This is a genomic window from Halorussus halobius (genome assembly GCF_004765805.1).
Lineage (GTDB): Archaea > Halobacteriota > Halobacteria > Halobacteriales > Haladaptataceae > Halorussus > Halorussus halobius.
Window position 1 is genome coordinate 1 of sequence record NZ_SBIU01000006.1, and the last position, 54,622, is coordinate 54,622.

The 54,622-nt window shown below is 69.6% G+C and carries 60 protein-coding genes and 1 tRNA gene (1 of these 61 cut by a window edge); 39 read left to right on the plus strand and 22 right to left on the minus strand.

The features are described 5' to 3' along the window. Positions 1–202: hypothetical protein (locus tag EPL03_RS20360; protein ID WP_210425023.1), on the plus strand; the 202-nt coding region annotated here is incomplete at its 5' end. Between the two features lie 102 nt (positions 203–304). Here EPL03_RS20360 and EPL03_RS16035 read toward each other — a convergent pair. Continuing rightward, on the minus strand, positions 305–1,078 hold the full coding sequence (locus tag EPL03_RS16035) for a metal-dependent hydrolase (RefSeq protein WP_135830358.1): 774 nt from the start codon (positions 1,076–1,078) through the stop codon (positions 305–307). 105 nt (positions 1,079–1,183) lie between these two features. Between EPL03_RS16035 and EPL03_RS16040 the strand changes: the two genes are divergently transcribed. From EPL03_RS16040 to EPL03_RS16060, 5 genes are all read left to right on the plus strand, one after another. Beyond that, positions 1,184–1,897, plus strand: a complete 714-nt coding sequence (locus EPL03_RS16040; RefSeq protein ID WP_135830359.1) for a helix-turn-helix domain-containing protein — start codon at positions 1,184–1,186, stop codon at positions 1,895–1,897. A 70-nt stretch (positions 1,898–1,967) separates the two neighbouring features. Next, a complete protein-coding gene (locus EPL03_RS16045) occupies positions 1,968–2,210 on the plus strand; it encodes a BolA/IbaG family iron-sulfur metabolism protein (RefSeq protein WP_135830360.1) in 243 nt (80 codons plus the stop codon). 266 nt (positions 2,211–2,476) lie between these two features. Further along, positions 2,477–3,853 (plus strand): sulfatase family protein, encoded by a 1,377-nt coding sequence (locus EPL03_RS16050; protein ID WP_135830361.1) that lies wholly within the window; start codon positions 2,477–2,479, stop codon positions 3,851–3,853. Between the two features lie 84 nt (positions 3,854–3,937). Beyond that, positions 3,938–5,353, plus strand: a complete 1,416-nt coding sequence (locus EPL03_RS16055) for a class II fumarate hydratase (RefSeq protein ID WP_135830362.1) — start codon at positions 3,938–3,940, stop codon at positions 5,351–5,353. A 544-nt stretch (positions 5,354–5,897) separates the two neighbouring features. Then, a complete protein-coding gene (locus tag EPL03_RS16060; protein WP_135830363.1) occupies positions 5,898–6,308 on the plus strand; it encodes a hypothetical protein in 411 nt (136 codons plus the stop codon). Positions 6,309–6,351: 43 nt separating this feature from the next. On the opposite strand, the gene EPL03_RS16065 is transcribed toward EPL03_RS16060, so the two are convergent. Beyond that, on the minus strand, positions 6,352–7,161 hold the full coding sequence (locus EPL03_RS16065) for a hypothetical protein (protein ID WP_135830364.1): 810 nt from the start codon (positions 7,159–7,161) through the stop codon (positions 6,352–6,354). A 121-nt stretch (positions 7,162–7,282) separates the two neighbouring features. Between EPL03_RS16065 and EPL03_RS16070 the strand changes: the two genes are divergently transcribed. The 6 genes from EPL03_RS16070 to EPL03_RS16090 all read left to right on the plus strand — a co-directional run bounded on the left by EPL03_RS16070 (position 7,283) and on the right by EPL03_RS16090 (position 13,679). After that, positions 7,283–7,747 carry a PH domain-containing protein gene (locus EPL03_RS16070; protein ID WP_135830365.1) on the plus strand — a complete coding sequence of 155 codons (465 nt, stop codon included), beginning with the start codon at positions 7,283–7,285 and terminating at the stop codon, positions 7,745–7,747. Continuing rightward, the gene (locus tag EPL03_RS16075) at positions 7,744–9,318 is read left to right on the plus strand and encodes a PH domain-containing protein (protein WP_135830366.1); all 1,575 of its coding nucleotides are present in this window, start codon (positions 7,744–7,746) and stop codon (positions 9,316–9,318) included. Before EPL03_RS16070 ends, EPL03_RS16075 begins: the two co-directional genes overlap by 4 nt. 36 nt (positions 9,319–9,354) lie before the next feature. Next, positions 9,355–11,232, plus strand: a complete 1,878-nt coding sequence (gatE, locus tag EPL03_RS16080; RefSeq protein WP_135830367.1) for a Glu-tRNA(Gln) amidotransferase subunit GatE — start codon at positions 9,355–9,357, stop codon at positions 11,230–11,232. An 84-nt stretch (positions 11,233–11,316) separates the two neighbouring features. Further along, on the plus strand, positions 11,317–11,487 hold the full coding sequence (locus EPL03_RS20165; protein WP_168216289.1) for a hypothetical protein: 171 nt from the start codon (positions 11,317–11,319) through the stop codon (positions 11,485–11,487). Position 11,488: 1 nt separating this feature from the next. Then, positions 11,489–12,394, plus strand: a complete 906-nt coding sequence (locus EPL03_RS16085; RefSeq protein WP_135830368.1) for an ABC transporter ATP-binding protein — start codon at positions 11,489–11,491, stop codon at positions 12,392–12,394. 61 nt (positions 12,395–12,455) lie between these two features. Beyond that, positions 12,456–13,679, plus strand: a complete 1,224-nt coding sequence (locus EPL03_RS16090) for an ABC transporter substrate-binding protein (protein WP_135830369.1) — start codon at positions 12,456–12,458, stop codon at positions 13,677–13,679. 9 nt (positions 13,680–13,688) lie between these two features. Here EPL03_RS16090 and EPL03_RS16095 read toward each other — a convergent pair whose 3' ends face one another. Together EPL03_RS16095 and EPL03_RS16100 are read right to left on the minus strand one after the other, a co-directional pair. Beyond that, the gene (locus EPL03_RS16095; protein WP_135830370.1) at positions 13,689–15,179 is read right to left on the minus strand and encodes a globin-coupled sensor protein; all 1,491 of its coding nucleotides are present in this window, start codon (positions 15,177–15,179) and stop codon (positions 13,689–13,691) included. 83 nt (positions 15,180–15,262) lie between these two features. Further along, positions 15,263–16,186, minus strand: coding sequence for a phosphatase PAP2 family protein (locus EPL03_RS16100; RefSeq protein ID WP_135830371.1), 924 nt, complete (start codon positions 16,184–16,186; stop codon positions 15,263–15,265). Between the two features lie 311 nt (positions 16,187–16,497). Here EPL03_RS16100 and EPL03_RS16105 point away from each other — a divergent pair, with 311 nt between their 5' ends. Then, positions 16,498–17,823, plus strand: a complete 1,326-nt coding sequence (locus EPL03_RS16105) for a hypothetical protein (RefSeq protein ID WP_135830372.1) — start codon at positions 16,498–16,500, stop codon at positions 17,821–17,823. Positions 17,824–17,848: 25 nt separating this feature from the next. Here the strand turns inward: EPL03_RS16105 and paaK are convergent, their stop codons facing one another. Then, positions 17,849–19,135: a phenylacetate--CoA ligase PaaK gene (gene paaK, locus EPL03_RS16110; protein WP_135830373.1), complete on the minus strand. Its 1,287-nt coding sequence runs from the start codon at positions 19,133–19,135 to the stop codon at positions 17,849–17,851. Positions 19,136–19,330: 195 nt separating this feature from the next. Then, positions 19,331–19,942: a hypothetical protein gene (locus tag EPL03_RS16115; RefSeq protein ID WP_135830374.1), complete on the minus strand. Its 612-nt coding sequence runs from the start codon at positions 19,940–19,942 to the stop codon at positions 19,331–19,333. A 102-nt stretch (positions 19,943–20,044) separates the two neighbouring features. Between EPL03_RS16115 and EPL03_RS16120 the strand changes: the two genes are divergently transcribed. From EPL03_RS16120 to EPL03_RS16135, 4 genes are all read left to right on the plus strand, one after another. Then, positions 20,045–21,223, plus strand: a complete 1,179-nt coding sequence (locus tag EPL03_RS16120; protein ID WP_135830375.1) for a thiolase domain-containing protein — start codon at positions 20,045–20,047, stop codon at positions 21,221–21,223. After that, positions 21,220–22,782 (plus strand): OB-fold domain-containing protein, encoded by a 1,563-nt coding sequence (locus tag EPL03_RS16125; RefSeq protein ID WP_135830376.1) that lies wholly within the window; start codon positions 21,220–21,222, stop codon positions 22,780–22,782. The genes EPL03_RS16120 and EPL03_RS16125 overlap by 4 nt, the downstream gene beginning before the upstream one ends. 366 nt (positions 22,783–23,148) lie before the next feature. After that, positions 23,149–24,036 carry a 3-hydroxyacyl-CoA dehydrogenase family protein gene (locus tag EPL03_RS16130; protein ID WP_210425031.1) on the plus strand — a complete coding sequence of 296 codons (888 nt, stop codon included), beginning with the start codon at positions 23,149–23,151 and terminating at the stop codon, positions 24,034–24,036. After that, positions 24,033–24,896: an enoyl-CoA hydratase/isomerase family protein gene (locus tag EPL03_RS16135; protein ID WP_135830378.1), complete on the plus strand. Its 864-nt coding sequence runs from the start codon at positions 24,033–24,035 to the stop codon at positions 24,894–24,896. The genes EPL03_RS16130 and EPL03_RS16135 overlap by 4 nt, the downstream gene beginning before the upstream one ends. 95 nt (positions 24,897–24,991) lie before the next feature. On the opposite strand, the gene EPL03_RS16140 is transcribed toward EPL03_RS16135, so the two are convergent. Continuing rightward, the gene (locus EPL03_RS16140; RefSeq protein WP_135830379.1) at positions 24,992–25,747 is read right to left on the minus strand and encodes a 3-oxoacyl-ACP reductase family protein; all 756 of its coding nucleotides are present in this window, start codon (positions 25,745–25,747) and stop codon (positions 24,992–24,994) included. Positions 25,748–25,808: 61 nt separating this feature from the next. Between EPL03_RS16140 and EPL03_RS16145 the strand changes: the two genes are divergently transcribed. Further along, on the plus strand, positions 25,809–26,405 hold the full coding sequence (locus EPL03_RS16145) for a DUF2391 domain-containing protein (RefSeq protein WP_135830380.1): 597 nt from the start codon (positions 25,809–25,811) through the stop codon (positions 26,403–26,405). Between the two features lie 111 nt (positions 26,406–26,516). Beyond that, positions 26,517–26,672, plus strand: a complete 156-nt coding sequence (locus EPL03_RS20170; protein WP_168216290.1) for a hypothetical protein — start codon at positions 26,517–26,519, stop codon at positions 26,670–26,672. A gap of 60 nt (positions 26,673–26,732) precedes the next feature. Here EPL03_RS20170 and EPL03_RS16150 read toward each other — a convergent pair whose 3' ends face one another. Further along, a complete protein-coding gene (locus EPL03_RS16150) occupies positions 26,733–27,158 on the minus strand; it encodes an RNA-binding protein (RefSeq protein ID WP_135830381.1) in 426 nt (141 codons plus the stop codon). Between the two features lie 333 nt (positions 27,159–27,491). Then, positions 27,492–27,704 carry a DUF1918 domain-containing protein gene (locus EPL03_RS16155; RefSeq protein ID WP_135830382.1) on the minus strand — a complete coding sequence of 71 codons (213 nt, stop codon included), beginning with the start codon at positions 27,702–27,704 and terminating at the stop codon, positions 27,492–27,494. 236 nt (positions 27,705–27,940) lie between these two features. On the opposite strand from EPL03_RS16155, the gene EPL03_RS16160 reads away from it, so the two are divergent. Beyond that, positions 27,941–28,939, plus strand: coding sequence for a deoxyhypusine synthase (locus EPL03_RS16160; protein ID WP_135830383.1), 999 nt, complete (start codon positions 27,941–27,943; stop codon positions 28,937–28,939). 18 nt (positions 28,940–28,957) lie between these two features. Here the strand turns inward: EPL03_RS16160 and EPL03_RS16165 are convergent, their stop codons facing one another. Further along, positions 28,958–29,188 carry a dodecin family protein gene (locus tag EPL03_RS16165; RefSeq protein WP_210425024.1) on the minus strand — a complete coding sequence of 77 codons (231 nt, stop codon included), beginning with the start codon at positions 29,186–29,188 and terminating at the stop codon, positions 28,958–28,960. Positions 29,189–29,326: 138 nt separating this feature from the next. Here EPL03_RS16165 and EPL03_RS16170 point away from each other — a divergent pair, with 138 nt between their 5' ends. The 3 genes from EPL03_RS16170 (at position 29,327) to EPL03_RS16180 (ending at position 32,992) form a co-directional block, all read left to right on the plus strand. Beyond that, a complete protein-coding gene (locus EPL03_RS16170) occupies positions 29,327–30,685 on the plus strand; it encodes an isochorismate synthase (protein ID WP_135830384.1) in 1,359 nt (452 codons plus the stop codon). 13 nt (positions 30,686–30,698) lie between these two features. Then, positions 30,699–32,516, plus strand: a complete 1,818-nt coding sequence (gene menD, locus EPL03_RS16175; RefSeq protein WP_135830385.1) for a 2-succinyl-5-enolpyruvyl-6-hydroxy-3-cyclohexene-1-carboxylic-acid synthase — start codon at positions 30,699–30,701, stop codon at positions 32,514–32,516. A gap of 101 nt (positions 32,517–32,617) precedes the next feature. Next, on the plus strand, positions 32,618–32,992 hold the full coding sequence (locus EPL03_RS16180; RefSeq protein ID WP_135830386.1) for a DUF7522 family protein: 375 nt from the start codon (positions 32,618–32,620) through the stop codon (positions 32,990–32,992). 22 nt (positions 32,993–33,014) lie between these two features. Here the strand turns inward: EPL03_RS16180 and EPL03_RS16185 are convergent, their stop codons facing one another. Beyond that, positions 33,015–34,205, minus strand: coding sequence for a pyridoxal phosphate-dependent aminotransferase (locus EPL03_RS16185; RefSeq protein ID WP_135830387.1), 1,191 nt, complete (start codon positions 34,203–34,205; stop codon positions 33,015–33,017). A gap of 145 nt (positions 34,206–34,350) precedes the next feature. On the opposite strand from EPL03_RS16185, the gene EPL03_RS16190 reads away from it, so the two are divergent. The 3 genes from EPL03_RS16190 to EPL03_RS16200 are packed head-to-tail and all read left to right on the plus strand — an operon-like array spanning position 34,351 to position 35,957. Next, entirely contained in the window at positions 34,351–34,794 is a 444-nt protein-coding gene (locus tag EPL03_RS16190; protein WP_135830388.1) for a DUF7344 domain-containing protein, read from the plus strand. After that, positions 34,791–35,498, plus strand: coding sequence for a DICT sensory domain-containing protein (locus EPL03_RS16195; RefSeq protein WP_135830389.1), 708 nt, complete (start codon positions 34,791–34,793; stop codon positions 35,496–35,498). The genes EPL03_RS16190 and EPL03_RS16195 overlap by 4 nt, the downstream gene beginning before the upstream one ends. A 57-nt stretch (positions 35,499–35,555) precedes the next feature. After that, positions 35,556–35,957 (plus strand): acyl-CoA thioesterase, encoded by a 402-nt coding sequence (locus tag EPL03_RS16200; RefSeq protein ID WP_135830390.1) that lies wholly within the window; start codon positions 35,556–35,558, stop codon positions 35,955–35,957. 141 nt (positions 35,958–36,098) lie between these two features. On the opposite strand, the gene EPL03_RS16205 is transcribed toward EPL03_RS16200, so the two are convergent. Further along, positions 36,099–36,183: transfer RNA gene (locus EPL03_RS16205), tRNA-Leu, on the minus strand. Between the two features lie 180 nt (positions 36,184–36,363). Between EPL03_RS16205 and EPL03_RS16210 the strand changes: the two genes are divergently transcribed. Further along, the gene (locus EPL03_RS16210; protein WP_135830391.1) at positions 36,364–36,921 is read left to right on the plus strand and encodes a DUF420 domain-containing protein; all 558 of its coding nucleotides are present in this window, start codon (positions 36,364–36,366) and stop codon (positions 36,919–36,921) included. A gap of 258 nt (positions 36,922–37,179) precedes the next feature. On the opposite strand, the gene EPL03_RS16215 is transcribed toward EPL03_RS16210, so the two are convergent. The 6 genes from EPL03_RS16215 to EPL03_RS20815 form a co-directional block, all read right to left on the minus strand. Further along, positions 37,180–37,566: a hypothetical protein gene (locus EPL03_RS16215; protein ID WP_135830392.1), complete on the minus strand. Its 387-nt coding sequence runs from the start codon at positions 37,564–37,566 to the stop codon at positions 37,180–37,182. 496 nt (positions 37,567–38,062) lie between these two features. After that, complete coding sequence (gene purF / locus EPL03_RS16220) at positions 38,063–39,616, minus strand: amidophosphoribosyltransferase (protein WP_135830393.1); 1,554 nt, start codon at positions 39,614–39,616, stop codon at positions 38,063–38,065. A 208-nt stretch (positions 39,617–39,824) separates the two neighbouring features. After that, positions 39,825–39,998, minus strand: coding sequence for a 50S ribosomal protein L37e (locus EPL03_RS16225; protein ID WP_135830394.1), 174 nt, complete (start codon positions 39,996–39,998; stop codon positions 39,825–39,827). Next, positions 39,995–40,186 carry an LSM domain-containing protein gene (locus EPL03_RS16230; RefSeq protein WP_135830395.1) on the minus strand — a complete coding sequence of 64 codons (192 nt, stop codon included), beginning with the start codon at positions 40,184–40,186 and terminating at the stop codon, positions 39,995–39,997. The genes EPL03_RS16225 and EPL03_RS16230 overlap by 4 nt, the downstream gene beginning before the upstream one ends. A gap of 115 nt (positions 40,187–40,301) precedes the next feature. Next, positions 40,302–41,249: a DUF1028 domain-containing protein gene (locus EPL03_RS16235; protein WP_135830396.1), complete on the minus strand. Its 948-nt coding sequence runs from the start codon at positions 41,247–41,249 to the stop codon at positions 40,302–40,304. A 46-nt stretch (positions 41,250–41,295) separates the two neighbouring features. Further along, positions 41,296–41,919 carry a DUF7528 family protein gene (locus tag EPL03_RS20815; protein WP_244605293.1) on the minus strand — a complete coding sequence of 208 codons (624 nt, stop codon included), beginning with the start codon at positions 41,917–41,919 and terminating at the stop codon, positions 41,296–41,298. 65 nt (positions 41,920–41,984) lie between these two features. Here EPL03_RS20815 and EPL03_RS16245 point away from each other — a divergent pair, with 65 nt between their 5' ends. Then, positions 41,985–42,254 (plus strand): DUF7111 family protein, encoded by a 270-nt coding sequence (locus EPL03_RS16245; RefSeq protein ID WP_135830397.1) that lies wholly within the window; start codon positions 41,985–41,987, stop codon positions 42,252–42,254. Positions 42,255–42,484: 230 nt separating this feature from the next. Then, positions 42,485–42,694, plus strand: a complete 210-nt coding sequence (locus tag EPL03_RS16250) for a ribbon-helix-helix domain-containing protein (protein ID WP_135830398.1) — start codon at positions 42,485–42,487, stop codon at positions 42,692–42,694. A 3-nt stretch (positions 42,695–42,697) separates the two neighbouring features. Here the strand turns inward: EPL03_RS16250 and EPL03_RS16255 are convergent, their stop codons facing one another. Next, on the minus strand, positions 42,698–43,111 hold the full coding sequence (locus EPL03_RS16255; RefSeq protein ID WP_135830399.1) for a hypothetical protein: 414 nt from the start codon (positions 43,109–43,111) through the stop codon (positions 42,698–42,700). A gap of 180 nt (positions 43,112–43,291) precedes the next feature. Between EPL03_RS16255 and EPL03_RS20665 the strand changes: the two genes are divergently transcribed. Then, positions 43,292–43,426, plus strand: coding sequence for a DUF7503 family protein (locus tag EPL03_RS20665; RefSeq protein WP_280178872.1), 135 nt, complete (start codon positions 43,292–43,294; stop codon positions 43,424–43,426). A 5-nt stretch (positions 43,427–43,431) separates the two neighbouring features. On the opposite strand, the gene EPL03_RS16260 is transcribed toward EPL03_RS20665, so the two are convergent. After that, the gene (locus EPL03_RS16260) at positions 43,432–45,501 is read right to left on the minus strand and encodes a hypothetical protein (protein WP_135830400.1); all 2,070 of its coding nucleotides are present in this window, start codon (positions 45,499–45,501) and stop codon (positions 43,432–43,434) included. 125 nt (positions 45,502–45,626) lie between these two features. Further along, a complete protein-coding gene (locus EPL03_RS16265; RefSeq protein WP_135830401.1) occupies positions 45,627–46,298 on the minus strand; it encodes a hypothetical protein in 672 nt (223 codons plus the stop codon). Between the two features lie 144 nt (positions 46,299–46,442). Here EPL03_RS16265 and EPL03_RS16270 point away from each other — a divergent pair, with 144 nt between their 5' ends. The 3 genes from EPL03_RS16270 (at position 46,443) to EPL03_RS16280 (ending at position 47,868) form a co-directional block, all read left to right on the plus strand. Then, complete coding sequence (locus tag EPL03_RS16270; RefSeq protein WP_135830402.1) at positions 46,443–47,126, plus strand: VOC family protein; 684 nt, start codon at positions 46,443–46,445, stop codon at positions 47,124–47,126. 80 nt (positions 47,127–47,206) lie between these two features. Continuing rightward, positions 47,207–47,407 (plus strand): dodecin, encoded by a 201-nt coding sequence (locus tag EPL03_RS16275; protein WP_135830403.1) that lies wholly within the window; start codon positions 47,207–47,209, stop codon positions 47,405–47,407. A 92-nt stretch (positions 47,408–47,499) separates the two neighbouring features. Next, entirely contained in the window at positions 47,500–47,868 is a 369-nt protein-coding gene (locus EPL03_RS16280; protein ID WP_135830404.1) for a HesB/IscA family protein, read from the plus strand. Positions 47,869–48,343: 475 nt separating this feature from the next. On the opposite strand, the gene hisD is transcribed toward EPL03_RS16280, so the two are convergent. Continuing rightward, a complete protein-coding gene (gene hisD / locus EPL03_RS16285; protein ID WP_135830405.1) occupies positions 48,344–49,627 on the minus strand; it encodes a histidinol dehydrogenase in 1,284 nt (427 codons plus the stop codon). Positions 49,628–49,886: 259 nt separating this feature from the next. Between hisD and EPL03_RS16290 the strand changes: the two genes are divergently transcribed. From EPL03_RS16290 to cyaB, 6 genes are all read left to right on the plus strand, one after another. Further along, entirely contained in the window at positions 49,887–50,888 is a 1,002-nt protein-coding gene (locus EPL03_RS16290; RefSeq protein ID WP_135830406.1) for a carbohydrate ABC transporter permease, read from the plus strand. Beyond that, entirely contained in the window at positions 50,885–51,808 is a 924-nt protein-coding gene (locus EPL03_RS16295) for a carbohydrate ABC transporter permease (protein WP_394346955.1), read from the plus strand. Before EPL03_RS16290 ends, EPL03_RS16295 begins: the two co-directional genes overlap by 4 nt. A gap of 5 nt (positions 51,809–51,813) precedes the next feature. Continuing rightward, positions 51,814–53,004: an ABC transporter ATP-binding protein gene (locus tag EPL03_RS16300; protein WP_135830407.1), complete on the plus strand. Its 1,191-nt coding sequence runs from the start codon at positions 51,814–51,816 to the stop codon at positions 53,002–53,004. Continuing rightward, a complete protein-coding gene (locus tag EPL03_RS16305; protein ID WP_135830408.1) occupies positions 53,004–53,198 on the plus strand; it encodes a hypothetical protein in 195 nt (64 codons plus the stop codon). Before EPL03_RS16300 ends, EPL03_RS16305 begins: the two co-directional genes overlap by 1 nt. A gap of 131 nt (positions 53,199–53,329) precedes the next feature. Continuing rightward, positions 53,330–54,400 (plus strand): Gfo/Idh/MocA family protein, encoded by a 1,071-nt coding sequence (locus EPL03_RS16310; RefSeq protein ID WP_135830409.1) that lies wholly within the window; start codon positions 53,330–53,332, stop codon positions 54,398–54,400. 56 nt (positions 54,401–54,456) lie between these two features. Continuing rightward, positions 54,457–54,622, plus strand: the start of a protein-coding gene (cyaB, locus tag EPL03_RS16315; protein ID WP_135830410.1) for a class IV adenylate cyclase. It continues 422 nt past the right edge of the window; 166 of the gene's 588 nt are visible here — the first part of the coding sequence; the start codon lies at positions 54,457–54,459; the stop codon falls past the right edge of the window.

The window sequence follows — 54,622 nt, forward strand, 5'->3', positions numbered from 1 at the left end:
GAAAGAAGCCAACCAAGACGATACGGAAAGAAGCCAACCAAGACGATACGGAAAGAAGCCAACCAAGACGATACGGAAAGAAGCCAACCAAGACGATACGGAAAGAAGCCAACCAAGACGATACGGAAAGAAGCCAACCAAGACGATACGGAAAGAAGCCAACCAAGACGATACGGAGAAGCTAGCTACTGCCGAGGCCTAGGAGAACCCGCACAGCACTCCGCACCCGCAACAACATCTGAACGCACCCGCAACAACATCCCAAAATCGAAACAATACCACACGAAATCACGGTCCAGTACGCTCACTCGCTCCGGCGTTCCTCCCAGACCCGATAGCCGACCACGGCGTAGCCAGTCAGCGCCAGCAGCGCGCGCTCGCCCGTCATCGCGATGGGGAACACGCGCTCGACGTTCTCGGGTTCGTCGCCGCGCGCCGGGTCGACGCCCGTGCGGTAGTGGGTGTTCTCGGTCGTGGACGCGGGCTCGCCCGACTGGCCGCCGCCGGCTCCCGCGCCGGTTCCGCCCCCACCGCCAGCGCCGCCGTCGGGCACCACCGCGTCGACCAGCGCCTCGAAGTTCACGTTCACGATGGTCTGGACGAAGCCGTCGTGGGTCGAGTACAGCACTTCGCCCGAGAGGGTGTAAAAGCGGTCGTGGAGCGGGTAGAACAGGTTCGCGCCGTTGAAGAACGCGTCCGGGCCGATGCCCGCGAGGGTCACCGCGACGACGCTCACCCACGCGGTCCGAACGCCGCGAGCGCCCCACCGCGAGCGAATCCGGGAGCGCTCCCCGACGAGTGGGCCGAATCTCGACGCGCCACCGACCAGCGACTGCACCCGTGGGTGCGCGCGACCCCGGAGGTCCCACCACAGCATCGCGCCGACCAGCGCGGGCAGGACGAGCGTGTGGAACGCCGCCCGGTGCGCGCCGGGAATCCAGAAGCCGACGAGCACGTCGAGGTCCACGAACGCCGTGGCGGCCATCACCGCCAGCACCGCCTTCGCGTCGAAGCGGTCGGCCAGCAGCGCCGTCCCGACCAGTCCCGCGAGCGCGACGTGTACCACGGTCGAAGGCATCACGTGGTGTGGGAACCGATTCCACTATCAGTGTTCCGGTGGGTTCGGCGAACGTCGAACCCCGATTTCGATGCACTTTTCCGGCCGTCCCGCCCACTCGCCACCATGCCCGAGAGCACCGACCCCCGCGAGGAACTCGCCGAGCGCATCGCGGGCGAGATAACGCTCAGCGACGACCCCGGCGCGACCCTCCGGAAGTGGCGGACCGACTTCGGCGTCTCTCAGACCGACCTCGCGGACCACCTCGACGTCTCCTCGTCGGTCGTCAGCGACTACGAGTCGGGCCGGCGCGCGAGCCCGGGCATCGGCGTGGTCGCCCGCATCGTCTGGGGCCTGCTCGACATCGACGAGCGACGCGGCGGCGACCGCATCCGCCAGTACGCCCGGGTGCTGTCGGCCGGATTCGAGAGCGACATCGTCAACGACCTCCGGGAGTACCCCACCGCCGTCGGACTCGACCGGTTCTACGACGCCGTGGGCGCGACCGAACTCGCCGACGGCGACCACGACCACGTCACCGGCCACACGGTCATCGACAGCATCGAGGCCATCACCCGGCTCTCCAGCGAGGAGTTCTACCGGCTCTACGGCCAATCGACCTCGCGGGCGCTGGTGTTCACCAACGTCACGCGCGGGGAGTCGCCGCTGGTTGCGATGCGCGTGGTCACGCCGACGCCGAACGCGGTGGTCCTCCACGGCCTCGACCGCGAGGCGCTCTGGGAGCACGCCCCGAGGATGGCCCGCATCGACGGCTTCTCGCTGGCGGTCACCGACGACCCGCTCGACGACGTGCTGGCGGCGCTTCGGGCGCTGCCCTGACGGCGGGACGATAGCCGCCCGCCCCGCCGCGACTCGCACCTTTTTACGCTGCCCGCGCCTACCGACGCCCATGAACCCCGACGACGTGGAGCGACTCATCGAGCAGACCCTCGACGACGCCGAGGCGACCGTCACGCATCCGCGCGGCGCGGACGACGAGGACCACCTCGCTGCCACCGTGGTCGCCCCGGCGTTCGAGGACGTTCCCCTGGTCGAGCAACACGAACTGGTGTACGACGCGCTGGGCGACCACATGACCACCGACATCCACGCGCTCGAACTGGAGACGTACGCGCCGGGAGAGAACGAGTAGGAATCGGCGGCTCGTCGGTGCGGTCGCGGCTGCGGGTGCGGTCGCGGTTGCGGCTGCGGGTTCAGTTTTCACGGAGGCTCCTTGGGGGTTTCGACGATAGCCCTCGCTCGGCGTCGGGGTCCGACGACTTCGATTCGGGCCGCCCCGAACTGCGCTCCCCGTCCCGACCGCGGGGTACGGCTCGCCAGCAAGGCGACGTGCGGGAGGATTAGTAACCAAAGTGACGTGCGGGACGCTTAAGGACGATTCCGTCGTTCGCTGGGAGCATGACCGGACAGGGTTCGACCGCGTCCCGGGACCGTCCCAACCTCGTCCTCGTCCACTGCCACGACCTCGGGCAGTATCTGGGCTGTTACGGCTACGACGTGGACACGCCCAACCTCGACCGTTTCGCGGCCGACGGCGTGCGCTTCGAGAACTACTTCTGCACCGCGCCGCAGTGCTCGCCCAGTCGGTCGAGCATGATGACGGGGACGTATCCCCACGAGAACGGCGTCATGGGACTGGCACACATGGGCTGGGGGCTCGACGACGACCAATGGACCCTGCCCAAGCGCCTCGCCGACGCGGGCTACTCCACGCACCTGCTGGGCTTCCAGCACGAGGTGCCCGAGGACCGCCCCGAGCGACTCGGCTACGGGACGACAGACACCGAGACCAAGCGTGCGCTGGAGCTGGTCGACGTGGTCGAGGCGTTCCTCGCCGACCGCGAGGACGACGACCCGTTCTTCGTCTCGCTCGGCGTCGAGGAGCCCCACCGGCCGTTCCGCCGGGACTACGTCGACGACGCCGCGTACGACGACCCCGACCCCGAGGCGGTCGAGCCGCTGGCGTACCTGCCCGACAGACCCGAAATCCGCGAGGACGTCGCCGCGCTCCAGTCGCTGACCACGGAGACGCTCGACCGGGCGTTCGGACGGTTCCGCGAGAGCATCCGGGACGCGGGCATCGCCGACGAGACGCTGGTCGTGTTCACGACCGACCACGGGCTCGCGATGCCCCGCGCGAAGGGGACCTGCTACGACTCGGGCCTCGAGACCGCGCTCCTCGTCCACCAGCCGGGCGCGGTCGAGGGCGGTCGCGTCCGCGAGGAACTGCTCAGCAACGTGGACCTCGCGCCCACGCTGCTGGACCTGCTCGGCATCGACCCGCCGGACGGCGTCGCCGGACGGTCGTTCGCGCCGCTGGTCCGGGGCGACGCGGCGGACGGCGACGATGGAGGCGGCGACGCGACCGACGACGAGCGCAAGCACGTGTTCGCGGAGATGACCTGGCACGACAGGTACAACCCGATGCGAGCTATCCGGACGGACCGATACAAGTACGTCCGGAACTTCTCGGTGCTGCCCCGGGTGTTCGTCCCACTCGACGTGGTGCCGACGCCCGCCGGCCGGTCGGTCCACGAGGAGTTCTACGTCGAGGACTGCCCGGCGGAGGAACTGTACGACCTCGAAGCCGACCCGCACGAGCAACACAACCTCGCGTCCGACCGGACGTGCTACGAGCCCGCGTCGGCCGGGTCCGACCCGCATCCCGACCACGTCGACGCGCTCGACGACCTCCGGAGCCGACTCGAATCGTGGATGGAGTCGACCGACGACCCGCTGCTCGACGGTCCCGTGCCGTACCCGGACGTGGAGTGACGGGCGGCCGACGTCCCATCGTCCGAGTCGCGGCGGGCGCGTTCCGGAGGGTTTTACGCCCGGCCGCGACCAACGTCGGCACGTATGAGCGACGACGAGGACTATCGAGTCGAGCAGGACAGCCTCGGAGAGATGCAGGTCCCGACCGACGCCTACTGGGGCGCACAGACCCAGCGCGCGCTCGGGAACTTCCCCATCTCGGGCATCACGTTCGGGCGGCGCTTCGTGCGCGCGCTCGGCGTCGTCAAGAAGGCGGCCGCGAAGGCCAACCGCGACCTCGAACTGATTCCCGAGGAGAAGGCCGACGCCATCGTGGCGGCCGCCGACGAGGTCGTCGCGGGCGAGCACGACGACCAGTTCCCGGTCGACGTGTTCCAGACGGGGTCGGGCACCTCCTCGAACATGAACGCCAACGAGGTCATCGCCAACCGCGCGACCGAGATATACGGCGGCGAGGTCGGCACCCGCGAGGTACACCCCAACGACCACGTCAACTTCGGGCAGTCCAGCAACGACGTGATTCCCACCGCGATGCACGTCGCGGCCCTCGAAGCGGTCGAGAAGGACCTGCTGCCCGCGCTCGATACCCTCCGGGAGGCGCTCGACGCCAAGGCCGACGAATTCGACGGCGTGGTCAAGACCGGCCGCACCCACCTCCAGGACGCCACGCCGGTCCGGCTCGGACAGGAGTTCGGCGGCTACCGCACGCAGGTCGAGAAGGGGCTCGGGCGGGTCGACGACACCCGCGAGCGCCTTTCGGAGCTGGCTCTCGGGGGCACCGCCGTCGGGACGGGGCTGAACACCCATCCGGAGTTCCCCGAGAAGGCCGCCGCGTACATCTCCGAGGAGACGGGCGTCGACTTCCGCGAGGCCGACGACCACTTCGAGGCCCAGGCCGCCCACGACGCGATGAACGAGGCCCACGGCGCGCTCCGGACCGTCGCGGGCTCGCTCAACAAGGTCGCCAACGACCTCCGGCTGCTGGCCTCGGGGCCGCGAAACGGTCTGGGCGAACTCGAACAGCCCGAGAACCAGCCCGGTTCGTCCATCATGCCGGGCAAGATAAACCCGGTCGTCGCGGAGGCGGTCAATCAGGTCCACAAGCAGGTCGTGGGCAACGACGCGGCCGTGAACGCGGGCGCGGCCGAGGGCCAGATAGACCTCAACCTCTACAAACCGGTCATCGCGCACAACTTCCTCCAGTCGGCCGAACTCCTCGCCAACGCCTCGGAGGTGTTCGCCGAGAAGTTCGTCCGCAAACTCGAAGCCAACGAGGCCCACTGCGAGTCGCAGGTCGAACAGAGCATGGCGCTGGCGACCGCGCTCAACCCCCACATCGGCTACGACAAGGCCAGCGAGGCCGCCAAGACCGCGCTGAAGGAGGGCAAGACCGTGAAGGAGGTCGTCGTCGAGAAGGGTTACCTCAGCGAGGAGGAGGCCGAGGCGGTCGTCGACCCCGAGGCGATGACCCATCGCGGCATTCTGGGGAGCGACGACTGAGAACGCATAGGGGCGGTTTTCGCTCCGGAGCCCGGTTTCGTTTCGGGTGCCGAATTTGAGTTCCGCTATATATTCGATGCTCGTTGCTGTGGCGCGCGCGAGCAACGCGTGCGAGGGACGACCGAGCGGAGCGAGGGCGGAGGCTGGGGAGGGTGAGGCTGCGGTTTCTCATCGGTCGAGGCAGAAGCTAGCTTCGTGACACGGACTGCTCCGCTGGAAGACGAGTAGAAGCTAGCTTCTGCCGAGGCATAGGGGACGACCGCACCGCGACCGCACAGCATCGCGACCGCACAGCACTGCAACCGCACCGCGACCGCACAGCACGAGTCACGCCGCCCCAGCCGAGTGCGCTTCTCGCTTCGCTCCCGACGACCTCGCACGAGATGGCGCGACCACGTGCGGGTCGCGCCAGCGCGCGCCGGGATGGAGAGAACGGCTAGCGCACGCCGAGATGGAGAGAACGGCCAGTCCACGCCGGCCGACGGCCCGGAGAGGCCACTCGCCCGCCACGCGTTTCACCGATGGTATCGTATCACGGACAGGGATGACCACCTCAAACGCCACAGTCGACGTGACCAAGGGCGAGGCCCGGGTCGTCGTCGCCGCGCTCGCCGACGAGGAACTGACCGCGACCGGCGAGCGCGCGACCCGGATTCAGGACGTGCAGGACCGGCTCGCGGCCGCGTTCGAGTTCGACCAGTACGGGAGCGACCGCGCGGAGTCGGCCGGCGACGACTCGGGCTGGGTCACCGAGGGGTGGCTCGACGACGTCGTCTTCGACGTCGACGACACCGGGGACGTCGAACTGTCGCGCGAGGAAGCCGACGCGGTGACCGACGCGCTCGCGGCCTTCGAACTCGACGAGACCGGCGAGAACGCCGACGTCGCCGAGAGCGTCCGCGACAGGATACTCTCGGCGTTCGACGGCGACCTCGTCGGCGCGGGCGAGAGCTGAGTCGTCGGTCGCGGGCCCCCGACCGACGCGGTGGGCCGCGCCGTCAGCGGTTCCGACTGCCTTCGAGGTAGAGGTGCGCGAGCGCGAGCCCGAAGAACGGGAAGACGAACCCGCCGGTAATCGAACTGACCAGCGTCGACGCCACGTCGTACTCGCCGCCGAACAGCCCGGACGCCGCGGTCGAGGCGACCCCGGCGACCGCGTACACGACGCCGACCGCGAACACCTTGCGGACGATGCCGGTCGCCGCCGCCCACCCCGAGCGCACGCTGGCGACCGGACCGGCCGCGTCGACGACGCAGGCGGGAAACGAGAGCAACAGCCGGTAGAAGGCGTAGACTGCGAACAGCGCGGCGAGCGCGCCCACGGCGAGTGCGGCCAGCGACGACCCCTCGACGAGATACGCGGGGGACAGCCCCGCGCCGACCGCGACCACGAACGCGACGCCAGTGGCGGCCAGCGCGGGCAGCCTGCGGACGGCCGAGCCGAGCCGGTCGGCCAGCCGTCGCGAGCGGCCGGCGACCGCGTCGGCCGCGCTCAGGTAGACCACGCCCGCGACGACGGCCACCGCCAGCAACTGGACGAGGTAGGCGGGCCACGTCCAGACCGCGACGTCGAGGTCGGCCGACGGCGACGGGCGCGTGATTCCCAACGCGGCCGCGATCGACGGGAGGTTGGCGGCGACCCCGAGCGCGACCAGCTCCGGACGGTCGCGCAGCGTCACCCACGACCACCGGAGCGTGTCCGCGACGTCGAGCCGCCGGACGTGGACCCGCGAGTCCGACCCCTCCTCGGCGGCCGACGCGGTCCCGGCGGTCGACTCGCTCGCGTCGCGGTCGGATTCGGCGCGCATGCGAGGGATTTCACGAACGGCCGATATAAATTTCCGGGAGACGGCGCGCCGTTCCCGTGGAGGGGCTCCGGGGCCGTCCCGGGACGGGGAACTTATCGGCCGGGAGGTACATCGTTGCCCCATGGAGACGTTGAACCCCCGGGTGCGGCTCGTCTGGGCGGTCGGTGCGGTCGTGACCGCGACCGCCCTGGGCGCGGTCGCCGCGGCGGTCGACCGATTCGTGTTCGCGGTGGGCGTGCCGCTCGTGGTGGCCGTGGCGGGGCTGGCGCTCGTGGCCGGCGTCGTCCACGCCACACTCAGGTACCGCATCTGGCGGTTCGCGGTGCGCGAGGACGACCTCTACCTCGAACGCGGCGTCGTAACACGGGTCAACACCGTGGTCCCGTTCGTCCGGGTCCAGCACGTCGACACCCAGCGCGGGCCGGTCGAGCGCACGCTCGGGCTGGCCAGCGTCGTGGTCTACACCGCCGGGTCGCGCGGTGCCGACGTGACCGTCCCCGGGCTCACGCCCGAGCGCGCCGACGAACTGCAGGAGCGGCTCCGGCGGCTCGCCATCGAGAGCGAGCGCGAGTCCGACGCGGTATGAAACTCCACCCGCTGTCGATTCCGTATCGCGGGCTCTCCCGGGGCGCGAGCGTCGGGTTCATGCTGTACTTCGCGAGCCAGTCGCTGTCGGGGACCGACCTTCTCCCGGCTCCGCTCGACCAGCCGCTGCTGGTCGCGCTCGCGGGCGTCGCGGTCGTCACCCTCTGGCAGGTCGCGTACTTCCGGCGGTTCGAGTACGAACTCACCGACGACGGTCTCGACGTCGCGTCGGGCGTCCTCTCCCGGCGAAACCGCGAGATTCCGCTCGGGCGCATCCAGAACGTCGACATCTCGCGGAACGTCGTCCAGCGCGCGCTCGGCGTCGCGGCCGTCGACGTCGAGACCGCCGGCGGCGGCACGACCGAGGCTAGTCTTCGGTACGTCGACTACGACGAGGCCAAGCGGCTCCAGCGCGAGATACAGCACCGCAAGCGCCGCGTGAATGGGTCTGCGGACGCCGACCGGGAGCGCGCGGACGACGGGCTCGACCGTGAGGGTTCGGGGAGCGAGTTCGGCCGAGCGGACGACCGCGGGGAGGAGCTGTTCGCGCTCGACCTCGACGAGTTGGTCCTGCTGAGCGTGCTGTCGTTCGACCTCAGATACCTCTCGTTGCTGGCGTTCGGGCCGGCGGCGTTCCCCGTCGTCCCGGGGTTCGCCGAGGTCGCGTTCGTCGGCGGGCTCGTGCTGGTGACCGTCCTGCTGGCCGGCCTCTGGGCGGTCAGCGCCGCCGTCACCTTCGGGCGCTACTACGGCTTCCGGCTGAGTCGGGTCGGCGAGGAACTCCGGTACGAGCGCGGCCTGCTCCAGCGTTACGACGGCTCCATCCCGCTGGAGAAGGTCCAGACGATTACGCTCCGGGAGAACGCCTTGATGCGCCGGGTGGGCTACGCCACCCTCGCCGTCGAGACGGCGGGGTACGCGCCGGGTCAGACGCCCTCGGGCGGGTCGGAGGCGGCGGTCCCGCTGGCGACCCGCGAGCGCGTGGTCCAACTCGCGAACGAACTGGAGCCGTTCGACGAGCCGGCGTTCGAGCGACCGCCCGTGCGCGCACGGACCCGGTACGCCATCAGGTACGCGCTCGGGCTGGCGGTTCTCTCGGGACTCCTGTTCGGGTCCCGCGCCCTGTTCGGCGTGCCCGGCTCGCAGTGGCTCGCGCTCGCGCCCCTCGCGTTCGTCGTGCTCGCGCCCCTCGCGGCCCGTCTCAAGTGGCAAAATCGGGGCTACGCGGTCGGCGAGGACCACGTCCTCACGCGAAACGGCTTCTGGACCCGGACGACCAAGGTGGTGCCGTACTACCGGGTCCAGACCGTCATCGAGAGCCGGACGCTCTTCCAGCGACGCCGACGCTGGCGGCTCGCGAGCGTGGTCATCGACACCGCGAGTTCGGCGGGTGGTGCGGCGCTGGCGGCCGATTTGGGCCGGGAAGACGCCGCGACGTTGCGCGAGTTGCTGGGCGAGAAACTGCAGGAGAGCCTGACCGAGCCCCGAAGCGGGTCGGCATCGGGCTCCGATTTCGATTCCGATTCCGATTCCGGCCCGTCCGGGTCGCCGGGGAGCGCTCGCCGAGACTAAACGGTTTTTTACCCCTCGCGGTCCGAGTGGCCGGTAATGACCGACTACGACCACGACTACGAGGACCTCGGCCTCGTCGCGGGTCTGGAGATACACCAGCAACTCGACACCGAGACCAAGCTGTTCTGCGAGTGTCCCACCGACCTCCGCGAACCGGAGGACGCCGAGCGCACGTTCACGCGCTACCTCCACCCGACCAAGAGCGAACTGGGCGAGCTAGACGACGCCGCCGTCGAGGAGAGCCGGGTCGACCGCGAGTTCGAGTATCTGGCGTACGACACCACCTGTCTGGTCGAGGAGGACGACGAGCCGCCCCACCGACTCGACGCGGAGGCCCAGGAGGTCGTGCTCGAAATCGCCCAACTGCTCGACATGGAGGCGGTCGACCAGGCCCACGTCATGCGCAAGATAGTGGTCGACGGCTCGAACACCTCCGGGTTCCAGCGCTCGACCCTGATGGCGACCGACGGCGAGATTTCCACCAGCGAGGGCCCCGTGGGAGTCGAGGACCTGCTGCTCGAAGAGGAGAGCGCCCAGCGCGTCGAAGAGACCGACGACGGAGTGCGCTACTCGCTCGACAGGCTGGGCATCCCCCTCGTGGAGATCGGCACCAGCCCCGACATCCGCTCGCCCGAGCAGGCCCGCGAGGCCGCCGAGCAGATCGGCATGTTGCTGCGCTCGACCGGGAAGGTCAAGCGCGGGCTGGGCACCATCCGGCAGGACCTCAACGTCTCCATCGCGGAGGGCGCGCGCGTCGAGATGAAGGGCGTCCAGAGCTTGGAGGACATCGACGACCTCGTGCGCAACGAGGTCCACCGGCAGGTCCGACTGCTCGAACTCCGCGACGAACTCCGGGAGCGCGACGCCGAGGTGGGCGACCCCGTGGACGTGACCGACACCTTCGAGGGCACCGAATCGGGCGTCATCGGCGGCGCGCTCGATTCGGGCGGCAAGGTCACCGCGGTCCCGCTCTACGGCTTCGACGGCCTCGTGGGGGCCGAAATCCAGCCCGACCGCCGGCTCGGCACCGAACTCTCGGACCACGCCAAGCGCCACGGCGCGGGCGGCATCTTCCACACCGACGAACTCCCGGCCTACGGCGTGACCGAGGCCGAAGTCGAGGCGCTGCGTGAGGCGGTGGGCGCGGGCCAGGCGGACGCGGTCGCCATCGTCGCGGCCGACCCCGAGACCGCCGACCTCGCGGTCGAGGCCGCCGCCGAGCGCGCCGAGACCGCGCTGGAAGGCGTGCCCGAGGAGACCCGGGGCGCGAACGAGGACGGCACCACCCGGTACCTGCGACCCCTGCCCGGCGCGGCCCGGATGTACCCCGAGACCGACGTGCCGCCGGTCGACCCCGACCCCAGCGAGGTCGAGACGCCCGAACTCCTGACCGAGAAGGTCGACCGCTATCAGGACGAGTACGGCCTCGACGCGGGGCTGGCCGAACAGGTCGCGTACGGCGAGCGCATGCCAGTCTTCGAGGAGGCGGTCGAGGAACTCGGCGTCGACGCCACGCTCGCGGCCGGCACCGTCGAGAGCACCGTCACCGAACTCCGGCGCGACGGCGTGCCGGTCGAGAACCTGACCGACCGTCACGTCCTCGAAACCCTCGAACTGGTCGCCGAGGGCGAGACGGCCAAGGGCAACGTGGGCGCGGTCCTGACCGCGCTCGCGGAGACCCCCGACTGCACCGCCGCCGAGGCCGTCGAGCGGGAGGGCCTCGGCAGCGCGGACGACGAGGCGGTCCGCGAGGCCGTCGTCGAGGTCGTCGAGCGCAACGCCGAGCAGGTCGCCGAAGAGGGGATGGGCGCGTTCTCCGGGCTGATGGGCGAGTGTATGGGCGCGCTCGGCGGCACGGCCGACGGCGACCTCGTGAGCGAGATTCTCCGCGAGGAGATACAGCAACGCGGCTGAACCCCGGCGACGCGTCGCTCGGGCGGGGTCGGTCGCGCCACATCGCAACCTCTAAATGGTGTTTAGGCCTACCTAAATCAAGTGATGGAGAGCGACGTCCGCGTGGAGGGCGAGGCGGCAGGTGCGTGGTACGAGCGCGTGGACCGGTCGCTCGCCTCGATGGTGCTGGGGAACGTCGCCGTCGCCGTCGTCGTCGCCGGCGGTCCGTCCTTCCGCTACGTGATGCGCAAGCAACAGGACATGGGAGAGATGTGAGATGATAGGTAACGACTCGAAACGGGCCGAATCGTCGAGCGACGCGGAATCGACTCGCGCGGAGACCGGGGACGTCGAGCGGAGCGACGGCGGGTCCGCAGGGGACGACGCCGGCGTCGACAGCGCCGTGCTGGCCGAGGACCTGTCGCTGTCGTACGCGACCGACGACGAACCGGTCGTCGAGTGCGACCGCATCAACGTTCCCGAGGGCGAGATAACCGGGCTGGTCGGGCCGAACGGCAGCGGGAAGTCGACGCTGCTGAAGGCGCTCTCGGACCACCTCGCGCCCGACCGGGGCACGGTGTACCTCCACGGCCGGGCGGTCCAGTCGTACGACCAGCGGGAGCTGGCCCGCGAACTCGGCCACCTCTCCCAGGAGAACGAGTCGCCCGGGAGCATCACCGTCGAGGAGCTGGTCTACCACGGGCGGTACCCACATCGGGGGTTCTTCGAGGCGGTCGACGACGACGACCGCGAGGCGGTCGAGCGCGCGCTCGAACTCGCCGGCGTCGAGGAGCTCCGCGAGGATGACGTCGCCAACCTGAGCGGCGGCCAGAAGCAACTCGCGTGGATCGCGATGGTGTTGGCCCAGGACACCGAGGTCCTGTTGCTCGACGAGCCCACGACGTTCCTCGACCTCCACCATCAGCTGGGCGTCCTCGAGACCGTCCGGCGGCTCAACCGCGAGAAGGGCGTGACCGTCGCGGTCGTCCTCCACGACATCTCGCAGGCCGCCCGGTTCGCCGACTACCTCGTCGCGCTCGACGACGGCGAGATATACGACTGGGGCCCCTCCGAGGAGGTCGTCTCCGAGCAACTGCTCGCGGACGTGTTCGAAGTCGACGCGGCGGTGTCGTACGAGCCCGACCTCCAGATACTCCCGAAGCGAGCCATCCGCGACACCTGAATCCTTCTTTAGGCCATCCTAAACCGAAGCGCTTAACCTGTTTTAGGTGGGCCTAAAACACATGGACGGAGACGACTCCACCGACGCGACCCGACGGCAGTATCTGGCACTCGGCGGCGCGCTCGCCGCGTCCGGCGTTCTGGCCGGCTGTACCGGCGATTCGACGACCGGCGACGCCACCACGACGGCGGGCGAGACGACGACCGACGCGACGACCACCGACTCGACCACCGCCGACGACCCGGCCGCCGAGACGACCACCGAGGACGAGGAGACGACGACCGCTGCCGGGGAGACGTACTCGGCGACGATGGAGCCGGTCGGCGAGGTGACCCTCGACGGCCTGCCCGAGACGTGGGTGGCCAACAACGGGAGCTGGGCCGACATGGGCGTCGCGCTCGGGGTCGACCCGCCGGCAGCGCTCTGGCTCAGTGGCCGGTATCACACCCAGTACTACGACGAAATCGACGGCGTCTCGGTCGACACGAGCGACATGGTCGACCTCTATCAGGACGGCGTCAGCAAGGAGCTGTTCTACGAACTCGACGCCGACGTCCACGTCCTCGACCCGAACTTCCTGATGAACCGCTACAACGGCTGGGCCGAGGACGACGTCGACGACATCGCGACCGAAGTGGGGCCGTTCTTCGGCAACAGCATCTTCTCGCGGGGCTACGCGTGGCACGAGGACTACACCTACTACACGCTCTACGAGGCGTTCGAGAAGCTCGCCCAGCTGTTCGGCCGCACCGACCGCTACGAGGCGATGGCCGAGGTCCACGACCAGTTCCAGTCGTCGCTGTCGGGCGTCGTCCCGTCGGAGGGCGACCGTCCCACGGTGGCCATCATCTGGGCGGGCGGCGACGAGCCCGAGACGTTCCTCCCCTACCTCGTCAGCGAGGGCACGAGCTTCAAGCAGTGGCGGGACCTCGGCGTCCGCGACGCGCTCGCCGAGACCGACGTACAGGACTTCCACAGCGGTCGCGGCGAAATCGACTACGAGACGCTCCTGAAGGTCGACCCCGACGTGCTGGCGATCCGCGGCCAGGAGGCCAAGACGGCCGAGGAGTTCGAGAACACCGTGGTCCAGTTCATGGAGGACCACGACGTCGCGCGCTCGCTGACCGCCGTCGAGAACGGCGACGTGTATCGGGGCGGCCCGCTGTATCAGGGCCCGATCACGAACCTCGTCATCACCGAGCGCACCGCGCGACAGCTCTACGACGTCGAGGCGGAACTGTTCGACCGGGACCGGGTCGCCGACATCGCGAACGGCGACCTCTGAGCGAGCCGGTCAGTCCGCTTCGAGTCGCTCGACCGACAGCCCGATTTTCTCGATTCGGTCGACCTGCTCGTCGGTCGCCTCCGCGACGGTCGAGGCCTCCTCCGCAACGTCGGTCGAGTGGCGCGACACGCCCTCTATCATCGCGGAAATCTGCTCGGCCGCGACCGCCTGCTCGTCGGTCGTCTCGGCCACCTCCTCGATGCCCTGTACGGTCTCGGTGACCGCCGTGACGATGTCCCGTAAGGTCTCCATCGAGGACTCGACGTTCTCGACCCCCTCGCCGACGTGGCGCTCGGTCCGTTCGAGGCTCTCGACGGTGTCGTCGGTGTTGGCCTGTATCTCGCCGACCATCTCCTCTATCTCGCCGGCCTGGGTCTTGGCCTGCTCGGCGAGGCTCTTGACCTCCTCGGCGACCACCGCGAACCCGTCGCCGGCCTCGCCCGCGCGGGCGGCCTCGATGGAGGCGTTGAGCGCGAGCAGGTTGGTCTGGTCGGCGATGTCGTTTATCACGTCCACCACCTCGTCTATCTCGGTCACCGTCTCCTGGAGGTCGCCCATGTCGTCGGTCACGTCCTGTCGCGCCGCGTCGATGTCGGTCATGGCGTCCATGGCGTCGCTGGCGGTGTCCTGGCCGTCCTCGGCCAGTCGCTTGGCCCGTCGACTGGTCTGTTCGACCTCCTCGGCGCTGGCGGCCACCTCCTCGACGGTGGCGCTCAGGGTCTCTATCTCGCCGGCTATCTCGTCGACGTCCTCGGCCTGTTCGTCGATGGAACGGTGTATCTCGTCGGCGCTCCGGGCGACGTTCTCGGCCGCGACCGAGAGGTCGCCCAGCGAGTCGGTCACGTCCTCGGAGATGGCCTCCTCTATCTGCTCCATCTCCTCGTTGGCCTCGCGGACCTGCTCGTGGTACGAGTGGATGTAGGTGTCGCTCACCACCTGCATGTCGAGGTTCACGATTCGGAACAGCGACAGAACCTCCTCGATGCCCTCCGAGAACTCCTCGCGGACGACCTCGGCGGCCTCGTCGTCGACCCGCTCGACCGTGCGCTCGACGACGCGCTCGCCGATCTTCGGGACGAGGAAGTTGAAGTAGAGCGCGTACGCCCCGAGGTAGTGTTTCATCGGCATGTCGAGCATGTCGTGGACCTTGCCGATGCGCGCCCGGTCGGCGAAGTAGTCCCGGCCGTACTCGCCGTCGGCCAGCGACACCAGATACGCCGCCTGCGTGCGCTTGAGCTGGTCGACGGTCCGGGTCGAGCGGTCGAGAACGTCGGTCGTCTGCTCGTAGTCGGTCAGGTGGTCGTAGAACTCCTCGACCGCGTCGTCGGCGACCGACTCGAACAGGCCGCTCATGCCCGCGAGCCGTTCGGCGTCGGCGTCGTCGAAGCCCGTGAACTCCTTTCGCCACGCGACCTCCTCGTCGTCGACGTCGAGGTCCGCGAGTAGAGAGTCGCCGTCGATACGCCCTGCTAACCGGTCGTCGGAGCTTGCAGATGCCATGACCCCACCACTGAATCGGGCCTACTTATTCGTTCGGCGCGTTATCAGGCATGAAAAACGGCAGCCTGCGCGGGGTCGAACGCTCACACGGGCGCGTACCGTCTGAGGGCCGAGACGAGTTCGCGCGAGGCCACCGACCACCGCGGGTCGCTCACGCGCCGGGAGAGCCGGTAGGCGACCCACACCAACACCACCCCGAACGCGAGGTCGGTGACCCAGTGGACGCCCAGATACAGCGTCGAGACGACGATGGCGACCGCCAGCGCCCCGGCGGTGTAGGCGTATCGAGCGCCGGCCTTGCGGGCGTAGACGGCCGCCAGCACCGACAGCCCGGCGTGGAGGCTGGGGAACGCCTTCACCAGCGTATCGGTCGAGAAGATGCCGTACTGGATGGCCGGACTGAGCTCGTACATCAGCGGGTCGACCGTCGAGAGGTACAGCGACGACACCTTCACCGGGAACAGCAGGAAGAACGGCACCGCCGAGACCACGACGACGACGTACGCCAGCGCGTAGCGGTGGGCCTCCTCCTCGTCGTGGGCCTTGAGCTTGAAGTACGTGAACAGCACGACGAACGGGAAGCCGACGAGGTAGACGCCGGTGGCCAGGACCGTCAGCGGGACGGTAGTGACCGACTGGAACGCCACGACGGTCGCGCCCTCGACGGCGTAGATGACCCCCGTGAACGTCCGGGGCGCGTGGAAGTGCAGCGCCAGCGTGTTCACGAGTTCGGTCACGACCCACGCCACGCCGAGGTACTTCCAGTCGGTCCGCAAAAACTCCCGGAGGAGGTCGCGGAGCCGCAGGTCCGGGATGAACAGTCGCTTGCCCACCAGCATGGCGGCGACGCTCGGAACTGCGACGAGGAGGGTGAACTGCAGGCCGAGCGGGAGCGACTCGAACCGTGCGAGCAGGGCGGCGACCGCCTCGAATCCGGGCACCGACGCGAATTCGGGGGCCGCCCCGAACCGGGCGGGAGCCGCTCCGAACACGGGGGACGGGACCATGGTCGCCGGCGGCTAGCCCCCGCTCGCGCCGGCGCGTTGGCTCCCGACCGCTCGCCGCCGGTGTGGCGGCGTCGGGGCGTCCGCCGCCCCGGACGCCGCTCGGTCGGTCGGCTCCCGCCGATTCCGTCCGACTCCGCTCGGCCGACTCCGTCTGTACAGTCTCACGGGGGTCTCCTCGGATGGTATCGCGGCCGAGGAACAAAACGGTTCGGGCGGGTCTGTCGGTCGGTTCGGCGGGCGAGCACCGACGGACTGCCCCGGAAGTAGTTTAATTCCCCTACGTTTTTGAACCCCGGACGTCATCCACCGGTATGAAGCGCCGCCCGTTCCTCCTCGCCGCCAGCGCCGTGGCGACGGCCGGCTGCCTCGGAACGTCCGGCTCCCCCATGGACGCGGCGTCTTCGGCCCCGACGACGGACGCCGACCGCTCGCCCTCGAACCGGGCGACGACCGAACCGACCGCGAGCGACGCTCACTCGACGAGAGTCGAGCGCGTCGAGACGTACGACTACGCCGTCCGGATGAACGACCTCGGCGACGACCCCGGCGGCGCGCTCACCGCGTTCGCGGACCTCGACGACCGCGAGCGACGGGTCGTCGAGCGCGCACTCGACGGGGGATACGAGACCGACGACCCGCCGGCCTGGCTGGCGTCGTTCCTCGCCGGAACCGAAGTCGTCGAGCGGGCCGACGCGTACTATCGGCTCGACCACGACCTCCCGACGACGACGATCACCGCCGAGACCGTCGACGGGTCCGCGGTCGACGGCTCGGTCGCCGACTACGAGGCCTACGAGGCCGCCGTCACTCACGACGGTCGGGTGATGTCCGGCCTGCTCCGAATCGCGCGCGACGGCGGCGCGGAGTTCACGCACGTCTGGCCGAGCTTGCGGGAGTTCCTCGACTCGTACAGCGCGGTCGACTACCGCGGCGACGTGGTGTCCGTGTCCGTCGACGTCGAGGACGACGGGCCGCCGTACGCGGTCACCGCGAGCGAGACGTCGGTCCCGGACGTCGTTCCCGCCGACGTGTGGGACGTCTCGCACGCCAGCGAGGAGACTCGCGCGCTGGTCCGGCGGGCGGGCGCGTACGAGGGCGCGTACGGCTTCGACGACGCGCCCGACGGGTTCGTGGACGCGCTCGACGCCCACCGGTACGCCTTCCTCGACGGCACGTTCTACACGACCCACGTCGAGAAGCGCGTGCCGGCCCCGGTCGCGCTCACGGCCGAGTTCGTCGACGGCGAGCTGGAACTCGAACTCCGGAACGACGCCGACCGCGAACTCACCGTCGAGACGGGCGCGCCCCCGCCGTTCGGCGTCCTGTCGTTCCGGCCGGTCGAGGGTTCGGAACGCGACGACTCGGACGGTGACGACGGCCGACGCACGCTCTGGACCGACGCCTACGAGGAAAGCGACCACGTCCACACCGAGGGCGGCGAGGTGAAGTCGGTCAACAGCATCGGACTCGCGGTCACGCTCGCACCCGGCGAGACGACGGGCGAGCGCTACGAGGTGTCGACCGGCGACCTGCCGAGCGGGGAGTACGTCGTCGACCTCTCGCTCGGGGTCGAGTCCGGAAAAGAAGGCGACGACGCAAACGCGACCGCCCGATACCGCGTGGTCTTCTCGGTCTGACGACGCGGACACGTGCGGGTCGGTCCTACCGGTGGTCGAACACGCGCTGGACCTTCCCGACCTCGGTGCGCTCTATCTCGCCGGGTTCGACCACCTCGACGTCGTCGGGCGTGACCTCCAGCACGTCCCGCAGTTCCGACTCGATGCGGTCGCGGAGTTCGTCGGGCGTCCCCTTGAACTCCTCGTGGTGCTCGACCGTTATCTCCATGGTGTCGAGGTTGTCCTCGCGGTAGAGGTCGAGCCGGTAGTGGGGTGCCACGTCGCCCAGGTCGAGCATCACCTCCTCTATCTGGCTCGGGTAGACGTTCACCCCGCGAACGATGAGCAGGTCGTCGGTCCGGCCGGTCACGTTGTCCATCCGGACGACGGTTCGGCCACACTCACACTCCTCGTAGTTCAGCGAGGTGATGTCGCCCGTGCGGTAGCGCAGGACCGGCAGCGCGTCCTTCGTGAGCGACGTGAGGACGAGTTCGCCCTCCTCGCCCGCGGGCAGGGGTTCGCCGGTATCGGGGTCGACGACCTCGGGGTAGAAGTGGTCCTCCCAGACGTGAAGCCCGTTCTGGGCCTCCTCGCACTCGATGGAGACGCCGGGCCCGATTATCTCCGAGAGGCCGTACACGTCGAGCGCGGTCACGCCGAGCGCGCGCTCTATCTCCTCGCGCATCGGGTCGGTGAACGGCTCGGCCCCGATGATGACGCGGGACAGCGGGAGGTCGCGCACGTCCATCATCCGGTCTTCGGCCGCCTCCGCGAGATACAGGCAGTACGAGGGCGTACACGACAGCGCGTCGCTGTCGAGGTCCCGAAGCATGTCGAGCTGGCGCGCGGTGTTGCCCCCACCGGTCGGGATGACCGTCGCGCCCAGCTCCTCGATGCCGTCGTGGAAGCCCAGCCCGCCGGTGAACAGTCCGTAGCCGTAGGCGTTCTGGACGGTCTCGCCGGGCCGGATGCCAGCCGCGTACAGCGACCGGGCCATCACTTCCTTCCAGACGCCCAGGTCGTCCTCGGTGTAGGCGACGATTTTCGGCTTCCCGGTGGTGCCCGACGAGGCGTGGATGCGCCGGACGTCCTCGTGGTCGACCGCGAACAGGCCGTCCGGGTACTCGTCCCTGAAGTCCTCCTTGGTGGTGAACGGAAGTGACGAGATGTCCTCGACGCTCTCGACGTCCTCGGGCGAGACGCCCGCCTCGTCGAGCGCCTCGCGGTAGAACGGGACGTTCTCGTAGGCGTACTCGACCGTCTCGGCGAGTCGCTCGTCCTGTAGCTCCCGGAGCTCGTCACGCGTGGCCGTCTCGATGTCGCTGTAGGCCATGTCAGAGAGTAGTTCGCAAGAGCGGGGTAAAGTCCTTTGGTCGTCGGAGCCCGGCCCGTCCCGGAACGCCGCCGCGTCCGGGGGTCGCTCACCGAATCCCGGTCTCGAGCACGTCTGCGCGAGCTTCGTCACCGTAGCCGACTGACCGGCGACCTCGGTCGAAGCGCGTTTCTCGAGCCTCGGCTCGACCACCGCTCACTCGTCGGCCGCAGTCGCGTTCGCCCACGTCCGGTCGGGGGCCGAGTCGAAGCGGTGACACTGCGCTCGAAGCGACCCGGTGTGGCTCGCCGAGCAGCCCGCGTACTCGCCGTTCTCCAGCCAGAGGACGCGCGTCCCGTGGTCGTCCGGCAGGATTCCCTCGGGGTTGCCGCCGCCGGTCGTCACCTCGATGCGGTACTGGATGCCGACGTCACACGAGTCGTTCGCGGACGCGTCGACGACGTGGTCGGCGTCGGGGTCGGTCCGGGGATGGGACTCGACGTGGACGCGGAAAGTGCTGAGGTCCGCGCCCGGCGGCGACGTGCGCTCGACCCACGCCGAGAGATTGGCCTCACTGTCGCCGGTCTCGACGAACGACACCTGCGAGTAGTTCCCGCCGCTGGCCGACCCGCCCGCGTACGTCGCCACCTCGTCCGCACAGCCCGAATCGAGGCGTTCGAGCGACGCGACCGCCATCTCGGTCGGCCCGGTGTGGTCCGAGAAGCCCGGCAGCGCGTTCACCGCGCCCGGCTCCGCGCCGGCGACCGCGAGGCCGAGCAGGGCCGCGACGAGGAGGACGTTCTTCGACGTTTCGGAGTCGAGGACCATAGGTCACGCTCCGGCACGGAGCTGTTAAATCGGTCGGTCGAGTCGGTCACGGGACCCGCCGACAACGGCAGCTATTTCCACCGAGGCCGACACGCTCTAGCCATGCGCGACGCCTACCTCGCGGGCGCGGCCCAGACCGACTTCGGGTCGTTCCCCGACGAGAGCTATCGGTCGCTGTTCCGCACCGCGTTCGAGCGGGCGAGCGAGTCGGTCCCGAACGGCCTCGATGCCGACGACGTTGACGAAGCGGTCGTCGGCACGCTCGGCGTGGGCGGCCGTCAACTCGGGCTGTCCGGCCCGGCGACCACCGAACACGTCGGCCTCCACGGCGTCCCGACCACGCGAGTCGAGAACGCCTGCGCCGCGTCCGGTTACGCGGTCCGGCAGGCCGTCCAGGCCGTCCGGTCGGGGATGGCCGACGTGGTGCTGGCGGGCGGGGTCGAGATAATGACCGACGCCTCGGGCGACGCCACCAAGTACTGGCTCGGCGTCTCGGGCGAGACCGAGTGGGAGCGACTGTCGGGCACGACCTTCGCGGGCGTGTACGCCCAGATGGCCGACGCCCACATGGCCGAGTACGGCACCACCAGCGAACAGCTCTCGCACGTCTCGGTCAAGAACCACCGCAACGGCGCGAGCAACCCCCACGCCCAGCTGGGGTTCGAGTGCTCGCTCGACGACGCCGAGAGCGCACAGACCGTGGCCGACCCCCTGACGCTGTATCACTGCTGTCCGACCAGCGACGGTGCGGCCGCCGCCGTCGTCGTGAGCGAGGACGTGGTGGGCGAGTACACCGACGACCCCATCCGAATCGCGGGCGTGGGCGCGGCCAGCGACGCGGTGGGACTGTTCCAGCGCGATTCGTACACCGGCATCGAGGCGTCCCGGCGCGCGGCCGAGACCGCTTACGACCGGGCCGGACTCGGCCCCGAGGACGTCGACTTCGCGGAGGTCCACGACTGCTTCGCCATCGCCGAGATTCTGGCCTACGAGGATTTGGGCTTCTGTGAGCCGGGCGAGGGCGGCGACCTCGTGGCGTCGGGAGCCACCGCGCTCGACGGCGACCTGCCGGTCAACCCCTCGGGCGGCCTCAAGTCGAAGGGCCATCCCATCGGCGCGACCGGTGCCGGACAGGTCGCCGAAGTCTTCAAACAGCTCTCGGGCGAGGCGGGCGACCGGCAGGTCGAGGACGCGACGCGCGCGCTGACCCACAACGTCGGCGGCAGCGGCGGCGCGGCCGTGGTTCACCTGTTCGAGCGCGAGTCGGGGGTGGAGGCATGACGGACGCCGACGCACCGCGAATCGAGGCTGTCGGCGCGTACGCGCCCCGATTTCGCGTCTCGGCCGACGAGTTCGAGTCGGCGTGGGGCCAGTTCCACGCGTCGGGCGTGAACGCCAAGGCGGTGCCCGACGCCGACGAGGACGCGCTGACGATGGCCTACGAGGCCGCCACGCGCGCGCTCGACGCGGCCGACCGCGAGGGCGGGGTCGTGGCGTTCCTCGCGTTCGCCTCGACCACGCCGCCGATGGCCGAGGAGGACCTGTCGGCGCGTCTGGGCGGCATGCTGGACGTTCCGGGCGACGCGACCCGTCACGTCTTCACCGGGAGTACGCGCGCCGGGACGCGGGCGCTCGACGCCGCGCTCTCGGCCGGGCCGTGGTCGAGCGGACGGGACGCCGCCGACGGGGGCGCAACCGACGAGCGCGTCGGTCTCGTCGTCGCGGCGGACGCCCCGCGCGGCGAACCGGACAGTCCCGAGGACCACGCGGCCGGCGCGGGCGCGGCGGCGTTCGTCCTCTCGGAATCGGGCGACGCGGCCGTGGCCTCGCGGGCCGAGTACGCCGAGGCGTTCCCCGGCACGCGCTTCCGGTCCACCGGCGAGGAGAGGGTCGAGGGCCTCGGCGCGACCGGTTACGAGCGCGCGGCGTTCACCGAGACGCTGGCGGGCGCGGTCGACCGCCTCGAACTCGACGACGCCGACGTCGACGCGGCCCCAGTGCAGGCCCCGGACGGCAAACTCCCCTACCGCGCGGCGGGCGCGCTCGGCGTCGACGCCGAGACCGTCCAGACGTGCGCGACCGTCCACGACCTCGGGGACACCGGTGCGGCCAGCGTCCCGCTGAGTCTGGCGACGGCGCTGGCAGACGGTGCGGACCGAACCCTCGCGGCGGCGTTCGGAAGCGGCGCGGGCGCGGACGCCCTGCTGGTCGAGACGACTGGTGAGCGAGGCGGCGAGGCCGTCGCCGCCTCGCTCGCGCTCGACGGGAGCGAGTCGATTTCCTACGCCGAGTACCTCCGCAAGCGCGGCGAGGTGACGTCGGGACCGCCCGAGGGCGGCGGCGCGTACGTCAGCGTGCCGTCGTGGAAGCGCACGCTCGACCAGCGCCACCGCCTGGTCGCCGGCCGGTGTCCCGACTGCGGGAGCCTCAACTTCCCGCCCGAAGGCGCGTGCAACGCCTGCAAGGCGCTGGTCGACGAGTACGACGAGGTGCAGTTGCCGGGGACCGGGACCGTGGAGGCCGCGACGGTCATCTCGCAGGGCGGCGCGCCGCCGGAGTTCGCCGAGCAACAGGCCCAGTCGGGCGACTTCGGAGTGGTGGTGGTCGCGCTGGACGGGCCTCGCGAGTCGCGAAGCTGCTCGGAACGGTCGAGCGGCGAGGAGCCAAGCGACGACCCGCGAGACGAGCGCGAAAACGCGAGCGTCCCGGCGCAGGTCGTGGACGCCGACCCGGCGGACGTGGCAATCGGCGACCGCGTGGAGACCACGATGCGGCGCATCTACACGCAGGAGGGCGTGACGCGCTACGGGTTCAAGGTGCGGCCCCGGGAAACGGAGTGACCGAGGACGGACGCTGTGCGGGGCGGCTGTGCGGTTGCGGGTTATGCAGTTGCGGGCTGTGCGGGTGCGGGCTGTGCGGTTGCGGACTCATAGGCTCAAGCAGTAGCTAGCTAGCTTCGTGCTGTTCGCTCGGTCCGAACGAGGATTCGGAGTGAGTCGAGCTTCGTTCCGGGCGAGGATTCGGAGTGAGTCGAGCGAACTATCGCCGAGGCCTAGGGAACGACCGCACGGCACCGCAACCGCACAACACCGCCAGCGCGAGCCGACACCTCTCGTGAAGACGAGCGCGCGACCATCGGGCCGTCGTCCGAGTATCCATAAACGCTTAACCGCGCTCCGAACCCCGTTTTACCCGTCATGAACGAACTGAACGTCGCGGTACTCGGAGCCGGAACCATGGGTCACGGCATCGCACAGGTGTCGGCGATGGCGGGCCACGACGTGACGATTCGGGACATCGAGCGCGAGTTCGTCGACGACGGCATCGATTCCATCGAAGCGAATCTCCAGGGCGGCGTCGACCGCGAGAAGATCACCGAGTCGGAGAAGGCCGCGACGCTCGACCGCATCTCGGGCACGACCGACCTCGCGGACGCCGTCGCGGACGCCGACCTCGTGGTCGAGGCCGTGCCCGAGGACGTCGACCTCAAGCGGGGGACGTTCGAGGACGTCGAGGAACACGCGCCCGAGGACGCGATTATCGCCTCGAACACGTCGTCGCTGTCGGTCACCGAAATCGCGTCGGCGCTCGACGACCCCGGCCGTGGCGTCGGCCTCCACTTCTTCAACCCGGTCCACATCATGGAACTCGTGGAGGTCGTCGTGGCCGAGCAGACCGACGAGGAGACCGTGGCGTTCGCCGAAGAATTCGTCGAGGACCTCGGCAAGACGGTCGTGAGCGTGCACGACACCGCCGGGTTCGCCTCCTCGCGGCTCGGGGTCGCGCTCGGCGTCGAGGCCATGCGGATGGTCGAGGAGGGCGTCGCCAGCCCGCGCGACGTCGACGCCTCGATGGAACTGGGGTACAACCACCCGATGGGTCCCATCGAACTGGGCGACGTGGTGGGACTCGACGTGCGGCTGGACATCCTCGAACACCTCCGCGAGGAACTCGGCGAGCGGTTCCGACCCCCGCAGATTCTCCGCCGGAAGGTCCGGGCCGGAAAGCTCGGCAAGAAGACCGGCGAGGGGTTCTACGTCTGGGAGGACGGCGAAATCGTGGGCACGTCGGGCGACTGGGGTGACGACGAATGAGCGACGAGGACGCCGAGGGCACGGCGAGCGCCGACGCCGACCCGACGCCCGGCGCGCCCGAGCAGGTCGCCGCCGAGTGCGAGACGGTCGACGTCGCGGTCGGCGACCGAGCCGAGGGCGTGGCCACCGTCACGCTGTCGCGACCCGACGCCCGGAACGCGCTCAACGCCCAGTTGCGGGCGGAACTGAAGGACGTGCTGGACGCCATCGAAGCGAGCGACGTGCGCGTGGTCGTCCTCACCGGCTCCGAGGAGTCGGGCGCGTTCGTCGCGGGCGCGGACGTGACCGAACTCCGCGAGCGCGGCCCGTTCGAGCAGCGCGAGGCCAGCGCCCGCCCGCGGGTGTACGAGTACGTCGACGACCTGCGCCAGCCCGTCGTCGGCGCGATAAACGGCCACGCGCTCGGGGGCGGCTGCGAACTCGCGCAGGCCTGCGACACCCGCATCGCCCGCGAGGACGCCAAACTGGGCCAGCCCGAGATAAATCTCGGCATCATGCCCGGCGGCGGCGGCACCCAGCGACTCCCCCGACTGGTCGGCGAAGGCCAGGCGATGCGGCTGATTCTCTCCGGGGAGCTAATCGACGCCGAGGAAGCCGGCGACATCGGACTCGTGGACGAGGTCCACCCGGAGGGCGAGTTCGAGGAACGGGTCTACGACCTCGCGGGGTCGATGGCCGACAAGAGCCCGCTCGCGCTGGAGTTCGCCAAGAAGTCGGTGAAGGCGAGCAGCCGGATGGACCTCGACGACGGCATCGAGTACGAGGCCGAACTGTTCGCCCAACTGTTCGCCTCCGAGGACAAGAACGAGGGCATCGACGCCTTCTTCGAGGACCGCGAGCCCGAGTGGTCGGGGGAGTGAGTCGTTCTTGGCGGACTGAACGGGCGAGGCGCGCTCGCGGCCGACGACCGCGAGCGCGCCGAGGGCGTTCGAGGCTGTAATTCCAGTTTGCGACCTCACCGCATCAGCTCGCCGCCGTTGACGTTGAGCGTCTCGCCCGTCACGAACCCCGCGTCGCGCAGGTACGCCACCGCGTCGGCTATCTGCTCGGGCTGGCCGAACGTTCCGAGCGGAATCGCGGCCAGTTCCTCGCGCTTCTCGGCCTCGGTCCGGTCGGCGGTCATGTCGGTCTCGACGTGGCCCGGCGCGACCGCGTTGACCCGAATCTCGGGCGCGAAGTCGTCGGCGTGGCTCTTGGTCAGGCCGAGCAGTCCCGCCTTCGACGCGGCGTAGTGGCACTCGACGGCCGCGCCCGTGTGGGCCAGAATCGACGAGACGTTCGTGACGGAGGGCGTCGGCGCGGGGTCGCCAGCGGCGGCGTCCGCCGACGCCCGGAGGTGGGGCAGTGCGGCCTTCGTCACGTTGAACGCGCCGTTGACGTTGGTGTCCATCACCCGGTCGAAGTCCGCCGGCGAGAGGTCCTCGGTGAAGACGTGCTGGTCGATGCCGGCGTTGTTCACGACGTGGTCGACGCCGCCGAACGCCTCGACCGTCGCGTCCACGAGGTCGGCGGCCTCGTCGGCGTCGCTCACGTCCGCCCGGACCGCGACCGCGTCGGCGTCGGTCTCCTCGTCGATGGCGTCGGCGACCGCGCGGGCCTGCTGGGCGCTCTCGACGTAGTTGACCGCGACGTCGTAGCCGTCGCGGGCGAACCGCTCGGCGATTGCCCGACCGATGCCCCGCGAGGAGCCGGTGACGATGGCTGCTGGCATACTCCGACCACCGCACCCGGCGACCTTGGAACTTTTGTCCGGCGGGTGCGAGTGCCCACGCATGACGAAGCGCGAGCCCGGCTCCGGCGTCTCGAAGCGGCGGTCCGCCCCGCCCGACGACGCCGAACTCGACGACCTGCTCGACGAACTCGAAGAGTTGGAGGAGACCGTCGACGACCCCGACGAGCGCGAGCAGGTCCGCGAGACGATGCGGGTCGCCCGCCGGGTCCGGACCACCGGCGCGTTCGGCCGGGTCATCCGGGGGTTCGACCGCCGGGACGCCTCCGAGGCGCTGGTGGGAAGCGTCGTGTTCGGCGTGCCGATGCTGGTCGAGGAGGGGACGCTCGAGGTCGGCGCGTTCGTGGCCGCAAATCCGGTCTCGCTCGTGGGCACCGTCCTCGGCACCGTCGCCATCGTCGTCGGCCTGCTCTACGTCGCGGAGATACAGCGCGTCGAGATTCACGAGCCGTTCTTCGGCGTCGTTCCCCGGCGGCTCGCGGGCGTGCTGACCATCTCGTTCGCGACGGCCGCCGTCCTGATGACCGGCTGGGGACGGGTCGACTGGGGCGAGCCGTGGCTGGCGCTCTGTCAGACGACGGTCGCGTTCGCGCCGATGGCGCTCGGGGCCGCGCTCGGCGACATCCTCCCGGGGTCGTGAGCGCCGGCTTCGAACCCGCCCTAAATAGTCGGGAATAATAGTATAGAGCACAAAGTATATGCCGGTCGCGCGGGACGTGGTAACTGTTCGCACAGTGCGACGGTGAGAGCCATGATGGAATGTCCACACTGCGGTTCGGAGCTGAATCGGCGGACGAACTCGCGCACCCACCGGAACGGCGACCCGCTGGGGGGCAAGTCCACCGGGTCGGAACTGGTCGCCTGCCCGGACTGCGACGGGATGATTGACGGCTTCACGGCGCACTGATTCGGGACCCCTGACCGACTCGTCCCGTTTTCGGCCCTGACCAGGGCTGTCGCACCGATTTCAGAGGTTCGCGAGCGCCTCGCGAGCGTTCTCGACCGCGGCGGCCTTCTTCGCGGGGTACGCTTCGACCTTCGCGCGGAGAGTGATGCCCTCGCCGAGCGCGACCTCGCCGCGATACGCCGCCTGCTTGTCGAGCCGGAGGAACAGCGAGCAGTTGTCGTCGACGCGCTCGTCGAGTTCGGCGACGAGGTCGTCGACGTCCGGGAGTTGGGCCACCTTCGAGAGGACGTGGCGCATCTCGTCGGCGGTCTCGACCCGCGCCGAGAGGACGAGGATGCGGTCGCCGTGGTACCCCTCGCTCTCGGCGCGTTCGACCGCGAACTCCTCGGGCAGGTAGGTCCGGAGCGCCTGCTCGACGCGCTTGTCGTCCTCGGTCGCGTAGCAGAACGCCCGCAGGTCGACGTAGTGGAACGGAACTTCGGCCATCGACCGCGGGTACGCGCCGGGGACTCAAAAAGCCGTTTCGTTCGATGCAGGCTCGGCCCGCCCGGCGCGCGCTGGTGGGACCCGTCGGTGGTCGCACCGAAGCGTGCGAGGGAGGCGGCCACCCAAACGTGGTCGCCGAGGTTGGGAGGCGCGAGGCGTTCGCGGTGCCGTGCGGTCGCGGTCCTCATCGGTCGAGCCAGAAGCTAGCTTGGCCGAACCGGCGGCCGGCCGGGTGGCGACAGCTTCCGCCGCGGTACGCGAATCGCCGCACGCACGCGCGACGTCCGCACGCGACTCGGAGTCGAACGCCGTTCCGTAGAAAACGTCGGGTCGCTACTCTTCGTCGGCGTCGTCCGCGTCGTCGGCCTCGCCGGCGGCCTCGAGCGAGTCCTCGGGAATGCCGGTCTCCTGGCCGTCCTCGAAGCTGACGGTGTAGGTGCTGTCGCCGAACATGGTCTCCATGACCTGCGTGACCTGTCCCTCTTCGCCGTCGTACTCGCTGTGCTCGTCGTGCAGGGTGACGCGGTCGTCTTCCTCGAAGCTCATGAATCGGGCTACTCCTGCGCCGGGTAAAAGCGGCCCGGTTCGGTCTCGCTCGGCGGCGTCGCCCCGCTCGCGGCGCGCGTTCGCGCCGCTGGCGGTTCCGGCGCTCGCGTTCGGAATCGCACACTGGTCGTCGTCCCTCGTTCGAATCGTCCTCGCTCGACCACCGACCGTGGGCGTCGCTCGCACGCCGACCGCGAAGTGCAAGACTCTTGTCGACGTGACGCCCACACTCCCCTATGACCGACGAGAGCCGCGAACACGTCGTTCCGGGGAGCGACGAGGACCTCGACACCGCCGACGTCGAGGGCCACGACTTCCGGGGCGAGTTCGACTTCTTCGACCTGCTTTCGACCTACGAGACGACCGGCTTCCAGGCGACTCACCTCTCGGAGGCGGTCGACCTCCTGACGAAGATGGACGAGGCCGACGCCAAAGTGTACCTGACGATGACCTCCAATATCGTCTCCTCGGGCCTCCGGGAGGTCGTCGCCGCGCTGGTGCGCGAGGGGTTCGTGGACGTGCTCATCACCACCTCCGGGTCGATAACCGAGGACGTCATCAAGACCGAAAAGCCGTTCAAGATGGGCGAGTGGGACGTCGACGAGGCCGAGATGCGCGAGCGGGGCATCAACCGGCTGGGCAACATCTTCGTCCCCTCCGACCGGTACGTCTGGCTCGAATCGTACCTCAACGACTTCTTCGACGACTTCTTCGACGACGAGGAGATACGGACGCCGACCGAGTTCGCCCGGGAACTCGGCGAGACGCTGGACGACGAGGATTCGGTCCTGAAGCAGGCCGCCGACAACGACGTGCCGGTGTTCTGCCCGGCGCTGACCGACGCCGAGGTCGGCAACTTCCTCTACTACTACCGGCAGGGCATCGGCCCGGACGTCGGCATCGAAATCGTCGAGGACTACGACCGACTCATCGACGAGGGGATGCTCGCGGACGAGACCGGACTGGTCGTGCTGGGCGGCGGCGTGCCCAAGCACCACGCCATCATGACCAACCTGTTCCGGGGCGGCGCGGACTACGCGGTGTACGTCTCGACCGGGATGGAGGGAGACGGCTCGCTGTCGGGCGCACCGCCGGACGAAGCGGTCTCGTGGGGCAAGATAAAGCAGGACGCGAACGACGGCGAGCGCGAGGCGAAAAACTACACGCAGGTCGAGGCCGAGGCGACGCTGGTGGTCCCGCTGCTGGCCGCGACCGTGCTGGCCGACCGCGAGTGACTGGCGGGACGACCCCACTCAGTCGTCGTGAACCGGGAAGCACTCAGTCGTCGTGAACCGGGAAGGCGACTTCGACGGTCGCGCGGTACTCGGTGATCTCGTCGTCTTCGACCTGCGCGGTCCAGTCCCGACCTCGACGCCGGAGATGTGGTCGACCGTCTCGCTGGCCTGCCGGAACGCCTCCTCGGCGGCGGCCTGCCACGACTCGTCGGCCGTGCCAGTTATCTTGACTATCTTCACTGCCGTCATGGCGTCCGGAGCACGACGACGTTCGAGTAGCGTCTCGTTGCCGCTCGGGCGCGGCCGTCGAGCACGGAACGGGCCTGCCTCCGGCGCTCACGTCCGAGACAGTTAGACTAAAGGCTCCGGCCTCCACAGTTCGACTGAATGGAGTCTCCGCCCCGTGACGGACAGGTGTCGACCGAACCGACCGGCTCCGAGCTCGTGAGCCGGACCTGCGAGCTATCCGACTGCGACCCCCGCGGGTTCCTCGTCGGCCGGGACGCGCCGAGGACCTACTGGACCAGCCCCTACGGCCCGGAGTTCGCCGGCGGCGGGACGGCGGCCCGGGTCGCCGCCGACGGTCCCGGCCGCTTCGACGAGGTCCGCGAGCGGGCCGAGGACCTCTTCGCCGGCCTCGACTACGACGGCCCCGACGCCGCTCGGCCCCGGCTGTTCGGCGGCTTCGCGTTCCACGCCGACCACGAGTCGGCCCCGCCGTGGCACGGGTTCGCCGGGGCCGAGTTCGTCCTCCCTCGGACCCAGTTGACCCGCGCGAACGGCGAGACGTGGCTGACCGTCTCGGCACGCGACGCCGACCCCGAGGCGGTCGAATCGGAACTCGCGGAGGTCCGCGACGCGCTCGCGGCCGCGCCCGACCCCGAGCGCGCCGCCCCGCCGGGGGTCGCGGCCACGCGCTCGAGCACGACACGCGAGCAGTGGGCCGAGCAGGTCCGGGCCGCCGTCGAGCGAATCGAGGCGGGCGAACTCCGGAAGGTGGTGTTGGCGCAGGCGCTGTCGGCCGAGTTGGAGGGCGACCTCTCGGTCCCCGACGTGCTCGCCCGGCTCGGCGAGTCGTACCCCGACTGCTTCCGGTTCCTGTTCGAGCCGACCACGGAGGCGGCCTTCTTCGGCGCGACGCCCGAGCGCCTCGCCACCCTCCGGGGTCGGACCGTCGAGGCCGACGCGCTGGCCGGGTCGGTCGGCAGGGGCGACACGCCCGAGGCCGACGCCGACCTCGAAGCCGGGCTCCGGAACAGCGAGAAGATAGCCCACGAACACGAACTCGTGGTCGAGACCGTCCGCGACCAGCTCGCGCCCATCTCGGCGTCGGTCCGGGTTTCGGACCGCCGGGTCCGGAAGCTGGCGACCATCCAGCACCTCTGGACGCCCGTCGAGGCCGACCTCCCGAGCGACGGGGCCGACGCCGGAGCCGACGACCACGTCCTCCGAATCGTGGAGGCGCTCCACCCCACGCCGGCGGTCGGCGGACTGCCGCCGGACGCCGCGCTCCGGACCATCCGCGAGACCGAGGCGTTCGACCGGGGCTGGTACGCCGCCCCGATAGGCTGGTTCGACGCCGAGGGCGACGGCACCTTCGCGGTCGGACTCCGGTGTGCGGTCGCGGACGACCGCACCGCCACCCTGTTCGCCGGCAACGGCATCGTGGCCGACAGCGACCCCGACGAGGAGTACGAGGAGGTCCAGCTCAAGTACCCGCCGATTCTGGACGAACTGGAGGAGTGACTCGGGGCGAACAATGACCGCCCCGAACCGCAACACCCTCTGGGCCGACGCGCTGGTCGAGGAACTCGCCCGGGCCGGCGTCGAGGCGGTCTGCGTCGCGCCCGGAAGCCGCTCGACGCCCCTGACGGTCGCGGTCGCCGGCCACCCCGACCTCGACGTGTTCTCCCACCTCGACGAGCGCTCTGCGGCCTTCTTCGCGCTCGGCCGGGCCAAGCGAACCGGCCGGCCCACGCCGCTGATATGTACCTCCGGGACCGCCGCCGCCAACTTCCACCCGGCCGTCATCGAGGCCAGTCAGGCCCGCGTCCCGATGGTCGTCCTCACGGCCGACCGGCCGCCCGAACTCCGGGACTCGGGCGCGAATCAGACCGTCGACCAGCGGAAGCTCTACGGCGACGCGGTCCGGTGGTACGCCGACCTGCCCGAGCCCGACCCCGACGCCCGGACTCTGCGCTCGCTCCGGACGACGGCGGGCCGAGCGGTCGCCCAGGCCACCGGCACGCCGCCGGGACCGGTCCACCTCAACGTCCCGTTCCGCAAGCCGCTCGAACCCGTCGAGGTGCCCGGCGACGTGCCCGACGACCTCCCGGATAGCGCGCCCCTCGCGGCGGAGGGTCGCGTCGACGACGACGGGGAGCGGTCGCCGTTCGTCCGCACCGCGACGGGCCGCCCGGAACTCGACGACGGCGACCTCGAAGCCGTCCGGCGAGCGGTCGCGGACGCCGACCGGGGCCTCCTCGTCGCCGGCCCGGCGGACGACCCCACGCCCGGCCGCGAGGCGCTGGCCGCCCTCGCGTCCGCGACCGGCTTTCCCGTCCTCGCGGACCCGCTCTCGGGCCACCGGTTCGGCCACGGCGAGGCAATCGCTGGCGAGGACCCCGTTCCCGTCGTCGGCGGCTACGACGGCTACCTCGGCGCGGTCGGCGACGACTGGCCCGACCCCGAGGTCGTGGTGCGGTTCGGCGCGTCGCCCACCTCGAAGGTGCTCCGACAGTACCTCGAAGCCAGCGACGCCCGGCAGTTCCTCGTGGACCCGGCGGCGGGCTGGCGTGAGGCGACGTTCACCGCGACCGACCTGCTCGCGGCCGACCCGACCCGATTCGCCGAGCGACTCGCCGAGAGCGTCCGCGTCGGCGGCGACGGGTCGTGGCGCGACCGCTTCGCCGACGCCGAGCGACGCTACTGGGACCTCGTGACCGACGCGCGCGAGGGCCGACTGTTCGAGGACGCGACCGCCCCGTCGTTCGAGGGTGCGATTCTGTCGGCGGTCGCGGCCGACGCGCCCGACCCCGCGACCGTGGTGGTCTCGAACAGCATGCCGGTTCGGGACCTCGACCGGTTCGGTCGGCCCCGGGCGGCCGACCTCCGGGCGCTGGGCAACCGGGGCGCGAGCGGCATCGACGGCGTCACCAGCACCGCGCTGGGCGCGGGGAGCGCGACCGACGACCCGCTCGTCCTCGTCACGGGCGACCTCGCGTACTACCACGACATGAACGGACTGCTCGCGGTCGCGCGCTGTGGCGTGGACGCGACAATCGTCGAGATCAACAACGACGGCGGCGGCATCTTCCACATGCTCCCAATCGAGGATTTCGACCCGCCGTTTACCGACCAGTTCCGGACGCCCCACGGCCTCGACTTCGAGCCGACCGGCGACCTCTACGGCCTGGACTTCGAGCGGACGACCGACCTCGCGTCGTTCCGGTCGGCTTTCGAGGCGTCGGTCCGGAGCGCGGGGACTCAGGTCGTTGAGGTCGTCACTGACGCCGAGGACAGCCACCGGTTCCGCGAGCGACTCGAAGCCCGCGTGGCCGCGGAACTCGGCGAGTAGGCCGGTCGTGCCGGACGGCCGATAGTTACCAGATTTCGAGAACTTTCACATTAAGTATCGTCAACTTTGATGAATCATCCGTCCCGAATACTATCGGAACGATGTCAGAAAAACCGGCGGAAGCGCTGACGGAGTTCCTGCGCGAACGCGTGGGCGACCACCTCCGGAGCGTCGTCCGGTACGACGAGGACGGTGCGGAGCTGGTCTACGTCCGCGACGACGTGGCCGAGCGGTACTCGACCGCCGCCACCGAGCGCGTCTTTCAGGACGTTCGGCTCGAAGGGATGGGAAAACCCCATCAGGAGGGGCTGTACGACCACGGGTCGCTGAACTGCACCGTCCGGAGCTTCGACGACGCCGTGGAGATGCACTTCCCGCACGACGAGACGACCGGCGTGGCCGTCTCGCTCGACGGCGAAGTGTTCGCCATCAACAACACGTTCATCGGGGAGTGCCTCGAACGGGCCCAGGAGTAGCGCCGGCGACCTGTGGGTTCGGCTACGCGGTCTCGGCCCGGACCATCTCCTCGATGCGGTCGAGTCCCGTCTCGATGCGGTCGAGTCCGTTGGCGAAGCTCAGCCGGAGGTAGCCCTCGCCCGCGTCGCCGAAGCCGTTCCCGGGAGCCGTGACGACGCCGTACTCCGAGAGGAGGCGCTCGGCGACGTCGAGGCTGTCGCCCGGCAGGACGCTCACGTCGAGCAGCGCGTAGAAGGCTCCCTCGGGCCGGGGACACGACACCGACGGCATCTCGGCGACCCGCTCGACGACCGCGTCCCGGCGTCGCTCGAACGCGGCCTTCATCTCGGCGACCGGTTCCTGCGGGCCGGTGAGCGCGGCCAGCGCGGCCTGCTGGCTCACGCTCGACGCGCAGGCGGTCGTGCTCTCGCCGATGCGCGACACCGCGTCGACCACCGGCTGGGGCCCGGCCAGCCAGCCCAGTCGCCACCCGGTCATGGCGTAGGTCTTCGAGCAGGAGCCGACCGTCAGCACGTTCTCGGGCGCGTCGACGTACGACGCCGCGCCCCGGAACGCCCGGTCGTAGGTCAGCCGGCCGTACACCTCGTCGGCGACGAGGTAGGCGTCGTGGTCGGCGGCGATTCGCGCGACCTCGCAGACGAGGTCTTCGTCGTACACCCTGCCGGTCGGGTTCGATGGATTCGTCAGGATGACGGCGGCGGTGTCGTCGGTGACGTTCGCCGCGATTCGCTCCGGGTCGAGGTCGAACCCCGAGTCGGCGGGCAGCGGCACCTCGACGGGCGTCGCGCCGGCGATCTGGGCCTGGTTGACGTAGTTGGGCCACGCTGGCGTGGGGACGACCACCTCGTCGCCCGGCCCGGCGACCGCCAGCATCGCCAGCGAGAGCGCCTCCATCGCGCCGCTGGTGACCGTTATCTGCTCGGGCGCGTACTCGACGTCGCTCTCGCGGGCCATCGTCTCGGCGATGGCCGCCCGGAGTTCGGGGACGCCCGGATTGGCCGTGTACTCGGTCCGTCCGGCCCTGGCGGCGGCCTCCGCGGCGTCCACGACGTGTTCGGGCGTGTCGAAGTCGGGCACGCCGACTTGGAGCCGAATCGGGTCGCCGTCGTACGCCTCGGCGAGGTCGAACATCACGCGAATCTTCGAGCGGTCGAGGGTTCGAGTACGGTCGGACAGCCGGTCGCCGGCCGGTGACGGTCGCTGGTCGGTCATGTCCGCACCGACGGAGCGTCGGACTAAGTATGTTCGTCTCCCGGCACCGACGGCGAGGCCGGGCGAGCCCGCGACCGAGGCGACCGGAATCGGCGTCGCGTACCAAACCTCTTAGTCGGTCGAGTACGTGTGAACAACTCACAATATGGTCGAGGGTGGTAGTTCGTCGTCCGACGACGCGAGCGACCTGAACCGGGCGCGCGACGCCGACGCCACGTTCGAGGTTCTGGCCGACGAGCGCCGGCGACTGGCGCTCCACTACCTTCGCGACCGGGGGTCGGCCGACGTCGACGAGCTGGCGACCGTGGTGTCGGGGTGGACGCGGGCCCGGCGGGCGGAAGCCGAGACGGTGACGCCCGGCGAGCGCGAGGCGGTTCGGATCGACCTCCACCACGTCCACCTGCCGCGACTCGTCGACGCGGGGGTCGTCGACTACGACCGGGACGCCGGCGTGGCGCGACTCGGCGAGCCGTCCGACCTGCTGGTCACGGTGCTGGACCGGTCGCTCGCCGACGAACGCCGGTGGGCGAACGAACGCCGCGCCGAGGGCGGTCGGGACGAGGACCCACAGCGAGGCGACGACGCGTGACCCTTCGAGCGTTCGTCGAGGACGTGACCGCCGGCAGTCGGACGATTACGGTGTTCGCCCCCGAGCGCGACGAGGCGTTCGCCCGCCACTTCGAGTCCCGCGGCGTGACCGTCGAGCACGAGCGGCTCCCCGACGACGGCTCCGGTGGATTCGTCGTCGTGACCGAGGACGGGAAGTTCGTCGGTAGCGTCCCGCGCCGGGTAACCCACGAACTCGTCTCGCCGGGCGCGTCCGACCTCGAACTCGGTTCCGGCACGGACGTCCGACTCCCGATGAACCTGCTCGCCGACACCACCTTCGTCGCGTTCGACCGCCAGCAGATGCTCGCGACCAGCCGCGAAATCGAGGACCGCGCTTACCGACGCGGACGGGGGACCCTCCGGGCGGGGTTCCAGTCGCTCTCGACTCTGGAACCCCAGCGGGATGTGTACGGCCAGCTGACCCGGGATACCGACCTCGACGTCCACCTCTACGGCGAGCACGACTGGGACCCCGGGCTCCCGGACGCCACGGTCCACGCCCAGACGGCCGACGAGCTCGGGCGATTCTGGTTCATCGTCTTCGACGGGGGCGGCGACGACCGACAGGCGTGCGCGCTCCTCGCCGAGGAAGTGGCCGACGAGTCGGAGTCGTTCCGGGGGTTCTGGACCTACGAGCCCGGCCGGGTGGCGGAGCTCGACGCCTACCTCGCCGGGACCTACTGAGCGGTCGCGCTACCGAAAGCGACACATCGAACTGTGCCGGGCGCGGACGTGCGAGCGATGGCCGACTACTCGTTCACCACCGAAGTCGACGTTCGCTTTCAGGACCTCGACGCGATGGGCCACGTCAACAACGCGGTGTACGCGACCCTCGTGGAGGAGGCCCGCGTGGCCTACTTCCGCGAGGTGCTCGACGTGCCCCTCGACGAGTTCGGGAGCGTGCTGGCCACGCTCGAACTCGAATTCCATCGACCGATTCGCTCGACCGACCCCGTGACCGTGGCAGCGCGGGTCCCCGAACTGGGGTCGTCGTCGCTGCGGATGGACTACGAAGTCCGCGACGACGACACGGTCGCGGCCGAGGGTCACTCCGTCCAGGTGGCGGTCGACGCCGACACCGGCGAGTCCCGCTCGATTCCCGACGCGTGGCGCGAGCGAATCGCCGAGTTCGAGGGGCTGTAGGTCGGCGTTCCGCCTCGAATCAGGCCGCCGCCGGTCGCGCGAGGGCCGTCGCTGTCGAGTAGCGTCCGAAAGGAATTGTGCGTGGGTGCAGTCCCAAGGGACTCCACCTGCATCCTGTGCGCGAGTGTCTCGCGCTTGCGATGCGTGGGACCGGATTTGAACCGGCGGACCCCTACGGGACAGCGCCCTCAACGCTGCGCCGTTGGCCTAGCTTGGCTACCCACGCTCGCTGGGTCTGTCTCGCACTCCAAGGTAGTGGCCAACCGAATAAAAGGCCTTTCGTTTCACCTCCGGGTCGCCACGCCCTGCCACGACGACGCCAGCGCCCGCTCGTGACCGACGGCGACGGGTCGGACGTCGCGACGAGACGGCAAGGCGTATTTCGGTCCGGTCCCTATGCCCGGCCATGCAGCAGTTCGTCGAGCGTAACGTCCCCGCCGTGACCGGGCTGTTGACAGTCGTCTCGCTCGCGCTCGTGTTCGCGGCCGCGCTCCGGGTGGTGCCCCCCGGCGCGCTCCCGCGCGCTCCCGACGCCGTGCTGGCGGCGATTCCCCACGTCAACGCCGTCGTCAGCGCGGTGGCGTTCGTCGTGGTCGCGGCCTCGTGGCGCGCGATCAGGCGCGGGAACGTCGAGCGCCACCGGACGGGGATGCTCGCGGGCGTGGGCCTGTTCGGAACCTTCCTCGCGCTGTACCTCTACCGGGTCGCACTCGTCGGCCCGTCCGAGTTCGAGGGCCCGGCGGTCGTCGAGCAGTTCGTCTACTATCCGATTCTGGCGATTCACGTCCTGCTCGCGGTTGCCTGCATCCCGCTGCTGTACTACGTCCTCCTGCTCGCGCTGACCCGGCCCGCGTCGGAGCTCGCGGGGACTGCCCACGCGCGAATTGGCCGGATCGCGGCTCCCCTCTGGCTCACCTCGTTCGGGCTCGGCGTCGTCGTCTACCTCCTGTTGTACGCGGTCTGAGCCGCGTTCGCCGGTGCGTCACTGGGACGTCGACATGTCGGAACTCTCGATTAATTTCTATAAATTGTATGAGGATATAATGTCTGGGGGGAGTATCGGCGGCCGTATGACCCGGTGGTCCAGTGGTTGCAGTCGACGAAGCGTCCTCGTCGATCGCTGCTCGCGGAACGTGCGCCCGCCGTCGGAGTCGGGGCTGGGAGTCATGCGCCGGACTCACGACCTGCCGAGCAGTACCGGTTTCGCCCGCGAGCAGGGGAATCAGGACTGCCCTTCGTGGTCGGCGTCGCCCACCGACTCGCCGCTCTCGACGTCGATGCGGTACACCTCGGGGTCGTCCTCGTCGTCGGCGTCGGGGCCGCGCTCGCCGCCGAGGAGCTTCGACCGGAGGTCCTCGGCGACCGACTGGACCTGGTCGCGGACCGTCTCGACCTCCCGCTCGAACTCCTCGACCGTGCGCTCGACGTAGAACACCCGCTCGGACGGGATGCGCCGCACGCGGTCGCGGCCCTGCTCGTCCTCGCCGGTCCGGAGCATCCAGTGGTCCTGAAAGTACGCGACGTGTTCGTTCTCGACGTTTTCCTCGACCGTCTCGCCGTCGGGGCCCTCGTACGCGATTGTGGCCTCCCCGAGGTCCTGTTCGACCATACCGAGGGGTCGGCGTCGAGACGGGTAGCGTCTGTGGCCGGTGGCTGGCGGCGTTCCGACTAGCCGGGAGAACCGCGACTGTGATTTCGAACGCTCTCGGTGTGGTCGCGGTGGTGTACGGTCGCGGTGCTATGCGGTCGCGGTACGGTGGGGTCGCTCATTTGTCGAGGCTGAAGCTAGCTTCCGGACGGCCGCTTCGTTTGCTTCGAGCGTATTCACGCTAGCTACTGCCTCTTCCGGTGAGTGACCGCACCGCACGGGCTCGGGTGCGACCACTCGCGGGTCGCACCAGCGCGCGCCGAAACCGCGGAGGACTCGCAACACTGCGACTCGCAGCCGAATCCCGGAACGACGAACCGCGGACGAACTCCGCATCACGCACGCCGGAGCGCTCACTTCATGGGTCCGCAGTCGCGCCGAGGTCGTCGTTGACCGACCCACTCGCGGGACGGGCGTGTGACGGCGAACACTGCGGGTGGAGAAGCGAAACGGGCCGCTACAGCTCGGGTCTGACGTTGTCGGCGTGGGCGGGCGTCATCGACTCGCCCTCGACGTCGTAGGGGTACTCGCCCGTGACACAGCCCATACAGAGGTCGGCGCTGTCCTCGCCGAGCGCGTCGGCGACCGCCTCGGGCGAGAGGTACGCCAGGCTGTCGGCCCCGACCTCCTCCCGAATCTCGTCGGTCGAGCGGCCGGCCGCGATCAGCTCCTCGCGGGTCGCCATGTCGATGCCCATGTAACAGGGCGCACCGATGGGCGGCGCGCCGATGCGGACGTGGACCTCCTCGGCCCCCGCGTCACGCAGGAGTTCGACCAGTTGGGTCGAGGTGGTCCCGCGCACGATGGAGTCGTCGATGAGCGTGACGGTCCGGCCCTCGACGGTCGACCTGATGGGATTGAGTTTGAGCCGGACCGCGCGCTCGCGCTCGTCCTGCGTGGGCATGATGAACGTCCGACCGACGTACCGGTTTTTCATCAGGCCTTCCGCGAACTCGACGTTCGCGCCCTGCTCTTGGGCCTCCTCGGCGTACCCCGAGGCGAACGCCCGGCCGGAGTCGGGAACCGGCATCACTACGTCGGTGTCGATGCCGCTCTCGGTCCAGAGCTTCCGGCCGAGGTCCCGTCGGACCTCGTAGACCAGATTCCCGTCGACCACGCTGTCGGGGCGGGCGAAGTAGACGTGCTCGAAAAAGCAGTGGGCGGTGTGTTCGCGCTCGAACAGTTGGTACGCGTCGAACCCTTCGCCGCCGGGGTTCAGGACCACGAGTTCGCCCGGTCGCACGTCCCGGACGAGGTCGCCCCCGAGCGTGTCGATGGCGGCCGACTCGCTGGCGAGGACGTAGCCGTCGTCGAGTTCACCGATGCAGAGCGGGCGATTGCCCTCCGGGTCGCGCACGCCAAGCACGGTGTCGTCGTGGGTGATGGTCAGCGAGTACGAGCCGTGGATGCGACCCATCGTGCGCTTGACCGCGCGCACGAGGTCGGCTTCCAGCAGGTTGCGCGCGAGGTCGTGGGCGATGACCTCGGTGTCGCCGTCGGAGGTGAACGCGTGACCCTCGGCCGCGAGTTCGTCGCGCACCTCGTCGGCGTTGACGAGGTTGCCGTTGTGGCTCAGCCCGAGCGCGCCGCTCCGGAACGACACCGTGAACGGTTGGGCGCAGGACTTGTCGACGCTCCCGGCGGTCGGATAGCGGACGTGGCCGATGCCCGCGCTCCCGCGCAGGTCCTCGAGGTCGTCCTCGTCGAACGCGTCGCCGACCAGTCCCATCTCGACGTGGTCGTGTTGCTGGAACCCGTCGTGAGTGACGATGCCCGCCGACTCCTGGCCCCGATGCTGGAGCGCGTACAGCGAGTAGTAGATCGGACGCGCGGCGTCCCGGTCCGCGAGCGAGAGTCCGACGACCCCGCACTTCTCGGTCGGACCGCCGGTTCCGCCCCCGGCGGCCTCACCGCCGTCGGCGGGGGTCCCTCCCCCGGTCGGCGTCTCGGACGAACTCGAACGGGCGCTCTCGGTCGAACCGCTTCGGGCCGCGTCCCGGCCGTCTGGCATGGGAAGGGATAGGGCGCGCCCGGTAGTAAAAACCCTCGCTATCGTGCCGAATTCCCGAGCCGATAGCGGAGAAGTATGCAAGGAAGTGTATAGGTACGTCGGCGTCCCGCGAGTCCGCACCGCGCCTCGGTTCGACTCGACGGTCGACGTACCGGCCGCTATCGAACGGAACCGAGAGAGAAAGAACCGCCGCCGGAACTCGCCGGGACTACTCGTCGGCCTTGCTCTGCCACTCGTAGTCGCGGCGCTTGCTCGACTTGCCGAACCCGCAGTTCGAACACTGCTTTTTCCTGCTGTGGTAGGACTTTTCGCCGCAGCGACGACACTTGACGTGGGTCGTCTTGTTCTTCTTCCCCTGGCTCGGGGTTCCTGCTCCAGTCATGGGTTGATAGAGACGAGGTTGTCGCCGCGTATAATGGTTGTGTCTTCGTCCCCGGCGTCCTCCAGCACGAGGTTCATGTGCTGGTCGTAGCCAGTGAGCGTGCCCTCGAACTCCTCACCGCCTTTCAACTTGACTGTTACCTCCTCGTCGAGGGAGGCTTCCAGCACGTCGAGCGGTCGTCCACTCATACCATTAGCGCCACCCGTCGAACTCTTAAACGTACCGGAAACGGCTCTAACCTGAAAGTTTCAGAATCGGTATGGCGAATGGAACGGGCGACGTCGGTCTCGCCGGCGGGCGGACTCACTTCCGGTCGAGCCGCGAGAGGCCGTGCCAGATGGCGTCGACCAGCCGCTGCTCGCCGTCGCCCGCCGCGTCGTTCCACCCGCGAGCGAGCGCGTCCTCGACGACCGCGAGGTCGTGGTTCTCGAAGTTGTTCATCCCGCAGAAGGCATCGAGCGCGTCCCGCTCTGCCTCGCCGAAGCTCCGCGACGGCTCGCCCGCGTCGAATCCCGACTCCCCGAGCGCCTCGGCCACTGCCCGGGCCGTCTCGCCCGACAGCTCGCGGACCTCCTCGGGGTCCTCGCGTTCGAGCAGGGTGACGTCGTACAGTTTGAACACGCGTTCGAGTTCGTCGATGGGCGCGTCGTGGTCGTCGACCCGCACGTCTATCCAGCGGTCGTTGCGCCCGTCGTACCCGCCCTCGGGCTTGACGACGTAGAGGGCCGCACCCTGCTCGCCGCGCCTGTCGCCGCCGGCCTCGTTGCCCGCGTGGAGCGCCGCGAGCAGCTTCTCGGGGAGGCCGTCCTCGGTGGACTCGTACGCGGCCGCCATCGCGTCGAGCGTGTCGGCGTTCTCCAAGATGTTGCCCTGCACGGTGTAGGTGTCGCCCTGCCGGTCGCCGGCGTGCTCGAAGCACTCCGCGCCCGTGAAAGCGGCGACCGAGCCGTCCTGCCCGACGACGCCGACCTGCCGCTGGGCCGACTCGGGGTCGTCCTCGGTCAGTCGCTCGACGACCGCCTCGGCCGACTCGCCCGCTCGGAGCAGGTCGAGTCCCTCGGGCCCGTAGGCGACGTTGGCGAAGCTCTGGGTGGCGACGGCCCCGGCGTCGGCGCTGGCGAACGGCACCACGGAGCCGACGCTGACGAACTTCGACTGGACCGCGACGCCGACCGCGTCGGTCTCGGGGTCGCGCGCGACGATGGAGAACGTGGACGGTCGGGGCGGGGTCGCGGAATCTGACCCTGTCATGCGCGGTAGCTCGTCCGCGAGGCCGAAAAGGGTTGGTCCGACGGAATCAGTTTCCGGTTCCACGCCCGGCGGTCCCCGGTTCGGGCGCGTCGTCCGCGTCGCCCTCGCTCGCCGCGTCCGTTCGCTTGCGCGCGGTCAGGGGCTGGCGCGAGACCAGTTCGCAGTCGAACTCGGGATGCTCCGCGAAGTGGCGGACCAGCATGTGGCGTCGCCCGCCGGTCAGCCCCGGCCGCTCGACGTCTGCGGCCGTGAACTCCGTCGGAAGCTCGGCGTAGAGTCGGCCGAGCGCGGCGCGGCTCTCGAACACCTTCCGGTGGCCCGACGAGTCGGCACGTCGGCGCTCGACGACGTAGCTGCCGTCCTCGCGGCGGCTGGCGACGGTTCGGACGAACTCGCGGCGCTCGGTCAGCGCGTCGCCGAGCGCCGAGCGCAACCGGTCGGCCTCGGCTCTGGTGAGTTCGTGGGTCTCGCCGGCGACCGTGACCGCGAACGTCTCGTCGGCCGGGGAGCGATTCGACTCGGCAGGGGTCGATTCGGACCGGTCCGCGTCGGCGCGGGCGCTACGCTCGGCGGAGAATTTCTCGACCAGCCGCCCCGCGGCGACTTCCTCTATCCTCGGACGCCTCGGTTGAGAGGCCGTGGCTCGACATAGCGTGCGACCGTAGTGCAAGCGGGTTGATAAACGTGGGGGTCGGAACCGACAGCTTCGACTGGGGGCGGGTCGAACGCCCGACCATGACCCGAGGCGAGGCGAGCGACGGCGAGGTCACCGCCGAATACACCGAGACCGACGACGAGCGCGTGCTGGCGTTCGAACGCGACGGCGCGACCGTCGTGGTCGCCCAGAATCGCGAGGGCTACGCCATGCTGAAGGTCCGGGCGGGCGGCGACGAACGCGAACGCTACTACGGCTTCGACATGGCCCTCGACCACGCGGCGGAACTGCTCGGCGTCTCCCCGCGCGACCTTCCGGTCCCCGAACCCGCCGAGGACATGGGGATGTAGCCCGAGTCCTCCGGCTGGTCCTCACGCCCGGACGGTCTCCGTTGTCCAGTCTCCCGGAACCGGCCGCACTCGCTCTATCGAAAAGACACTTGCCGGAACGCGCCGTCGCGTTCGAGCGATAGGGCCGTCGACCGCGCGCCGCTCTGGGAACCGATTCGGCGCGCGTTCGCCGCCACACGGGGTCGGAGCCGGACGCAACATCTATCCGGCGGGCGGCCCCAGACACCTCCATGACCGAGTACACTACCGTCTCGATTCCCAAGGACCTCGCGACGCGCGTGGACGAGACCATCGAGGGAACCAGCTTCTCCAGTACCAGCGACCTCGTGCGATTCCTGCTCCGGAGCATCGTCATCCAGCACCAGAAGGAGGGCAAGCTCACGGAGGCGGAGTTCGAGGAGATAACCGGCCAGCTCCGGGAACTCGGCTACCTGGAGTAGCAGTCAGGCCAGCGACTCCGGCGGGGGTGCGGCGTCGACGAGTTCCAGCGGGCGCTTGCGGCCCGACCGGTCGAACGCCGCCAGCGACGACGCCTCCCAGGGCGGCACCGCGACCAGAATCGTCTCGTGGAGGTCGTCGGTCTTGGCCACTTCGAGGGTTCCCCGCGGGTGTGAGACGAATCGACCTTGCGTCTGTCCGGCGGGGACCGAGAGGTCCACGCCGAAGACCGCGGTGAGCGACCGTCCGGTCTCGGGCGGATAGAAGTGCGTGAACACGGGGGCGTCGGCCGGTGCGGCCACGTCGCCGTCGAGGTCGCTGGCGGGCGTCACCGCCAGCGAAATCGTGAGGTCGTCGGGTTCGGCCTCGGCCGCGAGCGCCAACAGCGCGTCGACCAGACCCCGTGTCGCGTAGACCACGCGTCGGCTTGGTCGCCCGAGCGTAAAACGATACTGCCTCGCGGGACTCGCCGGCCGGCCCGTGGCCCCGGGCGAACGTTTTTCCGGGCGAATCCCGTCCGCCAGACTAGAGTCAGACATGTTCGTGTGGGGAAATTTATAGAATATTTTATAATAAAATAGCTATTATCGTTGGATGCAATGGTAGATTCAGACCTCGCGACGTATCTCGAGGAGAATCCCCGGATGATGGGCGTCCTGTTTACGATAGTGCTGGTGCTCTCGCAGGCCGGTAACGCTGCCGGCGCGCTGTTCACCACGACCAGCGGTCCGTAACGTTCTCAGAGGTCCTCGAGGTCGACGTTCTCGCTCCACGCGAACCGCCCGTCGACCGTCAGCGGCACGTTCTCGTCCATCAGGAACAGCCGCATCTCCGGGTCCGAGAGGGTGAACGTGTCTATCTCGCCCGACGCGAGGTACCACTCGTCGGTCGCGCCGAACATGGGCGACGTGACCTCGCCCATCCCGGTACTGCCCGAGACGAACGTCCGGACGGTCACCTCGTGTTGCCCGTCCCCGGTCGCTATCTGGCACAGCAACCCGACGCCGCTCTCGGTCTGGGCGATGTCGAGGTTGCCGTCGCCCACGACGATGTACTGGTTCCCGACGATGCTCCGGTCGCGGGCGATAGAGAGCGCGGCCCGCAGCGGGAACCCGCGATTCAGGAGTCGAGCCATCGTCTTGCCCACGCGGACCGCGCCGCTGTTTATGACGTCGCTGAGCGTGACGACGCCGCCGACGCTGCCGGCGTCGATGAGCGCCATCCCCTGGTCGTACGACTGGCAGGCGTTCAGCACGAACGCCTCGGCCCCGACGGCGTCGACCTCGGCCGCGTCGAGGTGGCCGTCGGGACACGCGAACCCGTCGGCGTCGATGTGGCCGACGTAGTGGAGGAACGCGGTCTCCTCGGCCAGCACTCCGCGCAACTCGTCGGTCGTCAGGTCCCGGTGGACGGTCACGTCGAACGGGAGGTCCTCGCGGGAGCCGTACACCTCCGCGACCACGTCGCGCTCCTCGTCCATCTCGGTGTCGTTGCACACCACCGCGATGTCGGCGTCACCGGCGTCGGCGTCGGTCCGCGCGGCGAGCCGGTTGCGGAACGCGGTCGGCGTGGCCTTGCTGGCGTCGACGGGCGCGCTGTCCCCGAGCCACGCCTGCTCGACCGAGCCGGTCCGACCGGGGTCGACCAGCGAGGGCTCGGCGTTGGCCTCCGTCGTACTCCGGGTGAACGCGCCGTCCCGGGCGAGCGTCCCGGCGTCGGCGGTCGGCGTCCGCGCGGTCGCGCTGGGAGCGTCGGGCGTCCGCACGACCGCGAGGTCGTCCACGAGGAACGGGACGGCCGGGAGGTTCTCGGGCGTCGGGTCGACGTGCGTACCGAGCTTCCACGCCGGGACGTGCTCCGCGACGACCTCGTAGGGCACCGAGAGGTAAGCTTCGAGGCGCTCGGCGGGCGACTTGTCGTACAGGGCGGCGAAGTCGAGGTCGACGAGGGGTTCGACCGCGTTCCGCTCGCGTAACTCCACCGGATAGTAGCCCTCGGTCCGGACGACGCAGTCGAACAGGAACGTCTGCTTGAGCGTCCGGGCGACCGCGTCCTCGAATCCGGCCGGTCCGTCGAGGCCGTAGGCGAACCCCTCGTCGGTGACGATTCGCGGGGCCGACCCGGGAACCAGTTCGGCCCCGAGGTAGAACGCCAGCGGCGCGGCGACGACCGCGTGGCGCAGGTCGGCCGGGAGTTCGACCCGGACGCCGGTCTCGGGCACGTCGAGTTCGTCCGGGACGTGGAGTTCCTCGCCGACCTCCACCAGCGGCGGGTGACCCCGGAGCGTCGGGAACGACCGCTCGACTGAGGTGGTCTTCAGCGCCGACCGGAGCGTCGAGAACGCCGCCAGCACGTCTCGGGGGCGCTCGGTCGTGGTGACGGTCGCGGCCGGCCGCTCGTGGTGCGAGCGCGCGCCGACCCGGACCGCCGCCTCGGAGTCGAACTCGAACCGGACGCCCGCGTCGGTCGCCGCGACCGAGAACGGCCCCGCCACGCGGAGGTACACCTTCATCGGCGCGCTGATCTCGACCTCGTAGGTGCCGGCCGGGATGCGGGCGTCCGTACCCTCCCGGACCTCGAGGACCATCGTGCCGTCCGGTTCGCGGACGTAGCTCCCGACCAGCGACGGGAGCGTGACGACGTCGGTCTCGACGACCGCGGCGTCGTCGACCGGGAACCGGAAGTCCTCGGAATCTGCGGGGGTCGGCGAGACGCTCCCGGACGTGTGGAGGGTGTATGTCCGGCGCTCGACGCGGTCGCGTATCTCCACCCCGTTCCCGTCCGACGCCGAGTCGAACGAGAGCGTCACGGAACTGCCCTCGCGGACGTGCTACTGGAACTCTTCTCTCGGGCGGCGCACATGTCCCGTTCTCTCGTCGCACGCTCCAAAAAATTATCGCCGGACCGGAGCCGCCGGACACCGTCGGGGTCGCTTCAGAACTGCGACCGGAGGGTGTCGACGAGTAGCTTCGGCGTCCGCCGGCGCGCGCCGTCGATGGCGTCGGCCAGCGCGCCGGGAGCGTCGTCGAGGACCCCCGGACCGTGGCCGACCAGCACGCGCTCGGGCCGGCGTCCGCGCAGGGCCGCCGGCGGCGTGAGTCGCAACATGGGGTGGACGCCGAGTCGCTCGCCCGCCGTGGTGAAGTACGGCGCGTTGCCGACGCACTCGGCGACCATCAGCGTGCCCGACTCGTCGTCGTACAGCGCGGCCTCCTCCCAGCCGAACGAGTCGACGACGTCGACCAGGCGGTAGTCGGTGTCCGGCAGCCGGCCCTCGAACCGGCGCAGCGGCGCGTCGAGGTCGGCCACCCGGTCGAACCACGAGGGGACGTAGACGGGAACGTCGTGACGGCGCGCGAACTCGTCGGCGTCCCGATAGTGCCGGTTCAACAGGACCACGACGCCCGCCACCTCGCCGTACTCGTCGAGCAGGTCGTCGACGCCCGGCGCGTCGACCGGGTCGACGACCCAGACCCCCGCGTCGGTCGCGAGCGCGTGGCTCGCCCGCGCCATCGTCTCCTCGGGGTTGGCGATCCACCCGACGCCACCCTCCCATCGGTCGACCGTCTCGTACTCGGTCGCGGACTGGCTCTCCTTGAGCGGCATACCCGTCGCTACGGGCCGTAGCTCCAAAGTTCCCACCGACTCGAACTCCCGTGGCCCGACCGCCGGCCCCGGACCGCCGCCACACCGGGGTTCGAGCGCCGGCTACACCGGGCTTTAAGCGCCGAGTGGCCGTACGCCGACCCGATGCTCACGGGGTTCGACCGGCTGGCGCTCGAAGCGAAGTACCTCGACCGCGCCCGGGAGTTCTACGCGACCCACCTCGACCGCGCACCGAGCCGCGAGACCGACGGCGAGGTCGCCTTCGACGTCGGGGGGTCGGAACTGGTTCTGCGGGAGCCGGGCGCGGTTCCGCGGGGCGGGGTCCACACCCACTACGCGCTGGCGACGCCGCCGGAACGCTACGACGCGTGGTACGACCGGCTCTCGGCGTCGTTCGACCTCGTGGAGTTCGACTTCGGCGCGACGACGTCGCTGTACTTCTACGACCCCGACGGCAACTGCGTCGAGATCGGCGGCTGCGGGGCGGGCGACGCAGACCTGACGGGGGTGTTCGAGGTCGCGCTGGAGGTCGAGGACCTCGCGCGCGCGGAGTCGTTCTATCGGGCGCTCGGCTTCGAGGTGGTCGACCGCGGCGACCAGCGTCGCCGCACTCGCCTCTCGGGGCCGATTGCGCTCGAACTCTGGGAGCCGCAACTCGGCATCGCCGACGCTCGCGGCGGCCTCCACGCCGACCTGACGTTCGCGGCCGAGGACCCGAGCGCGGCGGCCGAGGCGGTCCGGGACGACGCGTGTGCCCTGCGCGAAGTCGAGGCCGGCGTCCGAGTCCGCGACCCGGACGGCCACTACCTGACGTTCTCCGGCGCGTGAGGGTCGGCGACCGTCCCCCGCCGCGACCGCTCGCCACCGACGCGGGGTTTTAAGCGCGACTCGGTCGTACTCCGTACGCCATGGTCTTCAAGAAGGTGACGCTCATCGGAACGAGTCCCGAGAGCTTCGACGCGGCGGCCGACGACGCCATCGACCGCGCCGAGGAGACGCTGGAGAACGTCAAGTGGATAGAGGTCGACGAACTCGGCGTCGAACTCGCTCGCGCCGCCGACCGGGAGTATCAGGCCGAGGTCACCGTCGCGTTCGAACTGGAGGAGTAGGACGGGTCGCGGCCACCGGACTTGAATCGCCGGCCGAAGCGGTTCGGCCGTCGGCGTCAGGATTATCACCCTGGGGGCGAAATTATCGGAGTATGAGTACCGACGCCACGTCCGACGGGGCGACCACGCCCGAGATAGAGGTCACGGAGGACGCCGCCGCGCGGGCGCTCGACCTGCTGGAGAGCGAGAATCTCGACACCGAGATGGCAGGGCTCCGGCTGTTCGTCCAGCAGGGCGGCTGCGCGGGCCTGTCGTACGGCATGCGCTTCGACGAGGAGCCCGAACCCGACGACACGGTGTACGAGCACCACGGCCTGCGGGTGTTCGTCGACCCCGCGAGCATGAACTACATCGAGGGCAGCGTCGTCGACTTCGAGGACGGATTGCAGGGCGCGGGCTTCAACGTCGACAACCCGAACGTCGTGAGCGAGTGCGGGTGTGGCGAGAGTTTCCGGACGTAACTGGGGAATCGAATTCGGCTCTCGTCGCAACGTCGCCGATGTGGACACGGTTTTTCTCGACTGACGAATTTTACTTTCGACTAGCGAATTTTACGAACGTCGGCGCGTGCGAGCAGCGCGCGCGAGGGCCGAGCATCGCAACGAGCGAAGCGAGTGAGAAGCGCAGGCGGTTGGGGAGGACGAGGCGCTGTCGCGGTGCTGTGCGGTTGCGGTCGCGGTGCCGTGCGGTTTCTCACAGGTTTCGGAAGTAGCTAGCTTCTATCTCTCACGACAGTCGTTGACGGCAACGCGAAGCTAGCTATTGCCTCGACCGATGAGAAACCGCAACCGCACGGCACCGCGCCCGCACCTCGTCCTCCCCAACCGCTTGCGGTCCTCGCTTCGCTGCGGTCCTCAGCCCTCGCACGCTTGGCGCGGTCATGAACGACCGCGCCAGCGCGCGCCGAATCGTTGGTCAAGGGTCACGAAAAAACGTTCACTCCCCGTCGTCCTCGAACCGCTTCCGAACGCTCTCGGCGTGCGCTTCCAGCCCCTCGGCCTCGGCCAGCGTCGTAATCGTCCCCGCCAGGTCCTCCAACCCGCCCCTGCTCAACCGCTGCACGGTCGTCGACCGCAGGAAGGTGTCGACCGACAGCCCGCCCGTGAGCTTCGCCAGCCCGTTGGTCGGCAGCACGTGGTTGGTCCCGCTGGCGTAGTCGCCCGCCGCGACCGGGGTGTAGGGTCCGAGGAACGCGCTGCCGGCGCTGTCGATGCGGTCCAGAATCGCCTCGTCGTCGTCGGCCTGAATCGAGAGGTGTTCGGGCGCGTACTCCTCGGCGAACAGGACGGCCTCGCTGGGCGAGCGCGCGAGGAACACACCGCTCCCGTCGCCGTCGAGCGCCTCGCGGGCCACCTCGGCGCGCTCGCGGTCGGGAAGCTGGGCCTCGACCTGCTCGGCGATGGCGTCGGCGGTCGCCTCGTCGTCGGTGACCGCCGCGACCGAGGCCTCGGGGTCGTGTTCGGCCTGCGCGAGCAGGTCCGCCGCGACGAATCGCGGGTCGGCGGTCCCGTCGGCGACCACGAGGAGTTCGCTCGGTCCCGCGAGGAAGTCGATGTCCACGTCGCCCCTGACCTCGGCCTTGGCCGCCGTGACCCACTTGTTGCCCGGCCCGACGATTTTCTGGACGCGGTCGACCTGCTCGGTGCCGTACGCCAGCGCGGCCACGGCCTGCGCGCCGCCGACGCTGAACACCGTGTCCGCGCCCGCCGCGTGGACGGCCGCCAGCGTCGCGGGGTCGGGGTCCTCGGCCGGCGGGGTCGCGACCGCGACCTGTTCGACGCCCGCGACCGTCGCGGGGACGACGCTCATCACCGCGCTGGAGGGGTAGGCGGCCGCGCCGCCGGGGACGTACGCGCCGACGCGCTCGATGGGTCGGAACCGCCGGCCGAGTTCCCGTCCCTCGCCGAACTCCCGCCGCCAGTCGTCAGGGAGTTGGGCCTCGTGGAACTCGCGGACGTTCTCGACGGCGGCCTCGATGGCTCCGCGGACCCCGTCGTCGACGTCCTCGTAGGCGCGCTCGGCCTCGTCGGTCACGTCGAGGTTGCCGACCTGCACGCCGTCGAACTCCTCGGTAAACTCCCGGACCGCGACGTCGCCCTCCTCGCGAACGCGCGAGACGATGTCGGCCACGTCGTCGCGGACCGCCTCGACGCCGGCGTCGCGGTCGAACAGCGCCCGCCGGTCGTCGGGCCGTAGCTCAGCCAGCTCCTGTACGTTCATGGCGCGACGTTCGGAGCGCGGGCGAAAAACGGTTTCCTTCCGGCCGGCGGCGCGAGTCTGACGCCCTCGCGAGGGGCCACTGGCACGTCGCCTGTCGGACGACGGGTGGTCCCGACATCTGGCTCGAAGGCCGGCCGAAGGCGTTATACGCCGGTTCGTCGTTACCGCGTCCCGGGAGCGACGGACCGTGACGCGGTCCACCCGGGCGGGACGAATCGGGCGCACAAGCATAAGTCGATTCAAATAGTACACGAGTTTTATGTCGACTCCGGAAGGGGGCGTTCGGGACGCCGAACGGTCGGGGCCCTACGTCGCGGCGGTCCGGTGGGTCGAGAACCTCAGCGACACCCAGTTCGCGTACCTGTTGCTGACGCCGGTGTTGCTGTTGCTGGCGCTCATCGCGTTCTGGCCGCTGGTGACCACGTTCTGGATGTCGCTGCACGCCGACAACCTGCTCGGGAGCGCCCCGCTGGGGGAGTTCGTCGGGCTCCGGAACTACGTCGAGTTGCTGACCGGCGAGCGGGACGCGTTCATCGTGCGGCCCTTCTTCGACCTGAACGCGCCGTTCACCAGCGCGCTGACGGTGACGCTCATCTTCACGGTGGTCAGCGTCGTCTTCGAGACGCTCGTGGGGTTCGCGCAGGCGCTCGTGCTCGACCAGAACTTCCGGGGCCGACGGTGGGTCCGGGTCGCCATCATCATCCCGTGGGCGGTGCCCATCGTCATCCAGGGGATGATATTCTACCTGCTGTTCCAGCCCGGCATCGGGTTCCTCGTCAGCGAGCAGAGCCCGACCATCCTCCAGCAGCTCGGCATCTTCGGCGACACGCCGCTGAACAACTCGGTCGAGTCGCTCATCATCCTCGTGGTCGCCGACGTGTGGAAGACCTCGGCGTTCATGGCGCTCATCATCCTCGCCGGCCTCCAGAGCGTCGACCGGAGCCTCTACGACGTCGGCAGGGTCGCGGGTGCCTCCAGGTTCCAGCAGTTCAAGCTGATAACCCTCCCGCTGGTGTTGCCGTCGGTGCTGGTGGCGATGCTGTTCCGGACCATCGGCGCGATGCGCGTCTACGGCCTCATCGAGACCGTCTCCGGATGTAACACGGTGCCGTCGCTGTCGTGTCTCGTGGTCACGTCGTTCCAGGAGTCGCGGATGTACGGGACGTCGGCGGCCGTGGCGTTCATCACGGCGGCGCTCATCGGGGTGGTGGTGTCCATATACATCGTCAAGTACGCCGACACGGACACGGGAGGTGCCTGACCGTGGCGACCGAATCCGAGCGGGGGCCGTTCTCGCGGTGGGTGCGTTCGACCATCGACGACCCCCGGAAGGCCTACCGGGCGATGTTCTACGTCGCCACGGTGTTCTTCCTGTTCACGACGCTGTTCCCGTTCTACTGGCTACTGGTGCTGGCGCTGACGCCCAACGATGCCATCGCCGACTTCGGCTTTCCGCCGGTGCCCCAGGGGTTCAACCCCGGGGCGTTCGTGGAGGTGTTCACCACGGTTCCGTTCCACCGGTTCGTGTTCAACAGCTTCGTGCTCGGGGTCGCCACCACGGCCATCGTGCTGGTGCTGGCGAGCCTCGCGGGCTACGTGTTCGGCCGGCTCGACTTCCCGGGGAAGGGGCCGCTGATGCTGTTGATACTGGCGGTGTCGTACTTCCCGCCCGCGGCCTTTATCATCCCGCTGTTCCGGCTGTTCACCGGCAACGTGTCGGTGTTGGGGGTGTCGAGTCCCAGCCTGTTCAACACGCCCGGCGCGATGGTGTTGCCGTTCAGCGCGCTGTTCATGCCGCTGTCGATATTCATCCTCGCGACGTTCTACGGCCAGATACCCGACGGGCTCGAGGACGCTGCCCGCATTGAGGGGACCACGCGGCTCGGCGCGCTGTTCCGGGTCATCGTCCCCCTGTCGGCTCCGGGCGTGGCCACGGCGGGCGTGCTCACGTTCATCTCGGTGTACAACGAGTTCTTCTTCTCGTTTTTGATGACCAGCGGGGAGGCCGACGCGTGGGCCCCGCTCGTCTGGGGCATCCTGAGCTACCAGGGCCAGTACTCGGAGCTGTACAACCTGATGGCGGCCGCGAGCATCGTCGGCGTCCTCCCGGTAGCCATCCTCGTGGTCGTGGCTCAGGAGAAGATAGTCAGCGGACTCACGGCCGGCGCGCTCAAGGAGTGATTCACATGGGTACAGTCACCTTAGACGGCGTCACGAAACGGTACGCGGACGTAACGGCGGTCGAAGACATGTCCCTCGACATCGAGGACGGCGAGTTCGTCACGCTGGTCGGGCCCTCGGGCTGTGGGAAGTCGACCACGCTGGAGACCATCGCGGGGCTGACGCTGCCATCGTCGGGGAGCATCACCATCGCCGGGCGGGACGTGACCGACCTGCCGCCCAAAGACCGGGGCATCGCGATGGTGTTCCAGAACATCGCGCTGTTTCCCCACATGGACGTGTACGACAACATCAGCTTCGGGCTGCGGCTGCGCGACTATCCGACCGAGGAGATAGACCGCCGGGTCGAGCGCGCGACCGAGATCGTCCAACTGGAGGGGATGTTAGAGCGGAAGCCCGACGAGCTGTCGGGCGGCCAGCGCCAGCGGGTCGCCATCGCGCGCGCCATCGTGCGCGAGCCCGAGGTGTTCCTGATGGACGAGCCGCTGGCGAACTTAGACGCCAAGCTCCGGGTGCACATGCGCACGGAACTCCAGCGACTCCACAAGGAACTGGACACGACCATCATCTACGTAACCCACGACCAGGCCGAGGCGATGACGATGTCCGACCGCATCGCGGTCATCGACGCGGGACGACTCCAGCAGATCGCGCCGCCGCTGGTCTGCTACAACGAACCCGCCAACCTGTTCGTCGCGGGCTTCATCGGCTCGCCGTCGATGAACTTCGCGGCGGGGGAGGTGACCGCCGACGGGCTCGCGACTCCGCACTTCGACGTCGCCTTCGACCCGGGACAGCTCCCGGGCGTCTCGCCCGGCGAGAAACTCACCCTCGGAGTGCGCCCCGAGGACGTCTACCTCCGCGAGCAGGCCGGGGGCCTCGCGAACCCGACCCGGTCGATTCCCGCCCGGACGGACGTGCTGGAGCCGATGGGCGACGAGATATTCGTCTACCTGCTGACCGGCGAGACCGCCGAAGGCGGGATGGGGACCGACCCGGACGAGACCACCAGCCAACTGCTGATGAGCGTCGACCCGGACACGGACCTGGAGAGCGACCGCGACGTCGAACTCGTGCTCGACCGCGAGCGCGTGCACCTGTTCGACACCGAAACCGGTGAGGCGGTCAGCCACACGCTGGAGTTTCCCCTCGCCGAGCCGGGCGCGACCGAGACCGAGGCGGAGGGCGACGACTGATGGTCACGACGCTGGGGTGGCTCTATCTGGTCGGCGGGACGGTGCTCTTTTTCTTCTGGGCGTACGGCATCGCCTCGTTCGCGCTCGACTGCAAGAACACGTACCTCCCCGCGCTCCGACGGTTGTGGGCGGAGCGACGCGAGCAGGCCGACCGCGAGAGCGAACGCGAGGAGGAGGAGCGCCAACTCTACTGACGGGAGGATGGCCGACGACCAGCCGGCCGCGCAGGGGCCGAGCGTCCGTCGATGCCGACGTTCCCGCGGGCTGATAGACGCCCGAAGGGAAACACCTAACAACGATTCCGGGTTGGCTACCACTAGTGACTATGCCGGGGACGACTGAGGTCCGCGTGGGATTCGTCGGACTGGGGAACATCGGCCACTACCACGCCGACCGACTCACCGAGTTCGACGACGTGGACGTGGTCGGCGGAATGGACATCAATCCGGACGCTCGCGCCCGGTTCGCCGAGAAGTACGGCGTCGAGTCGTTCGAGAGCCACGAGGACCTCTACGCGGCGGACGCCGACGCGGTCGTGGTGACGACGCCGAACAAGTTCCACGAGGAGTACGCCGTCTCGGCGCTCCGGAGCGGGCTGGACGTGCTGCTGGAGAAGCCGCTGGCCCACTCGCTCGAGAGCGCCGAGCGCATCGCGGAGGCCGCCCGGAACGCGACGGGGTTCTGCATGGTCGGGTTCCACAACCGGTTCCGCAACCCCATCGAGGTCGTGAAGGGGTATCAGGAGGAGGGTCGGTTCGGCCGGACCCGCCACGTCGAGGCCAACTACGTCCGGCGGCGCGGCATTCCGGGCCGGGGGTCGTGGTTCACCAACGACGAGATCGCTGGCGGGGGCGCGCTCATCGACATCGGCGTCCACGCCATCGACCTCGCCTTGCACTTCCACGACTTCCCGACGGTCGAGGAGGTGTCGGGCACGATTCGGTCGCAGTTCGGGAGCCGCGACGACTACGCCTACCTGGAGATGTGGGGCGAGGACGCCGAATCGGGCGAGTTCTCGGTCGACGACTCGGTCAGCGCGTTCGTCCGCTGTGAGGGCGACCGGACCATCGCCCTGGAGGTGGCGTGGGCCGCCAACCGCGCGCCCGACGAGCAGTTCGTCGTCCGGGGCACCGAGGCGGGCGCGACCTACGACAAGATAGACGATTCGCTGACCCTCTACGAGACGGGGCGACAGGGCACCGACCACTTCTCGAACGCGACGATAGAGACGAGAAACGAGGACCCCCACAGGGCCGAGCAGCGCGCGTTCCTCGACGCGGTCCGGAGCGGCGTGGGCCCGGACCGGAACACGGTCGAGCAGGCGCTCAAGGTCCAGCGCGTCATCGACGCCGTCTACCGGTCGGACGAGCAGTCGCGGGCGATTCGGCTCGACTGACCGATTCCGTCGAAGCGCAACCCCGAAGACCCGGGACGGTGAAAGCCGCCGTAAGGATGTACGAGGTCGAAGTGAAGGTCCGAGCCGACCACGACGAGGTACGGGACCGACTCGCCGAGCTCGGAGCCGAACCAGTGAACGAGGTCGTCCAGGAGGACACCTACTACGACGCGCCCCACCGCGAGTTCGCCGAGACCGACGAGGCCCTGCGGGTGCGCGAGG

Coding starts and splice junctions, on each gene's coding strand:
- EPL03_RS16035 (WP_135830358.1), bottom strand. CDS start 1,078: ATGCCTTCGACCGTGGTACACGTCGCGCTCGCGGGACTGGTCGGGACG.
- EPL03_RS16040 (WP_135830359.1), top strand. CDS start 1,184: ATGCCCGAGAGCACCGACCCCCGCGAGGAACTCGCCGAGCGCATCGCG.
- EPL03_RS16045 (WP_135830360.1), top strand. CDS start 1,968: ATGAACCCCGACGACGTGGAGCGACTCATCGAGCAGACCCTCGACGAC.
- EPL03_RS16050 (WP_135830361.1), top strand. CDS start 2,477: ATGACCGGACAGGGTTCGACCGCGTCCCGGGACCGTCCCAACCTCGTC.
- EPL03_RS16055 (WP_135830362.1), top strand. CDS start 3,938: ATGAGCGACGACGAGGACTATCGAGTCGAGCAGGACAGCCTCGGAGAG.
- EPL03_RS16060 (WP_135830363.1), top strand. CDS start 5,898: ATGACCACCTCAAACGCCACAGTCGACGTGACCAAGGGCGAGGCCCGG.
- EPL03_RS16065 (WP_135830364.1), bottom strand. CDS start 7,161: ATGCGCGCCGAATCCGACCGCGACGCGAGCGAGTCGACCGCCGGGACC.
- EPL03_RS16070 (WP_135830365.1), top strand. CDS start 7,283: ATGGAGACGTTGAACCCCCGGGTGCGGCTCGTCTGGGCGGTCGGTGCG.
- EPL03_RS16075 (WP_135830366.1), top strand. CDS start 7,744: ATGAAACTCCACCCGCTGTCGATTCCGTATCGCGGGCTCTCCCGGGGC.
- gatE (WP_135830367.1), top strand. CDS start 9,355: ATGACCGACTACGACCACGACTACGAGGACCTCGGCCTCGTCGCGGGT.
- EPL03_RS20165 (WP_168216289.1), top strand. CDS start 11,317: ATGGAGAGCGACGTCCGCGTGGAGGGCGAGGCGGCAGGTGCGTGGTAC.
- EPL03_RS16085 (WP_135830368.1), top strand. CDS start 11,489: ATGATAGGTAACGACTCGAAACGGGCCGAATCGTCGAGCGACGCGGAA.
- EPL03_RS16090 (WP_135830369.1), top strand. CDS start 12,456: ATGGACGGAGACGACTCCACCGACGCGACCCGACGGCAGTATCTGGCA.
- EPL03_RS16095 (WP_135830370.1), bottom strand. CDS start 15,179: ATGGCATCTGCAAGCTCCGACGACCGGTTAGCAGGGCGTATCGACGGC.
- EPL03_RS16100 (WP_135830371.1), bottom strand. CDS start 16,186: ATGGTCCCGTCCCCCGTGTTCGGAGCGGCTCCCGCCCGGTTCGGGGCG.
- EPL03_RS16105 (WP_135830372.1), top strand. CDS start 16,498: ATGAAGCGCCGCCCGTTCCTCCTCGCCGCCAGCGCCGTGGCGACGGCC.
- paaK (WP_135830373.1), bottom strand. CDS start 19,135: ATGGCCTACAGCGACATCGAGACGGCCACGCGTGACGAGCTCCGGGAG.
- EPL03_RS16115 (WP_135830374.1), bottom strand. CDS start 19,942: ATGGTCCTCGACTCCGAAACGTCGAAGAACGTCCTCCTCGTCGCGGCC.
- EPL03_RS16120 (WP_135830375.1), top strand. CDS start 20,045: ATGCGCGACGCCTACCTCGCGGGCGCGGCCCAGACCGACTTCGGGTCG.
- EPL03_RS16125 (WP_135830376.1), top strand. CDS start 21,220: ATGACGGACGCCGACGCACCGCGAATCGAGGCTGTCGGCGCGTACGCG.
- EPL03_RS16135 (WP_135830378.1), top strand. CDS start 24,033: ATGAGCGACGAGGACGCCGAGGGCACGGCGAGCGCCGACGCCGACCCG.
- EPL03_RS16140 (WP_135830379.1), bottom strand. CDS start 25,747: ATGCCAGCAGCCATCGTCACCGGCTCCTCGCGGGGCATCGGTCGGGCA.
- EPL03_RS16145 (WP_135830380.1), top strand. CDS start 25,809: ATGACGAAGCGCGAGCCCGGCTCCGGCGTCTCGAAGCGGCGGTCCGCC.
- EPL03_RS20170 (WP_168216290.1), top strand. CDS start 26,517: ATGATGGAATGTCCACACTGCGGTTCGGAGCTGAATCGGCGGACGAAC.
- EPL03_RS16150 (WP_135830381.1), bottom strand. CDS start 27,158: ATGGCCGAAGTTCCGTTCCACTACGTCGACCTGCGGGCGTTCTGCTAC.
- EPL03_RS16155 (WP_135830382.1), bottom strand. CDS start 27,704: ATGAGCTTCGAGGAAGACGACCGCGTCACCCTGCACGACGAGCACAGC.
- EPL03_RS16160 (WP_135830383.1), top strand. CDS start 27,941: ATGACCGACGAGAGCCGCGAACACGTCGTTCCGGGGAGCGACGAGGAC.
- EPL03_RS16165 (WP_210425024.1), bottom strand. CDS start 29,188: ATGACGGCAGTGAAGATAGTCAAGATAACTGGCACGGCCGACGAGTCG.
- EPL03_RS16170 (WP_135830384.1), top strand. CDS start 29,327: ATGGAGTCTCCGCCCCGTGACGGACAGGTGTCGACCGAACCGACCGGC.
- menD (WP_135830385.1), top strand. CDS start 30,699: ATGACCGCCCCGAACCGCAACACCCTCTGGGCCGACGCGCTGGTCGAG.
- EPL03_RS16180 (WP_135830386.1), top strand. CDS start 32,618: ATGTCAGAAAAACCGGCGGAAGCGCTGACGGAGTTCCTGCGCGAACGC.
- EPL03_RS16185 (WP_135830387.1), bottom strand. CDS start 34,205: ATGACCGACCAGCGACCGTCACCGGCCGGCGACCGGCTGTCCGACCGT.
- EPL03_RS16190 (WP_135830388.1), top strand. CDS start 34,351: ATGGTCGAGGGTGGTAGTTCGTCGTCCGACGACGCGAGCGACCTGAAC.
- EPL03_RS16200 (WP_135830390.1), top strand. CDS start 35,556: ATGGCCGACTACTCGTTCACCACCGAAGTCGACGTTCGCTTTCAGGAC.
- EPL03_RS16210 (WP_135830391.1), top strand. CDS start 36,364: ATGCAGCAGTTCGTCGAGCGTAACGTCCCCGCCGTGACCGGGCTGTTG.
- EPL03_RS16215 (WP_135830392.1), bottom strand. CDS start 37,566: ATGGTCGAACAGGACCTCGGGGAGGCCACAATCGCGTACGAGGGCCCC.
- purF (WP_135830393.1), bottom strand. CDS start 39,616: ATGCCAGACGGCCGGGACGCGGCCCGAAGCGGTTCGACCGAGAGCGCC.
- EPL03_RS16225 (WP_135830394.1), bottom strand. CDS start 39,998: ATGACTGGAGCAGGAACCCCGAGCCAGGGGAAGAAGAACAAGACGACC.
- EPL03_RS16230 (WP_135830395.1), bottom strand. CDS start 40,186: ATGAGTGGACGACCGCTCGACGTGCTGGAAGCCTCCCTCGACGAGGAG.
- EPL03_RS16235 (WP_135830396.1), bottom strand. CDS start 41,249: ATGACAGGGTCAGATTCCGCGACCCCGCCCCGACCGTCCACGTTCTCC.
- EPL03_RS16245 (WP_135830397.1), top strand. CDS start 41,985: ATGACCCGAGGCGAGGCGAGCGACGGCGAGGTCACCGCCGAATACACC.
- EPL03_RS16250 (WP_135830398.1), top strand. CDS start 42,485: ATGACCGAGTACACTACCGTCTCGATTCCCAAGGACCTCGCGACGCGC.
- EPL03_RS20665 (WP_280178872.1), top strand. CDS start 43,292: ATGGTAGATTCAGACCTCGCGACGTATCTCGAGGAGAATCCCCGGATG.
- EPL03_RS16265 (WP_135830401.1), bottom strand. CDS start 46,298: ATGCCGCTCAAGGAGAGCCAGTCCGCGACCGAGTACGAGACGGTCGAC.
- EPL03_RS16270 (WP_135830402.1), top strand. CDS start 46,443: ATGCTCACGGGGTTCGACCGGCTGGCGCTCGAAGCGAAGTACCTCGAC.
- EPL03_RS16275 (WP_135830403.1), top strand. CDS start 47,207: ATGGTCTTCAAGAAGGTGACGCTCATCGGAACGAGTCCCGAGAGCTTC.
- EPL03_RS16280 (WP_135830404.1), top strand. CDS start 47,500: ATGAGTACCGACGCCACGTCCGACGGGGCGACCACGCCCGAGATAGAG.
- hisD (WP_135830405.1), bottom strand. CDS start 49,627: ATGAACGTACAGGAGCTGGCTGAGCTACGGCCCGACGACCGGCGGGCG.
- EPL03_RS16290 (WP_135830406.1), top strand. CDS start 49,887: ATGTCGACTCCGGAAGGGGGCGTTCGGGACGCCGAACGGTCGGGGCCC.
- EPL03_RS16300 (WP_135830407.1), top strand. CDS start 51,814: ATGGGTACAGTCACCTTAGACGGCGTCACGAAACGGTACGCGGACGTA.
- EPL03_RS16305 (WP_135830408.1), top strand. CDS start 53,004: ATGGTCACGACGCTGGGGTGGCTCTATCTGGTCGGCGGGACGGTGCTC.
- EPL03_RS16310 (WP_135830409.1), top strand. CDS start 53,330: ATGCCGGGGACGACTGAGGTCCGCGTGGGATTCGTCGGACTGGGGAAC.